Origin of the sequence: Metalysinibacillus jejuensis (genome assembly GCF_003057615.1) — a bacterium.
In the GTDB taxonomy this organism is placed as follows: Bacteria; Bacillota; Bacilli; order Bacillales_A; family Planococcaceae; genus Metalysinibacillus; species Metalysinibacillus jejuensis.
The window spans coordinates 1-53704 of the sequence record NZ_QAFW01000015.1 but is presented as its reverse complement, the minus strand read 5'-3'; the positions used below and the strand labels follow the sequence as shown (position 1 = coordinate 53704).

57 protein-coding genes, 8 tRNA genes and 1 pseudogene are annotated in these 53704 nt (G+C 39.0%); 13 read left to right on the top strand and 53 right to left on the bottom strand.

Features of this window, described 5'->3' with window-relative positions; all coding sequences use genetic code 11:
* The coding region (locus DDE80_RS07085; protein ID WP_153060878.1) for a helix-turn-helix domain-containing protein at positions 1-114 on the bottom strand (114 nt) is incomplete at its 3' end.
* A gap of 88 nt (positions 115-202) precedes the next feature.
* Between DDE80_RS07085 and DDE80_RS07080 the strand changes: the two genes are divergently transcribed.
* Both DDE80_RS07080 and DDE80_RS07075 read left to right on the top strand, forming a co-directional pair.
* A complete protein-coding gene (locus DDE80_RS07080; protein ID WP_108306967.1) occupies positions 203-343 on the top strand; it encodes a ribbon-helix-helix domain-containing protein in 141 nt (46 codons plus the stop codon).
* A 74-nt stretch (positions 344-417) separates the two neighbouring features.
* The gene (locus DDE80_RS07075; RefSeq protein WP_108306966.1) at positions 418-2133 is read left to right on the top strand and encodes a M28 family peptidase; all 1716 of its coding nucleotides are present in this window, start codon (positions 418-420) and stop codon (positions 2131-2133) included.
* A gap of 54 nt (positions 2134-2187) precedes the next feature.
* Here DDE80_RS07075 and DDE80_RS07070 read toward each other — a convergent pair.
* The 22 genes from DDE80_RS07070 to acpS form a co-directional block, all read right to left on the bottom strand.
* Positions 2188-2258: transfer RNA gene (locus tag DDE80_RS07070), tRNA-Gly, on the bottom strand.
* Between the two features lie 5 nt (positions 2259-2263).
* A tRNA-Arg gene (locus DDE80_RS07065) sits at positions 2264-2340 on the bottom strand.
* Between the two features lie 21 nt (positions 2341-2361).
* Positions 2362-2444: transfer RNA gene (locus tag DDE80_RS07060), tRNA-Leu, on the bottom strand.
* Positions 2445-2478: 34 nt separating this feature from the next.
* Positions 2479-2554: transfer RNA gene (locus DDE80_RS07055), tRNA-Lys, on the bottom strand.
* Between the two features lie 19 nt (positions 2555-2573).
* Positions 2574-2649 (bottom strand) — tRNA-Gln (locus DDE80_RS07050).
* A 12-nt stretch (positions 2650-2661) separates the two neighbouring features.
* Positions 2662-2737, bottom strand: a tRNA-Asp gene (locus tag DDE80_RS07045).
* A 39-nt stretch (positions 2738-2776) separates the two neighbouring features.
* A tRNA-Glu gene (locus DDE80_RS07040) sits at positions 2777-2851 on the bottom strand.
* 4 nt (positions 2852-2855) lie between these two features.
* A tRNA-Asn gene (locus tag DDE80_RS07035) sits at positions 2856-2930 on the bottom strand.
* 71 nt (positions 2931-3001) lie between these two features.
* Positions 3002-3439 (bottom strand): SprT family protein, encoded by a 438-nt coding sequence (locus DDE80_RS07030; protein WP_108306965.1) that lies wholly within the window; start codon positions 3437-3439, stop codon positions 3002-3004.
* Positions 3432-5588: a Tex family protein gene (locus tag DDE80_RS07025; RefSeq protein ID WP_108306964.1), complete on the bottom strand. Its 2157-nt coding sequence runs from the start codon at positions 5586-5588 to the stop codon at positions 3432-3434. The genes DDE80_RS07030 and DDE80_RS07025 overlap by 8 nt, the downstream gene beginning before the upstream one ends.
* Positions 5589-5813: 225 nt before the next feature.
* A complete protein-coding gene (locus tag DDE80_RS07020; protein WP_108306963.1) occupies positions 5814-6392 on the bottom strand; it encodes a PP2C family serine/threonine-protein phosphatase in 579 nt (192 codons plus the stop codon).
* Complete coding sequence (sigB, locus tag DDE80_RS07015; RefSeq protein WP_235612296.1) at positions 6389-7177, bottom strand: RNA polymerase sigma factor SigB; 789 nt, start codon at positions 7175-7177, stop codon at positions 6389-6391. The genes DDE80_RS07020 and sigB overlap by 4 nt, the downstream gene beginning before the upstream one ends.
* Complete coding sequence (rsbW, locus tag DDE80_RS07010; RefSeq protein WP_108306961.1) at positions 7152-7625, bottom strand: anti-sigma B factor RsbW; 474 nt, start codon at positions 7623-7625, stop codon at positions 7152-7154. Before rsbW ends, sigB begins: the two co-directional genes overlap by 26 nt.
* Positions 7625-7957: an STAS domain-containing protein gene (locus tag DDE80_RS07005; RefSeq protein WP_108306960.1), complete on the bottom strand. Its 333-nt coding sequence runs from the start codon at positions 7955-7957 to the stop codon at positions 7625-7627. Before DDE80_RS07005 ends, rsbW begins: the two co-directional genes overlap by 1 nt.
* Positions 7958-8030: 73 nt before the next feature.
* Positions 8031-9026 (bottom strand): PP2C family protein-serine/threonine phosphatase, encoded by a 996-nt coding sequence (locus tag DDE80_RS07000; RefSeq protein WP_108306959.1) that lies wholly within the window; start codon positions 9024-9026, stop codon positions 8031-8033.
* Positions 9027-9039: 13 nt separating this feature from the next.
* Positions 9040-9441, bottom strand: coding sequence for an anti-sigma regulatory factor (locus DDE80_RS06995; RefSeq protein ID WP_108306958.1), 402 nt, complete (start codon positions 9439-9441; stop codon positions 9040-9042).
* Positions 9442-9443: 2 nt separating this feature from the next.
* Positions 9444-9806 carry an STAS domain-containing protein gene (locus tag DDE80_RS06990; protein WP_108306957.1) on the bottom strand — a complete coding sequence of 121 codons (363 nt, stop codon included), beginning with the start codon at positions 9804-9806 and terminating at the stop codon, positions 9444-9446.
* The gene (locus DDE80_RS15670) at positions 9803-10621 is read right to left on the bottom strand and encodes an STAS domain-containing protein (RefSeq protein ID WP_108306956.1); all 819 of its coding nucleotides are present in this window, start codon (positions 10619-10621) and stop codon (positions 9803-9805) included. The genes DDE80_RS06990 and DDE80_RS15670 overlap by 4 nt, the downstream gene beginning before the upstream one ends.
* A 123-nt stretch (positions 10622-10744) precedes the next feature.
* The gene (locus tag DDE80_RS06980; RefSeq protein ID WP_108306955.1) at positions 10745-11095 is read right to left on the bottom strand and encodes a type II toxin-antitoxin system PemK/MazF family toxin; all 351 of its coding nucleotides are present in this window, start codon (positions 11093-11095) and stop codon (positions 10745-10747) included.
* A gap of 5 nt (positions 11096-11100) precedes the next feature.
* Positions 11101-11274 carry a hypothetical protein gene (locus DDE80_RS06975; protein ID WP_161952289.1) on the bottom strand — a complete coding sequence of 58 codons (174 nt, stop codon included), beginning with the start codon at positions 11272-11274 and terminating at the stop codon, positions 11101-11103.
* A gap of 194 nt (positions 11275-11468) precedes the next feature.
* Positions 11469-12584, bottom strand: coding sequence for an alanine racemase (alr, locus tag DDE80_RS06970; RefSeq protein WP_108306953.1), 1116 nt, complete (start codon positions 12582-12584; stop codon positions 11469-11471).
* A gap of 139 nt (positions 12585-12723) precedes the next feature.
* Entirely contained in the window at positions 12724-13077 is a 354-nt protein-coding gene (gene acpS, locus DDE80_RS06965; RefSeq protein ID WP_108306952.1) for a holo-ACP synthase, read from the bottom strand.
* Between the two features lie 55 nt (positions 13078-13132).
* On the opposite strand from acpS, the gene DDE80_RS06960 reads away from it, so the two are divergent.
* A complete protein-coding gene (locus DDE80_RS06960; protein ID WP_108306951.1) occupies positions 13133-13741 on the top strand; it encodes a rhomboid family intramembrane serine protease in 609 nt (202 codons plus the stop codon).
* A gap of 62 nt (positions 13742-13803) precedes the next feature.
* Here DDE80_RS06960 and DDE80_RS06955 read toward each other — a convergent pair whose 3' ends face one another.
* From DDE80_RS06955 to DDE80_RS15285, 8 genes are all read right to left on the bottom strand, one after another.
* Positions 13804-15291: a PH domain-containing protein gene (locus DDE80_RS06955; RefSeq protein WP_108306950.1), complete on the bottom strand. Its 1488-nt coding sequence runs from the start codon at positions 15289-15291 to the stop codon at positions 13804-13806.
* Positions 15281-15760, bottom strand: coding sequence for a PH domain-containing protein (locus DDE80_RS06950; RefSeq protein ID WP_108306949.1), 480 nt, complete (start codon positions 15758-15760; stop codon positions 15281-15283). The genes DDE80_RS06955 and DDE80_RS06950 overlap by 11 nt, the downstream gene beginning before the upstream one ends.
* A 114-nt stretch (positions 15761-15874) precedes the next feature.
* Positions 15875-17398, bottom strand: coding sequence for a degradosome RNA helicase CshA (gene cshA / locus DDE80_RS06945; protein WP_108306948.1), 1524 nt, complete (start codon positions 17396-17398; stop codon positions 15875-15877).
* 301 nt (positions 17399-17699) lie between these two features.
* A complete protein-coding gene (locus tag DDE80_RS06940; protein ID WP_235612295.1) occupies positions 17700-18419 on the bottom strand; it encodes an alpha/beta hydrolase in 720 nt (239 codons plus the stop codon).
* Positions 18420-18460: 41 nt separating this feature from the next.
* Positions 18461-19813: a UDP-N-acetylmuramoyl-tripeptide--D-alanyl-D-alanine ligase gene (locus DDE80_RS06935; protein WP_108306946.1), complete on the bottom strand. Its 1353-nt coding sequence runs from the start codon at positions 19811-19813 to the stop codon at positions 18461-18463.
* 14 nt (positions 19814-19827) lie between these two features.
* Positions 19828-20898: a D-alanine--D-alanine ligase gene (locus tag DDE80_RS06930; RefSeq protein ID WP_108306945.1), complete on the bottom strand. Its 1071-nt coding sequence runs from the start codon at positions 20896-20898 to the stop codon at positions 19828-19830.
* A 97-nt stretch (positions 20899-20995) separates the two neighbouring features.
* Positions 20996-21742, bottom strand: coding sequence for a hypothetical protein (locus DDE80_RS06925; protein WP_108306944.1), 747 nt, complete (start codon positions 21740-21742; stop codon positions 20996-20998).
* Between the two features lie 128 nt (positions 21743-21870).
* On the bottom strand, positions 21871-22014 hold the full coding sequence (locus DDE80_RS15285) for an Lmo0850 family protein (protein WP_201261504.1): 144 nt from the start codon (positions 22012-22014) through the stop codon (positions 21871-21873).
* A 248-nt stretch (positions 22015-22262) separates the two neighbouring features.
* Between DDE80_RS15285 and DDE80_RS06920 the strand changes: the two genes are divergently transcribed.
* The 4 genes from DDE80_RS06920 to DDE80_RS06905 all read left to right on the top strand — a co-directional run bounded on the left by DDE80_RS06920 (position 22263) and on the right by DDE80_RS06905 (position 26640).
* Positions 22263-22562, top strand: a complete 300-nt coding sequence (locus DDE80_RS06920; RefSeq protein WP_108306943.1) for a metal-sensitive transcriptional regulator — start codon at positions 22263-22265, stop codon at positions 22560-22562.
* Between the two features lie 65 nt (positions 22563-22627).
* Positions 22628-23800, top strand: coding sequence for an MFS transporter (locus DDE80_RS06915; protein WP_108306942.1), 1173 nt, complete (start codon positions 22628-22630; stop codon positions 23798-23800).
* Between the two features lie 122 nt (positions 23801-23922).
* Positions 23923-25371, top strand: coding sequence for a cardiolipin synthase (cls, locus tag DDE80_RS06910; protein WP_427901799.1), 1449 nt, complete (start codon positions 23923-23925; stop codon positions 25369-25371).
* Positions 25372-25506: 135 nt separating this feature from the next.
* Positions 25507-26640, top strand: a complete 1134-nt coding sequence (locus DDE80_RS06905; RefSeq protein ID WP_108306941.1) for a CapA family protein — start codon at positions 25507-25509, stop codon at positions 26638-26640.
* 39 nt (positions 26641-26679) lie between these two features.
* Here DDE80_RS06905 and DDE80_RS06900 read toward each other — a convergent pair whose 3' ends face one another.
* Complete coding sequence (locus DDE80_RS06900) at positions 26680-27459, bottom strand: M15 family metallopeptidase (RefSeq protein ID WP_108306940.1); 780 nt, start codon at positions 27457-27459, stop codon at positions 26680-26682.
* Between the two features lie 48 nt (positions 27460-27507).
* Positions 27508-28308, bottom strand: a complete 801-nt coding sequence (locus DDE80_RS06895; RefSeq protein ID WP_108306939.1) for a helix-turn-helix transcriptional regulator — start codon at positions 28306-28308, stop codon at positions 27508-27510.
* 564 nt (positions 28309-28872) lie between these two features.
* Here DDE80_RS06895 and DDE80_RS06890 point away from each other — a divergent pair.
* From DDE80_RS06890 to DDE80_RS06880, 3 genes are all read left to right on the top strand, one after another.
* The gene (locus tag DDE80_RS06890) at positions 28873-29523 is read left to right on the top strand and encodes a LytTR family DNA-binding domain-containing protein (protein WP_036147031.1); all 651 of its coding nucleotides are present in this window, start codon (positions 28873-28875) and stop codon (positions 29521-29523) included.
* Between the two features lie 279 nt (positions 29524-29802).
* Positions 29803-31308 (top strand): succinyl-CoA:acetate CoA-transferase ScpC, encoded by a 1506-nt coding sequence (gene scpC / locus DDE80_RS06885; protein WP_108306938.1) that lies wholly within the window; start codon positions 29803-29805, stop codon positions 31306-31308.
* An 87-nt stretch (positions 31309-31395) separates the two neighbouring features.
* Positions 31396-32535 carry an MFS transporter gene (locus tag DDE80_RS06880; protein WP_108306937.1) on the top strand — a complete coding sequence of 380 codons (1140 nt, stop codon included), beginning with the start codon at positions 31396-31398 and terminating at the stop codon, positions 32533-32535.
* 24 nt (positions 32536-32559) lie between these two features.
* Here the strand turns inward: DDE80_RS06880 and DDE80_RS06875 are convergent, their stop codons facing one another.
* From DDE80_RS06875 to murB, 10 genes are all read right to left on the bottom strand, one after another.
* Positions 32560-33435: a GNAT family N-acetyltransferase gene (locus tag DDE80_RS06875; RefSeq protein WP_108306936.1), complete on the bottom strand. Its 876-nt coding sequence runs from the start codon at positions 33433-33435 to the stop codon at positions 32560-32562.
* Positions 33436-33690: 255 nt separating this feature from the next.
* Entirely contained in the window at positions 33691-33969 is a 279-nt protein-coding gene (locus tag DDE80_RS06870) for a GNAT family N-acetyltransferase (protein WP_108306935.1), read from the bottom strand.
* A gap of 34 nt (positions 33970-34003) precedes the next feature.
* The gene (locus tag DDE80_RS06865) at positions 34004-34903 is read right to left on the bottom strand and encodes a DUF1002 domain-containing protein (protein WP_108306934.1); all 900 of its coding nucleotides are present in this window, start codon (positions 34901-34903) and stop codon (positions 34004-34006) included.
* A 76-nt stretch (positions 34904-34979) separates the two neighbouring features.
* Positions 34980-35834 (bottom strand): CvfB family protein, encoded by an 855-nt coding sequence (locus tag DDE80_RS06860; protein WP_108306933.1) that lies wholly within the window; start codon positions 35832-35834, stop codon positions 34980-34982.
* Position 35835: 1 nt separating this feature from the next.
* Positions 35836-36258 (bottom strand): transcriptional regulator MntR, encoded by a 423-nt coding sequence (gene mntR / locus DDE80_RS06855; protein ID WP_108306932.1) that lies wholly within the window; start codon positions 36256-36258, stop codon positions 35836-35838.
* 106 nt (positions 36259-36364) lie between these two features.
* Entirely contained in the window at positions 36365-36649 is a 285-nt protein-coding gene (locus tag DDE80_RS06850; protein WP_108306931.1) for a late competence development ComFB family protein, read from the bottom strand.
* A gap of 130 nt (positions 36650-36779) precedes the next feature.
* A complete protein-coding gene (locus DDE80_RS06845) occupies positions 36780-38894 on the bottom strand; it encodes a heavy metal translocating P-type ATPase (protein ID WP_108306930.1) in 2115 nt (704 codons plus the stop codon).
* Positions 38891-39250, bottom strand: a complete 360-nt coding sequence (locus tag DDE80_RS06840; protein ID WP_108306929.1) for an ArsR/SmtB family transcription factor — start codon at positions 39248-39250, stop codon at positions 38891-38893. The genes DDE80_RS06845 and DDE80_RS06840 overlap by 4 nt, the downstream gene beginning before the upstream one ends.
* Positions 39251-39362: 112 nt before the next feature.
* Positions 39363-40115, bottom strand: a complete 753-nt coding sequence (locus tag DDE80_RS06835) for an exodeoxyribonuclease III (RefSeq protein ID WP_108306928.1) — start codon at positions 40113-40115, stop codon at positions 39363-39365.
* 54 nt (positions 40116-40169) lie between these two features.
* Entirely contained in the window at positions 40170-41084 is a 915-nt protein-coding gene (murB, locus tag DDE80_RS06830) for a UDP-N-acetylmuramate dehydrogenase (RefSeq protein ID WP_108306970.1), read from the bottom strand.
* 264 nt (positions 41085-41348) lie between these two features.
* On the opposite strand from murB, the gene DDE80_RS06825 reads away from it, so the two are divergent.
* Genes DDE80_RS06825 through DDE80_RS06815 form a run of 3 tightly spaced genes read left to right on the top strand, consistent with a single transcriptional unit; the run spans position 41349 to position 44127 of the window.
* Entirely contained in the window at positions 41349-42371 is a 1023-nt protein-coding gene (locus DDE80_RS06825; protein WP_108306969.1) for a FecCD family ABC transporter permease, read from the top strand.
* The gene (locus DDE80_RS06820; protein WP_108306927.1) at positions 42368-43156 is read left to right on the top strand and encodes a heme ABC transporter ATP-binding protein; all 789 of its coding nucleotides are present in this window, start codon (positions 42368-42370) and stop codon (positions 43154-43156) included. The genes DDE80_RS06825 and DDE80_RS06820 overlap by 4 nt, the downstream gene beginning before the upstream one ends.
* Complete coding sequence (locus DDE80_RS06815) at positions 43153-44127, top strand: ABC transporter substrate-binding protein (RefSeq protein ID WP_108306926.1); 975 nt, start codon at positions 43153-43155, stop codon at positions 44125-44127. Before DDE80_RS06820 ends, DDE80_RS06815 begins: the two co-directional genes overlap by 4 nt.
* Before the next feature lie 47 nt (positions 44128-44174).
* Here DDE80_RS06815 and DDE80_RS06810 read toward each other — a convergent pair whose 3' ends face one another.
* The 10 genes and pseudogenes from DDE80_RS06810 to DDE80_RS15390 form a co-directional block, all read right to left on the bottom strand.
* On the bottom strand, positions 44175-45902 hold the full coding sequence (locus DDE80_RS06810) for an ABC transporter ATP-binding protein (protein WP_108306925.1): 1728 nt from the start codon (positions 45900-45902) through the stop codon (positions 44175-44177).
* Positions 45903-46005: 103 nt separating this feature from the next.
* On the bottom strand, positions 46006-47139 hold the full coding sequence (locus DDE80_RS06805) for an NlpC/P60 family protein (RefSeq protein WP_108306924.1): 1134 nt from the start codon (positions 47137-47139) through the stop codon (positions 46006-46008).
* 265 nt (positions 47140-47404) lie between these two features.
* On the bottom strand, positions 47405-49396 hold the full coding sequence (locus DDE80_RS06800; protein WP_108306923.1) for an ABC1 kinase family protein: 1992 nt from the start codon (positions 49394-49396) through the stop codon (positions 47405-47407).
* Positions 49397-49509: 113 nt separating this feature from the next.
* On the bottom strand, positions 49510-50433 hold the full coding sequence (locus DDE80_RS06795; protein ID WP_235612294.1) for a c-type cytochrome: 924 nt from the start codon (positions 50431-50433) through the stop codon (positions 49510-49512).
* A gap of 108 nt (positions 50434-50541) precedes the next feature.
* Complete coding sequence (locus DDE80_RS06790) at positions 50542-51171, bottom strand: peroxiredoxin family protein (RefSeq protein ID WP_161952288.1); 630 nt, start codon at positions 51169-51171, stop codon at positions 50542-50544.
* A 92-nt stretch (positions 51172-51263) separates the two neighbouring features.
* The gene (locus DDE80_RS06785; protein ID WP_108306921.1) at positions 51264-51968 is read right to left on the bottom strand and encodes a DsbA family oxidoreductase; all 705 of its coding nucleotides are present in this window, start codon (positions 51966-51968) and stop codon (positions 51264-51266) included.
* A gap of 64 nt (positions 51969-52032) precedes the next feature.
* The gene (locus DDE80_RS06780) at positions 52033-52335 is read right to left on the bottom strand and encodes a rhodanese-like domain-containing protein (RefSeq protein ID WP_108306920.1); all 303 of its coding nucleotides are present in this window, start codon (positions 52333-52335) and stop codon (positions 52033-52035) included.
* Between the two features lie 48 nt (positions 52336-52383).
* Positions 52384-52644, bottom strand: coding sequence for a metal-sensitive transcriptional regulator (locus DDE80_RS06775; protein ID WP_108306919.1), 261 nt, complete (start codon positions 52642-52644; stop codon positions 52384-52386).
* Between the two features lie 88 nt (positions 52645-52732).
* Entirely contained in the window at positions 52733-53287 is a 555-nt protein-coding gene (locus DDE80_RS06770; RefSeq protein WP_153060877.1) for a hypothetical protein, read from the bottom strand.
* Between the two features lie 326 nt (positions 53288-53613).
* Positions 53614-53704, bottom strand: a pseudogene (locus DDE80_RS15390) (RNA-guided endonuclease InsQ/TnpB family protein); the annotation flags it as partial.

Here is a 53704-nt window from a genome sequence, read left to right as displayed (position 1 = left end):
CGCAAGCATCTTATTGTAGACAAGACGAACACAACCAAATGTTTTGGCTAATAATACTGCCTGTTCTCTGTTTGGTAGTAAACGGAATTTGAAAGCTTTGTTTTGTTTAGTCATATCAATTCACCTCGCTTTATACGGAATAATATCGTATATATTGATTGTATCGTAGAAATACCGTACAATCAAGTGAGAGGTGATAATTTTGAAAGATAATAAAGAACGTGTAGAAATTCGTATGCCTAAATCAATTATCGAAAAATTAGATAAATACCAAGAAGAAAACGGACTGTCTACAAGAACAGCAACTATTCTCGAATTATTGCGAAAAGGCTTAGAAAAATAACGTTGGCTAAAGCCAACCGAAATTCATCTCCCACCTACTCATTGGTGCTATTCGCACCTTCACATTCCTTGAGGATGGGAGACTTCTTTCGGAAAGCCGTTAAAAAAGCAGAGCTTACGTTTACTACCGTAACAGGCGAGTCTCATACTGCTATTTTAGGTAGTTATCAAACACATTTTGTAACAGATGGACCTACAACTTTCGATATCGTATATGCAGGTAGAGGTACAGCTTATAATTTCGAATCACTCGATGTCACTAACAAGTTAGTCGTCATCGATATTGACCAAGAACAAGATTGGTGGATAAGCTATCCTGCCATGCAAGCCCATGTAAAAGGAGCTGCTGCTATTATTGCTGTGCAGCTGGGTGGATTTTCAGAAGTCCATCCAGATGCTCTTAACGCGCAAGATATTTGCGGTCCAGCAAATGCACCAGCCTTTTCTATGTCACAAAGCGATAGCCAACTTTTACGTCAACGCTTTGCAAAAGAAACTACTTTCTCTGTAACTTTTGATGCTGTTTCCATCGTTAAGCCTCAAGGTAAAAGCTATAACTATCATGGCCGAATTGAAGGTATAGAAAAAGATAGCTTTATTTTACTATCCGCACACTATGACTCTTATTTCTCAGGCTTTCAAGATGATCATGCCGCGATAGCACTAATGTTAGGCATAGCGAAAGATTTATTAGCACAAGGCGTACAGCCTCAAAAAACTATTATTTTCTTAGCGCTAGCTGCCGAAGAATGGGGTGTCATCGACTCACGATATGATTGGTCAGTCGGCGCTTATAATCAAATCTTTCATGTGCGACCAGAATGGCGGGGTAAAGTTTTTGCAAATATTAACTTTGAACTACCTGCTGTTGCACATATGAAAAAGCATCGTATTCGTTGTGTTTATGAACTTACAAGTTTTTTACAACAGTTTGCCCAATCTATGCCGCCACATAAAGCATATCCTAACGGCATAGAAATCGTGGCTCCGCTCGCTACGACTTCTGATGACTTTTCATTCGCTATTGGTGGTATTCCCGCGCTACGTAATGATTTTCAAGATTCACCCTTCATTCGTACGCACTATCATACGCAATTTGATGATGCTTCAACTTTCAATAAAGATGTCATTGATTTTCAATTACAGACGTATCGCTCTCTTATTAAACATTACGATACACTGCAAGTAGTACCGTTAGACTTTACAACACGCTTAGAAGCTATGCGTAAAACAGCACCAGCGTCGTTATACGAGGTAATTGATCAGGCTATTACTTTAGCTAAACAGCTACCTCCGTTCACTAAGCAACATAACGGTAAACTACTCGATTTATTTTACTTTATGGAAACTCACTTCACTAAACTTACTTGGCACGATGAAGTCATTTTTCCACATGAACATGCATTACAAAATATCGAAGCACTCCAACAAGCCATTCAGTCTTTAGAACAAAATCAACTTGAGCAAGCGCTGCTCCACCATTTACATTTAATCGATAATAACTGGCAAGCGTATGATTTTGATCGCACTTTATATGACCACTTCACTAATTATGTAATCGATGCACCCCCGAATAAATTATTATGGGGCACAGGACGTATTATGGGTCATCTTGATTTATTCGATGTCATTCAATCTCTTAAAACTAAAACTGCCGCAGATGACACGGCAGTTGAACAGCAAATGCTACAACAAGCATTAACAGAGCAACAAAAGCTTTTACAGAAAACTGTACAAACTATGCATACGCAACTTTTACAATGCATTAAAGCACTGCAACAACTCTATTGAAATTCTAAAAATAAAAAGACCTTTTAGCCATTTGACTAAAAGGTCTTTTTGATAAGCGGGTGATGAGAATCGAACTCACATCATCAGCTTGGAAGGCTGAGGTTTTACCACTAAACTACACCCGCATAGATGGCGCGCCCGAGAGGAGTCGAACCCCTAACCTTCTGATCCGTAGTCAGACACTCTATCCAATTGAGCTACGGGCGCTTGATTTAATTATAAGTTTGATGCGGCCGAGAGGACTTGAACCTCCACAGGGTTTCCCCCACTAGGCCCTCAACCTAGCGCGTCTGCCATTCCGCCACGACCGCAAAATGTTACATACAAACACTATCTTATAAAAACTGGTGAGCCATGCAGGATTCGAACCTGCGACCCCCTGATTAAAAGTCAGGTGCTCTACCAACTGAGCTAATGGCTCTTTATAAAAACAAAAAAAATGGCTGGGGTACTAGGATTCGAACCTAGGGAATGACGGAATCAAAATCCGCTGCCTTACCACTTGGCTATACCCCAATCATTTTAAAATGGCGGTCCCGACCGGGATCGAACCGGCGATCTCCTGCGTGACAGGCAGGCATGTTAACCGCTACACCACGGGACCTCATAATAAAAACCCTAAAACCTTAACATTTCTAAAAAATGGTGACCCCTACGGGATTCGAACCCGTGTTACCGCCGTGAAAGGGCGGTGTCTTAACCGCTTGACCAAGGGGCCTAAATGGCTCCGAAGGTAGGACTCGAACCTACGACCGATCGGTTAACAGCCGATTGCTCTACCACTGAGCTACTTCGGAATAGTCGTTTGTCGTTCTTAACTCGACTTTTACTATTATAGATGCCATTTTATAAAACGTCAACACTTTTCTTACACTTTCTTTATTTCACCTTTACATTGTCCACAATAATAGCGTAGGGTATCGATTTTTCGCTGACGATAAAAGCGAACACCACATTGGCTACATTCATAAATATGCTTTGGTGTTACCGCTTGTAAAGGCTGACAAAAGCGCGGCGCTCCTACATTGTTAGCTAATGTTTTGAAGTCTTTATCGCGATGCTTATATCCTCGTCCTTGCAAATGCAAATGATAATGACAAAGCTCATGTTTAATAACCGCAATCAGTTCTTGTTGCCCGTAGCGTTCATAAACAGCAGGATTTATTTCGATATGATGAGTGCGTAACATATAGCGCCCTCCTGTCGTACGAAGGCGCGGATTAAAATATGCATGATGTTTAAAAGATATCCCAAAAAAGCGCGTGGATATTTCACATACTAACGCTTGTAACGCTTCATTATTCATGAGGTGCAATCATCGTTAAGCTAATGCGGTTTTTAGTTAAATCAATTTGCTCCACCCAAACCGTAACGATATCTCCTAATGTCACAACATCTAAAGGATGTTTAACTCTTCCTTTACGTAACTTAGAAATGTGTACGAGCCCATCTTGCTTAACGCCAATATCTACAAATGCACCAAAATCCACAACATTGCGCACAGTACCTTCTAATGACATACCTACTTGTAAATCTTCCGCTTTTAACACATTTGTTTTTAATAGCGGTTGCGGAAATGCATCTCGCGGGTCACGCATAGGTTTACGTAAGACGGTAATAATATCTGCTAAGGTAATATTACCTACATCTAAAACTTGTGCGAGTTGTTCAATATTAATCGATTGCAATGCATCATCTAACTCTTTCGTACCAAGCATACCTTTATCCATATCAACTGCTTTTAGTACAGCTTCAGCGAGATGATAACTTTCCGGATGAATACCCGTAGCATCTAAAGGATTTTTCGCATCTAATACACGTAAAAAACCAACAGCTTGCTCATACGTTTTAGCACCAAGGCGTGGCACTTTTTTTAACGCACTACGTGAACGATAGGCGCCGTTATCATTACGCATTTTTACGATATTTTCTGCTACTGTTTTAGACAGTCCTGAAACATGTTGTAGCAAGGATACAGAGGCAGTATTCACATCTACACCTACTTGGTTAACAGCGGTCTCAACGATAAAAGCTAACGACTCAGCTAGTTTTTTCTGTGATACATCGTGTTGATACTGCCCTACACCTACCGCTTTCGGTTCAATTTTTACTAACTCTGATAGGGGGTCTTGCAAGCGACGCGCAATTGAGACAGCGCTACGCTCTTCCACTTGTAAATCAGGAAATTCCTCCCGTGCAATAGGTGAAGCTGAATATACCGAGGCACCAGCTTCATTGACAATAACATAAGATGCCTGTAGCGGCTGCTCCTGTAAAATTTCTGCGATAAATTGCTCTGTTTCACGCGAAGCTGTACCATTACCAATGGCAATAATTTCAATAGGATAACGCGTTAACAAAGTCGTGACTTGGCGCTTAGCTTCTTGGCGTTTGCTCTCCCCCGATGTATGGGGATAAATAACGCCCACTTCAATCATTTTACCGAATTCATCAACTACAGCTAACTTACAGCCTGTTCGAAATGCAGGGTCTACACCTAATACGTAGCGGTTTTTCATAGGTGGTTGTAACAGTAAGCTACGCAAGTTCTCAGAAAAAATATGAATGGCTTGTTGCTCAGCGACCTCTGTTAATTCCCCTCTTAATTCACGTTCAATTGAGGGTTGAATTAAACGTTTAAACGCATCTTCTATTGCCTCTTTTACAATGCTAATTGCTGGTGAATTACCCGTTGCCGGAATCCACTTTGTATACATTAAACGCAATACTTGATCGATAGGAAATGCAATTGTCACACGTAGCACATCTTCTTTTTCCCCACGATTAATCGCTAATATACGATGCGGTACAATAGCGTGAAGCGGTTCAGTATAGTCATAATACATTTCAAAAACTTTCTGTGCGTCTTTCTCTTCTTTTTTTACTGCTGTCGTAATCACACCGCGCTTACGACCTACATCTCGAATTTTTTCGCGAATCGTTGCATCATCCGAAAAATTTTCAGCTAAAATATCACGAGCACCTTGTAAAGCGTCCTCTAAAGTTAACGCCTCTTGCGCTGGGTATTTTGCATATAACTCGTCTAATGGTGTCATTTTAAACGCTAATAAAGCTGTGGCTAACGGCTCTAGTCCTTTCTCCTTTGCCATTGTCGCTTTTGTTCTACGCTTTTGTTTGAATGGACGATATAAATCTTCAACCCTTTGTAATACGGTTGCTTTCACGATATCTTGTTTTAATGGTTCAGTTAATTTTCCTTGTTCTTCGATGAGACGAAGCACTTCTTGTTTACGCTCTTGTAGCTGCATAGCATAATGGTAATCATCTTCAATTGCTTTAATTGCTACCTCATCTAACGATTGTGTAGCTTCTTTACGATAACGAGCAATAAAAGGCACAGTATTACCTTCTTGCAATAACTCGATGACCGTTTTAACTTGTTTAGGTGTAACTTGGACTTTTTTTGCAACTTCTTTAATCATTGTTTCTTCCATTCTACTCACTACCTTTCATCTTTTTATTTTACATGGAACTATCCCACATTTGCGAATTCTAACGGAGCATTAAGCTAAAAGGTAGAAATTCTTAGGAAGTGGGCATACTTGCAAGTGTATTGCTTTATTTGTAGCGGTTTCTCTTATTTCGACTACGCGAAGCTCTCCATTCCTTTTCTCCGATAAAAATAAGCTATTTGAGTAAGCAAAGCGCCCTCAAATAGCTTATTTTATTTCTATAGCAATCATCGTAGCATCATCTTTAAAGTCAATCGTAGGTATGACTGCGTTAACCATCGCTTGAGCCGAACTATGATTCTTTATGAGTTCAGCTGGTCTACGCACTACGATACCGTCTGAATGCATAAAGAATCGGCTATTCGGTTGATAATTTATATTTTGAGAGGTGATATGTAGTTTACGACCTGATAGAAATCCCGCTTGTGGAATCGGATAAATTAATTTATCTGCATCGTTGATCATATACATTTGCACATTACCTACAGAACTATATTCTACCTGTTGCGTGGCGTAATGAACTTTAGCGATAGCGATAGCAGCGCCTCGCTTATACTTCAATGCTTCATTGCAACGCGCCATTAGTTGACAGACAGACTCATCGCTATATTTCGTTAAAATCTCAGGCATTACAGCAGCGGATTGTTGTGCCATCTCACCACTTCCAAGACCGTCAGCAATACTACAAATATAATAATCGGGATGATATTTTTCAAAGCAACTATCGCCTGCTATTAAACCGTGTTCTTTAGCTGCGCAATAAATAGCACTCACTACTGTGGTCATGATGATACACTATCCTCTACTAATACAGCATCTTGTAACTTTTTAATCGCTTTACGTTGAAGACGTGAAACATGCATCTGAGAAATACCAAGTCGTTCGCCCGCTTCTTTTTGACTTAGTTGCTCTAAGTAAGTGAGTTGAATGATTTGTTTCTCTCTCTCTGTTAACACATCCATCGCTTCCGCTACTATCATGCGCTTATTGGTCTTTTCATACTCTTCATCAGTTTGACCAATAACGTCAAACAGTGTAATAGAGCTACCGTCAGAATCAGATTCAATCGAATGATCCATGGACAACGCTTGATAACTACGTCCCATCTCCATTGCTTCTAACACTTCTTCATCCGTTACTTCTAGACGCTCAGCAATTTCTGAAATTGTAGGTGAGCGTTGCAACTCCGTCGTTAAAGCTTCCACTGTAGATTTAATACGAGGCCCCAGTTCTTTAATGCGACGTGGCACATGAACATCCCATGTTTTATCTCGTAAAAAACGTTTAATTTCTCCTACAATTGTCGGTACCGCAAAAGCTTCAAAAGTACGCCCAAACTCCACATCAAAGCGACGAATAGCGCCTAATAAGCCTAACATACCTACTTGTTTCATATCTTCTAAGTTCGAGTAGTTACTTGAGTACTTACGTGCAATAGAATCCACCAAGTATTGATAGTTTAATACTAAGTTCGTTTGCGCTTCTTGGTCTTCATTTTGTTGATACTGCACAATCCACTCAAAAACTTGCTCTTTAGAAGCACGTTTATTGTGTTGTGACTTTTTCGGCAACCTCATCCACCTGCTCTCTAGCGATGTATTTTGTCATGAAGACTGTCACACCACTATCGTTGTTTGCCAATAATACCTCATCCATAAGTGCATCCATTAAATATAAACCTAGTCCGCCTTCGCGTAGGTTTTCAATAGATTGCTCATTATGATAAGGTCCTACTGTTGATTTTACCGTTTCATATTCAAAGCTAGAACCATAATCCGAAATCATCAGTTCGATTTTCTCTTCGTACATCGCACAGCCGATTACCATTTCACCAGCACCTTCGTAAGCGTGATGCACAACATTAGTGACAGCTTCACTAACAGCGATTTTCAAATCTTCTATATCATCATAAGAAAAGCCAATACGGCTTGCTAAACTAGAAACAGTTAAACGGATAACACTCACATATTGAGACTTAGCAGGAAATTTCATCTCTACATAATCAAATGGTTTCGTCATTAGCTTAATTTCACCTTCTTTTCGCCCTCAATATTCATAAGCTCACTTAAGCCTGTAATTTTAAACAAATGTTTAATACGTTCTGATAAGCCTGTAAGTCGAACGTTGCCACCTTCACGTTGTACACGCTTATAAAAAGCGACAAAAATACCGAGACCAGTACTATCAATATAGCTCACATTCGTTAAGTCAACTTCGATATTAAGCCCTTCCGTTACTTCTACGGCTTCTAAGCCGTCACGTAATTGCGGTGCGGTATAGGCATCAATTTCACCTTCTACATAACCACGTAAAACATTATCATCTTCTTTAAAATAAACTTTCATATCCATCGTAAATAACCCCCTCTGTAATTTACCCAGTGTTAATTACTGTAGTGTACCCTTAGCGAATAACTTTTAAACCTTATCTTTTTTTAATTACTACTACAGTAAAATCATCTCTTAAATTAAATTCATGTAACTCTTCAAGTTCACGATATAAATATTCACAAATCTGTTGTGGCGCCAAATGTTTTACATCGTTAATTAGCGAAGCCACAACACCTCGCTCATCAATATCATCACCTTGCCTAAACTCAGTTACACCATCAGTAACTACAATAACCATGTCATCTTTATGTAAAACGACTTCATTATCGATATATTCGGCCGTAGGAATAATACCTAGTAAAATACCGTTTGCCTCTAAATCATAAAATTTATCTTCCTGTGCGCGGTATAAAAAAGCAGGCTCATGACCAGCTGAACCATAATAAAACTTATTTGCTCGTGGTACATAGCAACCGTAAAACATCGAAATAAACATGCTGTCGTCTACGTTTTGTTCAACAATTCGATTTAAGACACTCAGCACGCGTGAAGGCGTATGCCCAGAGTCTCGCATCGTCTCTAGTCCATATTTCACCATGGACATACAAAGTGCTGCAGGGACCCCTTTCCCTACAACATCCGTTACTGCTACCCCTACGTAACGATCATCTTCAATAAAGTGCACATAGTCGCCATTCACAGTTTTCAATGGTGTGGACACCATACCGATTTCGACTTGTTCACTTGTAGGTATTGTTGTTTGAAGCATGGTCTTTTGGACATTAGCTGCGATATTCATTTCAATTTGTAATTCAGCTTGCTTCTGAATTAAGCTTTGATGTTCACGCAAAGCCATGCCGTAATGCACCATCATTTCGATGAGGAAATCATAAGCTGTGCGAAGCCCTTCAATTTCCTCAGGGAAGATTTCTTCTACGGCTTCTTTGTGTAAACTTACGACATCTTCTGGAGCAACATTACGGCGAATAAGCTGCCTCACAAAGTTTTGACCTATATATAAATTACGCTCATTTTGATCTTTAATATAATCTGATAAAATTTTATGATATTCGCGTTCTAATTCTTCCATTTACACTCACACCTTATCGCAGCCATTTAGTAATTGTAATCGTTGTCCCTTCACCACTTTTCGAGACAATATCCATGCTATCCATTAAGCGTTTTACCCCAGGAAGTCCCGCACCTAACCCTCCTGAAGTAGAGTAGCCATCCTCTAACACTTTACGAACATCTTCTATCCCCGCACCTTTATCGCTTGCCACAATTAATATACCTTGTTTGCCGTCTTCATCTAAACGCTCAATATCAATACGGCCTACACGGGCATATAAGTATATATTTCTAGCTAATTCGCTAATGGCAGTCGTAATCCGTGCTTGGTCCACTGTTCCGAAACCGAGAGCTTTTGCCTCATTACGCCCTAGTTGACGTGCAGCAACGATGTCCCATTCCGTAACAATTTCCACTGACGTTTGTTTTGCCATACTTAACCCCCCAGTTCTTTTCGAAGCTGTTCTAACCCTTTTTCTAAATCGAGTGCCGTGGAGTTTGCATTTAAGCTAATACCAAGTTCTACGAGTGTGATAGCGACAGGAGGTTGAATGCCGGTTAATACTAATTTTGCCCCCATTAACGCCACCATATTAATTGCGTCTCCTATTACTTTCGCAATATACGAATCCATAAAATCCACAAATGTTAAATCTAAAACGACGCCTCGTGCACCTGTTTCATACAGTTTATTTAATAAATCTTCTTGAAACATCATAGCCATGTGATCATCTAATTCCCACTGAATTGAAACGATTAAACAGTCATATAATTTTAAAATCGGTACTTTTAAACTCACGAATCTTTCACCTCAATAATTTTTCGGTTAATGCTACGAAGTGCTTTTTCTACACCACGTTGCAATGTGCTTTCTGTTTCAAAATCGTGCATTTGCACACCTAAATTCACAATGGTCTGTGCAATCTCTGGACGAATTCCCACTAACATACTACGCGTACCAACCAAACGCAAAGCTTCAACAGCTTGCATCATATAATGTGCAACCATTGTGTCAACTACTGGCACAGCTGTAATATCGATTAACACCACTTCACTTTTATGCGAAACAGCACCGTGTAATAAGTTCTCTATTATTAATTTAGCACGTTCTGTGTCAACTGTGCCCACAATTGGCATTACAGAAATTTTATCAAAAATCGGAATAAGTGGGGCTGTAAGCTCTTTTAAAGCTAGTCTTTGCACTTCTACTGTGCTCTCCCACAAATCTACATGTAACTGCACAAAACGATTACGGATAGGAATAACACGTTTCTCTAACTCAATTAGTTGTCTATCCTTTGGCAACTCATCTACGATATTCAATTCGTCCATTAAACGATAAACACTTAAACCGATACAATCAAAAATATGCAAAACGGTGACAATTGACCATGTTAAACGTTTACTTCCTCTAAAGAAGTTTTGAAGACGTTGTTCTTGTTGCTCATCCACTAACTCAATTAAATCTAGCACTTCAGTAATAATCGGCTTTAATTGGCTATCCTTTAATACTTCTTCTGGTACATATTCTTTCCCACGGCTTAATTCTTCAATGGTACGTTCTACAATTTGTTGACGATGCTCTCTTATTGCTCCAAAAAACTGTTCATTCATGCTTGGTTACCCCGTTTCTTTTCTTTTATTTTAATCATACGCTGAAAACTTGTCTTTAGATACTAAAAAAGCACCGGTCACCTTATCATGTAAGTGATGGCCGATGCTATAGCTGTATGTATGTTATAAATCAACTAAACCTAAACTAATCATTAATGCAGCATCTACTTTTCGCATTAGCGGTTTATCTAGACGTGTAATTTTATCTGTTAAGCGCGATTTATCAATTGTTCGAATTTGTTCTAACAATATTACGGAATCGCGCTCAAAACCATACTCTTTTGCATTAATTTCAACATGTGTTGGAAATTTTGCTTTTGCAATTTTTGCTGTTACCGCCGCAACAATTACTGTTGGACTAAAGCGATTTCCAATATCATTTTGAATGATGAGAACTGGTCGTGTCCCTCCTTGTTCTGATCCGACCACAGGTGACAAATCTGCAAAATACACATCACCACGTTTTATATTCAAAACTGTTAACCTCCGCTCACGGCTCGCTCAACAATACTATCTGCTTCGTATTCTATCGTAATACACTCTGTTGCTAATTTTAAATTTATCGTGGACATTTCGCGATAGCCTTTCGCCATAACGTCATAAAATGAACGGTGATTAGTTGAAGGACGGGTCCCATTTTTGGTACAACTCATAAAGTCTCCTTGATGATGCTTAATACAATCAAATAGCTTCGCACACACAAAAACGTACCTCCATTCACAACTAATTTTCAAGTTGCCAAATTGATTAAGTACATTTTACCATTTTTGGAGGTCGAATTAAAGGCTCGAATAAGTCGTATATCTGTCGAAAAACCTATTTTTAGCGCTTTTTTTCTATTTTTTAATCATTTTTCATGTATTCTAGGGACGCGCGAAGTTAAAATACAAGGTATTTCGTAGTTTATAGTATTTAGTCTTTCGGCCCATTCTTCTATATGAATTGTATTATTTTGCTGTGTACCGAGCAATGTAACTTGCTCACCAACTTCATAAGCACTGTCTAGCGCCACCATACATTGATCCATGCATATTCTTCCTATAATCGGCATGCGTTTGCCATTAATAAGTACATCTTGTCCGCTTAAATTGCGTAATAAGCCATCAGCATAACCAATTGGTAATGTGCCAATATACATCGTCTTCGGCGCACAATAACTCGCCCCATAGCCAATACTCTCACCTTGTTGCACTTGCTTAACATGCGTTAACATCGTTGTTAATGACAGCGCAGGATGCAGTGCAAACGGCATATGTTTTGCCACATAGGATGAGGCTGCTAAGCCATACATTGCAATGCCATAGCGCACCGCATCAAATTGATATTTAGATGATTTAATTAGAGCTGTAGCCGTATTTGCTACATGAATTTGGCGTGGCTTTTGTCTTAGATAAGCAATCAATTGCTCAAACCGTTGCACCTGTTGTAAAAAGTACGTTTCATCTGCTTCATCAGCGGTAGCAAAATGGGTGAATGCCCCGTCAATATCAACTTCAGGATGCGCTTGGAAGCTAGCAATCTGTTTCATTTCTTCGCTAGATTTTATACCGATGCGCCCCATGCCGCTATCTATTTTTATATGCACCTTTAGTGCGCCTTCTCGCTTATAATGAAGCGCTTGTTCTAACCAATGTAAAGATGGTGTGGTAAGTGTAATTTCTTTGCTAATCGCCTCATTAACAAAGTTGGGCAACACAATACCCAATACAATAATTGGAACGTCTTTAAATACTTCTCTCATATGTAGTGCTTCTTCTAATGTAGCGACAGCTAAAGCCGTTGCACCTTCTTGTAATGCAACTTTAGCTATTTCGATATCGCCATGGCCATAAGCGTTAGCTTTCACTACTGCAATAATCTCTACGTTAGCAGTTAAGTGTTGTTGTAGATTACGAATGTTTTGTTGAATTGCCTTTAAATTTATCTTAATTTTTGTTGGTCTATAATATTGTACTGAGCTCATTTTATTCCCTCTTTCAGCCCAACCTAAACATAATACGCTACTGAATCAACACAATAAAACAAAACCAATTTTTATTTTGTTCTATTACTTATATCGACAATGTGTTTTATTTTTTCACATTTATAGCGAAATATTATGCTTAAACTAGGATAATTACTTGTGCAGCTGCATATTTTTCAGTATGCGTTATCGATATAAAATCACTTGTTAATTCATTGCAAAAATATAGTACAGGAGCACCTAAATCGTTCGCTATTATTTCAATATCATGCAAGCGACAATGTTCACCAATTCCAGTACCTAACGCTTTGGCATAAGCTTCCTTTGCCGCAAAGCGCCCTCCTAAAAATTCTAGCTGACGATGTGGCTTTAGTGATTGATAAATTTCATACTCACGCATAGTTAGCACTTTATTAACAAAGCGCGGCGTGCGCGTAATAATGTTCTTTAATCTTGGTAACTCTACAATATCTAAACCAATACCCTTTATCATAGCTATCTCCTTTAAAACTTGTGTATAATAATAAGAATGAATCCGAGGTGAACTTATGTTTAAACGCACAGAAAATTTCAAAGAGTATACAACGCTTTACCCTGTTGTGTCGACTTTATTAGCACTAAATATTATCATTTATCTTACGCGCTTTATCCCAATGCTAGGTGATGAAGTTTTTAGGTTAGGGGTACATGCCAACTTTGCTATTGCTGACGGAGAATACTGGCGACTGTTCACGAGTATGTTTTTACACGCTGATTTTTTACATCTCCTTATGAATATGTTTTGGCTATTTTTATTTGGTCCTGAACTAGAGCTATTAATGGGTAAATTACGTTTTATTACGATATTTTTAGGCGCTGGCTTAGTCGGAAATTTGGCTTCGTTTTTCCTTTATGAACCGAACTTTTTAAGCGTCGGCGCAAGTGGGGCTATTTTCGGTATTATGGGTGCTTACGCAGCGCTTATTTATTACACGCGAAAAATGATGCCTGAGTTGCGTCAACTTATTTTACCACTTATTTTAGTAAGTGTTGTAATGACATTCATTCAACCCAATATTAATATTGCGGCTCACCTTGGAGGGCTAGCTGGCGGCTTTCTTATTGGGTTAATTTATTTACACCCTAAGCGCGTCAATCGCTGGCGTACGCGTTTATAAATTAAAGCGGCTACTTAGAAAGTTTTGATTTTCTAAGTAGCCGTTTCTTTTTAGTAAAATTTTTATAATCGATCAAGCGCCTTAGCGTGATGATACCACGTCGCTATACGTTGTGCATCTGCCTCTTCTAAAGCTTTAACTGTTGCAGTTGCTCCTGTAGCACCCGACATAACATGAATCGTAACATCTTGTACCTCTTTGCGTTTTTTAAAATAAGTTGCCCGTTGGGTCATCGACTGGATACGATGCTTTTCTACATAAAAGGTGACACGGCTAACTATACGGTAGCGCAACACCAATTGTTTGTTCGTAATGGCGTAAGCTGTTGTGCGATGTTGCCAAATGCCAAAAAGGATAACTAGTGGTATGAGCGCTATACTTAACGCTCCCCAAGGCCATAAAAAATAGCTTAATGCCCCGATTAAAGGTAACACCCATAAAAAATCAATACGATAGAAAAAATGTTGCGCACGCTTAGGCGAAGCAATAAACTGTTGTTGCCATTCATAATGAGGGAAGAGTGCTTGCAACGGAGCTTCTAACTCTCTCTTTTTAATTAACGGAAATATTACCATCGAATCCTCACCACTTGTGCTACCTGCACTTTCGACACTTACTGTACTGTAGCCAAATAATTGCCGAAATGGATTTTCGACGATTTTAATAGCTTGCACACGTTTTAAAGGTATCGTTACACGTTTCTTTTCCAATAACCCTCTCGTAATGATTAGATTCTCTTCTTGTACAACTACTTTAAAACTATAGTATTTAATATACGTTAAAATTACGGATGCAAGCCACCCAATAGCAAAAATGACAACTACAGCTAATAAAATCATCAGTACACCATATTTGGCTAATGTAGCTAATTCACCGTAAATTTTTTCATAAGGGATGATATCAGATAGCTGACTGAGTAAAGCTACAATACCCGATATGAGTACACCTATACCACCAGAAGTTGAGGCTAGTATTAACAAATCTTTTGTCGACATTTTATACATAGCTGTAACTTCGGGTGTAGGCGTTTCTAGGACTACTTCTCTTTGTTCGACATCAGTTAACTGCTGTTTAGCTTTACGCATCTCTTTTTCAATTTCATTCGCAGCTTCACGCGTTAAAGCAGTTAACACTACCTCTGCCTCGCCGTCAGAACTACCTGCCGTTTCAACTTCTACTTTCACTAGTTTAAAAAGGCGATGTAAAACACTTTCATGATAATTTAATGTTTGGATACGCTCAAAAGGAATATAGCGTTTCTTTTTAACGAAAAGCCCATATTTAACACGTAACTCTCCATTCTCAAACCAATAGTGAAATGTCCACCAACGAATGATGCTGAAAAATACAGAAAACAACAAAATAACGCCCCAAAAGCCGATCATCGCTAAAGAGCTCCAAAAGTCTGAACTCGTTACATCGAGTGTGAATTTCGAGAAATTAGCTATGACAAGCAGGAACAGCGGTAGTAAAAATGCTTTGAATGTCTTTAAAGCATCGATACCTACTGCCGCAAATGGTAACTTTTTATATTGAGTATTAGACATCATCTTCCGCCACCCTTGCTAAATCTGAAATTCGTCCTCGTAGACGATCGGCCTCCTCCATATGTAAAGCAGGTATGATATGTGTTGTGGCTGCAGTCGAAATCGAAATATTCCCTAAACCGTAATATTTTAAAATAGGACCTTGCGTAGTATCAACATGTTGGACCCTTACCATGGGAATAATAGTGCGCTTTACAATAAACAAACCATGCTGAACTTCAATTTCATGTTCACTCACTTCATAACGCCAGCGCTCCCAGCGTATTTTAGGAAAAAGAATAACGGAAAAAAGAATGCTTAATAGTACAATACCCCAAGCAATAGCATGGACCCATGAAGGCCACACAAAACGTACCGTTAAATAGCTAACGATAGCAGCTACTATAATCAGTATTGTAGTCTGGATTATACCGTATAGTCGCCATACCGTTAATCCCTTACGTGAAATCTTATGTTGCGGTTCATTTATCAATACTTTCGCCTCCTTTATACTTTACGTGTACTTTAACAAAATGTTTCGTATTTGTCGCTAATTTAAAAAAATCCCAAACTGCAACGAGTGCAATTTGGGATTTGTTTGTTTTTATTAATCTTCACGACGACGTGGACGACGATTGCCACCATCGCGGCGACCACCTTCGCGACGTTCTCCGCCACCTTGACCACCGCGGTTACGATCACGTCCGCCTTCACGACGTCCGCCACCACCGCCACTGCGGTTGCCACGGAAACGATTACCTCCGCCACTGCGGTTACCACCACGTCCGCCACCGCTGCGATTTCCGCGCATTGGTAATGGACGTTCTTCAGTGATTTGGATCGGTGAATCATCCGGCTCTTTTGTTAATGAACGTAATGCCGCTGCTACTAAGTCAGTTGCATTATGTTCTTCTAATAATTCAGATGCTAATGTACGGTAGTCATCTAAGTTATTTTTTTGTACGATTTCTACTAATGTTTCCATCGATAAGCGTTGTTGACCAGCAAGGGCCTCACTTGATGATGGTGGACGTAGAGGTGTCATACGCTTTTTAGTTGTTTCTTCAACGATACGTAGGTAACCCATCTCACGTGGTGTTACGAATGTTACCGCTAAACCTGATTTACCAGCACGACCTGTACGTCCGATACGGTGAACGTAAGACTCAGGATCTTGTGGAATATCGAAGTTATAAACATGTGTTACACCTGAAATATCTAAACCACGCGCAGCTACGTCTGTCGCTACTAAGATGTCAATTTTATTTTCTTTAAATTGACGTAGTACAGAAATACGTTTCGCTTGGCTTAAGTCACCATGGATACCTTCTGCAAGGTAACCACGAATTGATAATGCTTGTGCTACTTCATCAACGCGGCGTTTTGTACGACCGAAGATAATAGCTAATTCTGGTTGGTGAACGTTTAAAAGACGAGCTAAAATATCAAATTTTTCACGCTCTTGCGCTTTAACGAAATATTGGTCGATATTTTCGACTGTCATTTCTTTTGATTTAATTTTAACGATTTCAGGGTCTTTCATAAATTCTTCAGCGATTTTGCGGATTGGCCCTGGCATAGTTGCTGAGAATAATAACGTTTGGCGCTCTGCCGGTACGTGCTCTAAAATCGAGTTAATATCATCAATGAAGCCCATGTTTAACATTTCGTCTGCTTCATCAAGTACAAGCGTTTGTACTTCGCTAAGCTTCAACGTACGACGATTAATATGGTCAATGATACGACCTGGTGTACCTACGATAATTTGTGGCTTATTTTTAAGCGCACGGATTTGACGTCCAATTTCTTGTCCACCATATACAGACAATAATTTAACGCGTTTATCGTAACCTAATTTGTAAAGTTCTTCTGATACTTGGATTGCTAACTCACGTGTAGGGGCAATAATTAACGCCTGGATTGCAGGGTTTTTTGGGTCAATTTTCTCGATTAGAGGGATACCGAATGCCGCTGTTTTACCTGTACCAGTTTGTGCCTGGCCAATAATGTCGCGACCTTCCATACCAAAACGAATTGTACCTTCTTGAATAGGTGTTGCTTCTTCGAATCCCATACGCTTTAGTGAGCGTAATGTTGATTCACTTACATTTAATTCTGAAAAATTTGTCAAACTCTTCATTCTCCTTTTTGCTTATAAGTTGACAAATGGTTACATTTTCAGATGAATGATGGCAAACTCGAGCCGATCTATTTGGAACGTTTCCGTCACTAATATGTCTCTTTACTAGTAGTTAGTAAAGCTTTCTTGTTCATGAAAGGGAAAGCCCGGTCGTTGCCGAGCGGTTGTATTCTTTAGAATATAACCGTTAGTTCAAAAAAAAGCACTCTTCACAGCATTGTTGAAGAGCCTTCGCACAAAATGTATCCATTGCTTTCATTAGTCTATCACGCATAAGCAACGCATGCAATGTTTACGTCTCATTCTCAATTATCAGACTTTTATCATTGATAAAAGTCGACACTTTTGCAAACCATTTTTCACAGTCTTCGCTAAAGCATATATGATGCTTACCCGTCGCTGAAAAATAAAGTCGCTTATCTAAAGCAATAATTTTTTGATACAGTTTCGTCGCTGTATGATAAGGCACCATACCGTCCAACTTTCCTTGTACAATCATCGTCGGTGTTGTAATCGTTTTAACATAAGGGGCCGTTAAAGCTACTACTCTCATAAATTGTACAGCTGCACTAAGTGGAATTTGACCAAATTTAAACGCGTAGCGCTGAAATGTTTCATCCGTATTTAATTGGTAGCCCTTGGATGCAAAAATCGCCATATCTTTAAGCAGTTGTTTAGGTTCAATATATTGTAAAGCAGGGCTTAATAATACGAGCTTCTTTACAGGGTAGCGCATTGCAAGATGTAAGGCTAAAACACCTCCCATAGAAAAGCCTATAACGATAACTTCGTCCACTCGCTTCGCTAATCTACGATAACTAAGTTCCGCCTCCTTTAGCCAATGCTCTGCTTTATACCCTCGTAAAAATAAACGTTCGCCATGGCCAGGTAGCGTAGGTGTTTCTTCATCATCCACAAATGTTGTTAAATACTGCTGCAACGGCGCAACTTCGTACTTGCCGCCTGAAAATCCGTGCAAATATAAAATACCAACTGTCATCATTGCCTCCATAAATAAGACGCCACTACTATGAGCGGCGTCTCCTATATTGATTACGATTGTAAAATACGTTCTAAACGCATACCACGCGAGCCTTTTAATAAAATGAGGGTTTCTGCTGTAGCGTTTTGTTCAATTAATAATGTAAGAGCTGAGATATCTTCTGCAGCATAATAAAGATGTGTTGCGTCGAACTTATGTTGCAATTCATCATAGAGTGCACGCATACGTGGTCCAAATAATAACACCATTTCAATATGTTTAGGGTCAATATCCTCTGCAAGTGCTGCATGATAAGCCAGTTCTTGCTCGCCCAGCTCTAACATATCACCTAACACGAGCCACTTCTTAGGTCGTATTGTTGTAGTCGTCATAAATGCAATGGCTGCTTTTACAGAAGTTGGGGCTGCATTATAGGCGTCATTAATAAATAAAACATCGCCCTTTGGCACGAGTTGCATGCGCATGTCTGTTAACGATACGTGCGCTAATGCTTGTTTAATTTGAGCAGGCGTAAGCCCCATATGACGTGCTACTAAAATGGCACCTAATGCATTTTTCACTTGATGTTCACCTAATACCGAAATGGTCATACGTTCTTCGATAACACCATTCGTCGTAAATTCACTACCCGCTTCTGTCGCTATAATACCTGTTGCATACAAGTCGTTAGTCGGTTGCATACCGAACGACTGCGCATGGTTTGTTGACGTAACGAGCGCTCGTAATAACGGCTCATCACCGTCATAGAATAACACGCCATCTTCGCCTAAACCTGCTGTAATTTCGAATTTAGCACGTGCTATACCTTCTCGAGAGCCTAGATCTTGCATATGTGCTTCGCCAATATTTGTAATAATAGCCAAATGAGGACGTGCGAGTGTGGTTAAAAATTCAATCTCACCAAAGCCGCTCATTCCCATCTCTAATACGGCTACCTCTGCATCTTCCGCTAAGTTTAATAACGTAATTGGTAAACCTAATTGATTATTAAAGTTCCCTTGCGTCTTTTGCACTTTAAAATATTGTGATAACAAGCTAGCCACAATATCTTTTGAAGATGTTTTACCGTTAGAGCCTGTAATACCAATAAATGTCGCAGGGTGCTCTAAACGATATTGTCTTGCTAACTCTTGCAAGGCGTGCTCGGTATTTTCAACTTCAATAAGAGGAATATTTTTAGGACGATTTGGCTCGTCCTCTTGCCATAAAACTGCTGCTGCACCCGCTTCAATCGCTTGCGCTACATAGTCGTGACCATTCGAACGCTCGCCACGAAAAGGGATAAATAAGTCGCCTGGGCGTACTGTTCTCGTATCAATCGTCACACCTGTTACATACACTTCAGGTTGCTGTACTACACTAGCTTGTAACCATGTTGCTAACTGCGCTACTGTTCGTTTCATTGGTTATACCTCTTTTATAAATCAAATTGTAATTTTTGTTTTTGTTCATGACGCTCAAATGCTAATGCAATTAAACGGTCTATTAAGTCCGTATAAGCTACATCTGTTTTTTGCCATAGTAGTGGATACATACTTACCGGTGTAAAACCTGGTAGCGTATTAACTTCATTAATATAAATTGTTTCATCCGCTGTTACGAAGAAGTCTGCACGTACTAAGCCGCTACCATCAATCGCTTTAAATGCTTTTTTCGCCATCGTCTGTAATGACAGATACGTATGATTTGCAAGCTTTGCGGGAATAATTAATTCTGTAGAACCATCTGCATATTTAGATTCATAATCATAAAAATCCGATACTGATTTAATTTCACCTGCGACAGATACAGATGGGTGATCATTACCGAGCACGGCTAATTCGATTTCACGCGCGATAACACCTTGTTCTACCACGATTTTACGGTCGTATTTTAGTGCAAATTCAATGGCTTGGCTTAATTCTTCACGTGTTTGTGCTTTACTAATGCCTACACTCGAGCCTAGATTAGCAGGTTTTACATACATAGGGTACGTTAAATTATCTTCACATTGCTGTAAAATTACCTCTTGATTTTCCTGCCATTCTGCTTGGATGAAATGAATATAAGGCAACTGTGGCAACCCTGCCATTTCAAATAATTGTTTCATCACGACTTTATCCATTCCTGTCGACGAACCTAGTACGGTGTTACCGACATACGGTAAATTCAATACTTCAAATAATCCTTGGACCGTACCATCTTCGCCATTTGTACCGTGTAGTAAAGGGAAAATAACATCAAATTGACGTAAATTTTGCTGTTCGTCTACTAAAAATGACATGATATTATGCGGGCGATTTTCGCCAGGCAAACGCAACGCTTCAATCGTTGCTAGCGGCTCATCTACAACTGCGCCACAACGCCATTCACCTTGTTTTGTAATAAAGATAGGCGTAACTTCATACTTTGTAAAATCAATGGCACCTAGCACAGCTAATGCTGTTGATAAAGACACTTCATGCTCAGCTGATTTACCGCCATAAACTAACCCAAGTTTTTTCTTCATTAAAAAATCCTCCATTTGTTTCTACATCTTTTTATGTAGTTTAGTGTAGCACGAAGCGGCGCTTTATATAATAAAACTCACTGTGTTGCAGTGAGTTTTACGTAATATGAATTAAGTCATCAGCTTCTTCTTTTAAAATTTGTTTAAGATCATCCCAAATTTCATCAGGGAAATTATAATGCGCTAAATTTCTCACTTCAATTTCATACGCCGATTTCGCTTTTTCGGCTTTAGCGAGTGAAAAGAGTGCACCTTCTTTTGCATAAGAACGATAAGCTTTTAAAAACTCTGGTGTAATAGAAGGTACCGCATCTTTTGTACGGCGTCTGAAAAAGGAAGTCGTATTTTCACGCTCTCGAATTAATTGATTAAATACATTGGTGATTAACATATCTGCATCACTTAAATGCTTGAAATAAATCTTCGTTACTTTTTCTCCTGTTGACGCTATGTACACATAACGGTTTTGCAACTTTTGAAAAAAAGGCACGCTAATCGGTTCGCGTTTATGTGCTATATAAAGCAATTCTGCCTGTTCTCTTGCTGTTAAATCATTTAATTGACGTTCATAAGCAAAGTCTAACCAACATAGCTCAGCAGAATTGTTTGCCTTTTTCACAAACTTTTTAATATCTTCAGGTACGATATAATCATGCTGCGTATGATTATTAAACATCCCATCTTCATACGTTGCTTTTAATAAGAGTAGATTACGCAGAGGATCAACAGAGGCAACAAACTGCTGTAATTTCAAGCCGCTAAAAATTACAAATTGATCAACATCATTCATATGAATATAAATATGGTAAATAAAATCATCATTAGCACGCAACTTCTTTGCCATAGCTCATCCCCCAGTCTCGTATAGTTTAGTATATGACGAATTAATAAATTTTGAAATAGATACACTATACTAAAAAATCTCTCGCCTTAGCATAGGCAAGAGATTTCATTTATGTTGCATTTATGAGATTACGAATTAAATTGTACTCGTGGTGTGGTAATTGGCGGTGTTAATACTTTTAATAAATCTAACCGTGATTTAGTAACCGTTGCTTTTACACCTAGCTTTGACAAATTCGAAACAATTTTTTTTAAATCTACTTCTTTCGTCATTTGTTCCACCCCGTTCTTTTTATAGTTATAACGTTTTAAGCACTTAAAAGTTTCATATTAGTTGTCTGACATGTTACTTCTATATGTATAATACCATTTTTATTACCTAATAATTCTTTCAATTTTGTTACAAATCTGTGTGATGATTTCGCATTTATTTACGCTAAGTTGATAATATTCACATAGGCTTTACATCCGAGCCTTTATCAACCTACAATTAAGACAGTTATATCGTAGGAGGTGTTACTATGGAAAAAGAAACGCATTGCCGAAAAAGCCATCACTCAATAGCAACTAAAAAAGATTTAACGACGCGCCTCAACCGAGTAGAAGGGCAAATTCGTGGCATTAAAGGCATGATTGATAATGATGTATATTGCGATGACATTATTACGCAACTTGCTGCTAGCCAAGCTGCTTTAAATAGTGTGGCACGTATTTTATTAGATGGGCATTTAAAATCTTGTGTGAAAGAACGACTGCTCGAAGGAGATGATGCCGTTTTAGATGAGCTCGGCACTACCATTCAAAAGCTTATGCGTAAATAGTTTCATGACTTCTTATTAGGGAATAATAGGTATATCAATTTGAAATAGAAAGAAGGATGAGCCTAATGAAAAAAGCAATTTTATTATTGATGTCTGTACAATTTCTTGTGTATTTAGGCTTCGGGATTATCATTCCCGTTTTACCGGAAGTAATTGTACAACAAGGCTGGGGAGAAGTTCACGTCGGTGGGCTCTTGACTGTCTATGCCTTAGCTAGCTTTTTCACAGCTCCATTATGGGGTTCGCTATCAGACCGCATTGGTCGTAAACCTTTAATTTTAACCGGGCTAGTTGGTTTTAGCCTAAGCTTTTTAATCTTTGCATTATTTATTAATAATTTAACGATTCTTTACATATCACGTATTATCGGTGGACTGTTCTCTGGCGCTTTATACACCTCTGTAACCGGATTTATTGGCGATATGTCAAGTGATGAAGACCGCAATAAATATATGGGCTTTATGGGAATGTCGATAGGCCTTGGCTTTATTTTCGGGCCAGCACTAGGTGGGGTATTAGGTGGTCACTTCGGTTTAACCTCACCATTCTTTACTTCAGCGGCACTCATTGCTTTACTATTTGTGTATGCAAGCATCGTGTTACAAGAGCCTGCCAAACGTAAAGATAATGTCAACAAAAGAAGCATCGTCCCTGAAGGAGCAGCTAACCTTTTAAAGTACCGTGTGCGCTATTTATTCTTGTTCTCCTTCCTCGTTACCTTTATGCTTGCAGGGGTAGAAGCGACATTTCAACTTTTTCAAATCGATCGCATCCAAATTACACCTACACAAGTTGGTTACCTCTTTATGTTTAGTGGCTTTGTAGACGCTGCCATTCAAGGCGGGGTCATTCGACGCATTAAAGATGGTACCGAAACAAGTTGGTTAATTGGTGCACAAGTCATTACAGCAATCGGTATGATTTTATTCACTTTAACGAGCAGCTTAGTGTTTGCAGGTCTAGCATTATGTGTGTTTACTGCTGGTAATGCCTTAGCTCGTACTTGTGTCGTTTCATTATCGTCTAAAGAGTCTGGCGGTAAATACGGGGCTGCAGCAGGGCTATCCTATTCAATGGATAACTTAGGTCGTATTATCGGACCGTTATTCTTTTCTTGGATTTTTACACAACAAGCTAACTTAGGCTTCTACATCTCTGCAGCTATCGCACTTATCTCAATCAGCTTAATCTTTACTTTCCGCGCTTCTACTAAATCATTACGCCAAGCACAAGCTTAAATTATGGCACGAAAAAGGCCACGCCTTTTTTGTGCTTTTTTTAGACAGATAGCATTTTTATTCGATATGAAGTATGGTAAATACAAAGATTACAGAAAAAGAAGGTGCGTCGTTTGCTGACTATTATTGCTGATTTTGATTATCTATTCGTAGTGCTCCTGCTCATTAACATTTTACTAGCAATTACGGTCATTTTCTTAGAGCGTAAAGACCCTACTTCAACGTGGGCATGGGTTCTCGTACTAACATTCTTACCGTTATTAGGCTTCTTACTGTATTTACTTTTCGGGCGCCGCTTACGTCAAAAGCATTTGTTCCGTTGGGATGGACAAAAGTATATCGGTATTGAAAAGCTAGTAAATTACCAAATGGATGCGATCCATCAAGATAAGTTTGAATTTCGCATTAAAAATGCAGATAAATATGATGATTTAATTTATATGCATCTTCGTAACAATGAGGCAGTTTTAACACAAGATAATGCGATACAAATTTTTGATGATGGCAACGAGAAATTCGCGCAGCTTTTGCGAGATATTGAACAAGCTAAAGAGCATATTCATATTCAATATTATATTTTCCGCTTAGACGGACTCGGTATCAAAATTGTAGACGCTTTAACCGCTAAAGCGAAGCAAGGCGTCAAAGTCCGAATTTTATATGATGAAATGGGTTCTCGTGGTGTAAAAAAGCGTCATTTTAACGCATTGCTCGAAGCTGGAGGCGAAGTCGAAGTATTCTTCCCTTCTATTATGCCACTCATTAACCCCCGCCTTAACTTCCGTAACCATCGAAAGCTAGTAATTGTGGATGGGCGTATTGGCTATATTGGCGGCTTTAATGTCGGTGATGAGTACCTCGGCTTGAAAAAGAAATTTGGCTATTGGCGTGATACGCATTTGCGTATTGAAGGTAGCTCTGTCCATCCTCTACAATCGCGTTTTTTACTCGACTGGAACCAAGCTGCACATCATAAAACAAAGTACTCCGAAAGCTTTTTCCCTGCCATACCTAAAAAGGGAGATGCTGGTGTACAAATCGTTTCGAGTGGTCCTGATGAGGATTGGGAACAGATTAAAGATGGTTATTTAAAACTTATCAATAAAGCACAGCGTTATGTTTATATCCAAACACCGTATTTCATTCCTGATATTAGTTTTTTCGATGCTGTTAAAATCGCAGCACTGTCAGGTATAGATGTGCGCATTATGATTCCTAATAAGCCTGACCATATGTTTGTCTACTGGGCTACTTACTCGTACGTTGGACAACTTTTACAAGCTGGCGCTAAAATTTATATTTATGAGAAAGGTTTTATTCATGCAAAGATGATTGTCATTGACGATGAAGCTTCTACAGTAGGCACAGCTAACATTGATGTCCGAAGCTTTAAGCTCAACTTCGAAGTGAATGCTTTCATTTATGACAATGCTATTTCACATGAACTTGCTGAAATCTTCGAAAAAGATATTTTAGATTCGACAGCATTAACGCTAGACATTTATAATAACCGTTCAAATTTAATTAAGTTTAAGGAGTCATTATCACGCTTAATTTCTCCTATTTTATAATCATAAAAGTACAATTTTTCATTTACTGAGAAATTGTACTTTTTATATACTTAGTTTAACTTGCCATCATCATCTTCCTAAAAATAGTTTATATGGTTATAATGGGTCAATGACTAAATTTTAGGAGAGTTGACTGTGAAAGCATCATTTAAGGTTTTATTAATCTTCTTTTTATGTTTAATCGCTGGCTATACCACTTACTTAGCAAGCACTAGCATCAAACAACAAACTACTTCTCGTTCAACTGCGACACCACAAGTAGCGCTTGACCATGAAGTAGAACAAGTAATTGAGCCGAGCGTAACAGAAGTAACAATCGGTATGATTGGTGATATTTTATTACATTACCCGATTTATACATACCCAGATTTCACATTCGCATTTGACGCTGTTAGCGAACAAATGCAAAGTTTAGATTTTTTATTGGCTAATCAGGAGTCAATGCCAGCGGGTGAACAGCTAGGGTTAAGTACTTACCCTTCTTTCAACAGCCCTCCACATATTATTCGAGATTTACAAAAAAGTGGTGTGGATTTTGTAACGATAGCGAATAACCATACGCTTGATAAAGGAGAGCAACAAGTACTCCTGACAATCCAAAATTTACAAAGCTATAATATGCCTTATACCGGTGCTTTTGCTTCTAAAGAGGATCAACAAAAAGCACGTATTATTAACGTAGAAGACATTGCTGTAGGCATCCTTGCTTATACTTACGGCACTAACACTTACGTGACTTCACACCCTGATGGTAAAGACTATCTTGTATCTTATTTAGATGAGGCTAAGATAACAGCGGATGTTAAAGCTTTACGATCTCAAGTAGATTTTATTGTTTTGTCGCTACACTGGGGTGAAGAATACAATACGGCACATAATGAACAGCAACAGCAATTAGCTAAAAATTTATTTGCGGCAGGTGCTGATGCTATCTTTGGCCACCACCCGCACGTCTTGCAACCTTTTGAATGGATTGAGGATAAGCCAGTGTTTTATTCATTAGGCAACTTTTACTCCGCTCAACCTTGGGCAGGAACGAACGTAGGTGGTATTGCGCGCCTTACTTTACGTAAAACAGTTACTGCTAATCAATCAACAACAGAAACTGTTGATGCACATTTTTTACCGACTACCGCTGTGCGTGACGTATACAACGGCCATGTAGATGCGCCAGCCTTTCGTGTAATGCCATTACAACAGTATGGCAATCAAATGGGGTGGGACAACGCGTACGTTGAGCAACATATCGGCTTACCGACTTGGCACTAAAAAAACGAGCTTCCCTCTCATTAAGAGGTAGCTCGTTTTTCACTGTACACCTAAATATTCTTCTAATGTACTTTGCTGTTCAAAAATAGTAGTCGCTACTTCCACGCCTACATATCTAAAATGCCATGACTCATACATGTAGCCAGTTATGTCTTCTTTACCTTGGGGATAGCGCATAATAAAACCATAGTGATGTGCATGATCACGCAACCATCGCCCAGCTTCTGTCTCTCCAAACGTTTCCGTTAACCATAACGACTCTTTGCCTACTTCTCCAATGTCGTAAACGAGACCCGTTTGATGTTCTGAATAACCAGGACGCGCACTATAACGGTCTGCGGCATCTTGTCCATCTCTTGCTACATAATTCTCATACAGCGTTTTTTGATAATCATAAGAGCGATAACCACTAAAAGCATCGAGTATAAAGCCTGCTTTCTTGGCATCTGCTAGCATCTTATCTTTTGCTTCCTTAGCTTCAGGTTGCTCACCAGGCGCAAAATCAGCAGGCATTGGGTAGCGTTTACTCGCTATAAGAATACCGTTAATATACGTCGGCTCTTTTGGCAGCGTTTGATTTTTTATATAACCATTCTCATCGACTTCGTGTGCTGGTACTGCCGGTTGCTCTTCTTTAATCGGTTGCTCAATTACTACTTCGGGTATTTGTTCAATAGGTTGCTGCACCTTAGAAAAAAGACCATTTTTTTGCATGACTATCGCTATAATTAAAGCGACTAAAATAAGCATCACAGCAATGATAGCATACCAATATAGAGAAGACTTACTCGCCGTTTTTTTCACTTTTCTACTACGCATTGCTTAAACCTCCTTTTCACAAAAAAACGAGGCTAGCTGCCCCGTATTTTAATAAACCGCCTCTTCTACTTCTAAGGGCTCCGTTAAATCAAAACGGTAAAATGGGTAGTTCGGTTTGTCTCTGAAGTGTTTCGGAGTGACACCTGTATATTTTTTGAAAATACGCGTGAAATAGCTTTGATTACAAAAATGAAATTGGTTAGAAATCGATGTAATACTTTTAGTCGTATGACGTAAATAATATTGTGACTCTTCTACCCTACGAATGTTTAAATACTCCACTAACGTAATACCAACATGCTCTCTAAATATGCGGGACAAGTGACTCGTACTAATATGAAAGTGCTTAGCAATATTTTCAACCGTCAAGTTGCTTTCTAATTCATCATTAATAAACATAATTACTTTGTTCACTGTTTGATGACGGTACGTCGGCTGTTTGCGATCTGCGATAAAATCGATATAAAACTCAATTAGTTCCTCTGCAACTTGTAAAAAGCTAGCTTGACTCATTGCACTAATAACCTCTGTACAAGCATAATTAAAAGCAAATGCTTTTTTCGGTGGCACTTGGTTATCTAATAACTTTCGCGCAACAAGTGATGATAAGACCGTAAAATATGTACTCATGCCGCTAATGGCATCTTTGCCGAAACGCTCCGTTAATATGGTAATAACTTCAGTTAACGTGCGCTTAGCTTGTATTTCCTCTAAGTTATAAATCTCATGTAAAAGTTTTGCTTCTAACTCAAAAAATTGGTCCACTTTTGGAAAATGACTCACACTGTCGACTTCTTGAAAGTATGTTTTTGAAATAGCCTCAGCTATTGCACTCGATTCCTTTTTCATAATCATCCTCAACTTTCTTCATTTTATTTACTTGTTTTTATGTATAAAATCATTGTTCACTGTTTCACTATTAAAAAAACTGTATAATTAGCACTAGTAATCAACTAGTTATTTCTATAAAATAAATCCTAACATAGTTATTAAGTTGCAATCAACAGTTTTTAAACATTATAGGTCTTTTGGTATTGTTGCCGGACATTAGGGCCTTTATTATTTTTCCGTCTATTATTATTCTAACATATACTGTATTTTTCGCGACAAAATCTCAAAAAAATTATTTATTCAAATAATTTTTATTGCCAGTCATTCGCTTCAAAACTTATACTAGTACATCTATAGGTATCATGTTATAATGCAATGTTAATTGCTAAAGGTAATCGTTACTACTTTGCTTATCGCGCTTCCATCTTAACGTGTGAATGTGAAAACTTAGCGAAGTTCACCTTTTAGACACATTTTTTGTCAATTATTACGTAATCTTCTCTATTTTATTTTTTATGATTTGTAGTAAAATAGAAAATAATCATTTCTTTTATCAAAAGAATATTAACGAGGTGTTTAACATTGGATCCTAAACAAATTGAAGAGATCATGGACGTCATTAAGGAGTTTTTCCCTGAGAATACGTCAATCGCTATTTCTAACTCTGATGAGTATGTATATTATCAACCAAGTAAAAAAGTCGACTTAAAAATTAAGCCAGGCGACCCAGTAAAAGAAGGCTCAGCTGCGCATAAAGCGATGAGCTATGGGCAAAAAATTAACTCTTATATCGAGCCAGACGTATTTGGTGTCTCTTACTTCGGTATGAGTATCCCGCTCATTGACGAAGGTGAGACAAAAGGTGCTATTACAGCTATTTTCCCTCAGAAACCTTCACCATTTTTAACGAACTATATCACTGTGAAAATTGATGACTGCTGGTATCCTATTAAGCATGACCAAGTCATTTATTTAGAAACACAATTACGTAAAACATTCGTTAAAACGATGAATCGTGAAGGGTACCACCGTTTAAACTTAAGTGACTTAGAGTTATTCCTAGCACCAGACTCATTTATTCGTTGTCACCGTTCTTATATTGTTAATATCGATTATATTGAAGAAATCCAACCAGATTCACATTCTACATTCTTACTTATTATGAAGGACAACACACGTATTCCTGTTAGCCAACGCTATGCAAGTTACTTCCGTCGTTCATTAGGGTTCTAATTACCTACCCCTCTTTGCAAATCTTGCTAAAGAGGGGTATTATTATAGTTAGCTACTTTAAAACGCTTAACTTGTCGATAAAGCGTCAAAAAGCTCGTTTTTACTTTTTTTAAGCACTTTCATGCTATACTTAAAGTAAATGTGACAAATTGGTGATAACATAGACTAAAGAACTTTGTTAGTTCATGGTTAATAAACAGAAAATTCTTATAAAAGATGGTTCTGTTATTAATTTTTAAAATTCCATACACAAAAAACTTTTAGGGGAGGATTTTTACAATGGATGCAACTTTACAAAAACGTTTAGGTATTAAAAGCCTAGAATCTAAAATTGTTTCAGCTCAAGAGGCGGCAGCATTATTCTCAGATGGTGACGTAGTAGGTATGAGCGGATTTACACGCGCTGGGGACGCAAAAGTTGTTCCTATGGCACTTGTCGAGCGTGCTAAAAATGAAAAGCTTCAAATCGAAGTTTACACAGGCGCATCATTAGGACCAGAAGTAGATAAACATTTAGCTGAAGCTGGTGTTATTAGTAAGCGCGGACCTTTCCAAGCTGACCCTGGTATTCGTAACATGATTAATGCAGACAAAATTAAATACGTAGATGCTCACCTTTCTCACAATGCTGAGTTAGTGCGTCAAGGTATTATCGGACCAATTAAATATGCAATCATCGAAGCTGTAGCTATTACTGAAGATGGTTTCATCGTACCAACAACTTCTGTAGGTAACTCACCTATTTTTGCTGAGTACGCAGAAAATATTATCATTGAATTAAATCTTTCTCACCCAGAAGCAATGATTGGTATTCATGATGTATATGTTCCTGGCGAACAAGGTAAACGTGAAGCAATCCCAATGACTGACGCAACACAACGCATCGGTGAAATTGGTATTAAAGTAGATGTAGATAAAATTAAAGCAATTGTTGTATCTGAAGAGCCAGATGCTCCATCACTAATTGTTCCTCCAGATGAAGAAACACAACGTATGGCAGACCTTTTATTAGAATTCTTCCATTCAGAGATTGAAGCTGGCCGTTTAACAAAACAACTAATGCCATTGCAATCAGGCGTTGGTTCAGTAGCAAATGCTGTACTTGATGGTTTTGCTAACTCTGACTTTGAAGATTTAGTAGTATCTTCTGAAGTACTACAAGATGCTGTATTCAACCTAATTGATGCAGGTAAAGTTAAGTTCGCTTCAGCGACTTCTATTACGCTTACAGCTGAGTTACAAGAAAAAGTTTATGGTAACCTTGAAAAGTATGCAGATAAAATTTGCTTACGTCCTCAAGAAATTTCTAACCACCCAGAGCTTATCCGTCGTTTGGGCTTAATCTCAATCAACACAGCGCTTGAGTTAGACATTTATGGCAACGTAAACTCTACACACGTATCGGGTACACGTATGATGAACGGTATCGGTGGTTCTGGTGACTTCGCACGTAATGCTCGTCTTGGTATTTTTGTTACAAAATCTTACGCTAAAGGCGGAGACATCTCATCAATCGTCCCTATGGTATCTCACGTAGACCATACAGAACATGATGTTGATGTAATCGTAACAGAACAAGGTATCGCTGACTTACGTGGTCTTGCTCCTAAAGAGCGTGTGCCATTAATTATCGAAAACTGTGCTCACCCAGACTATAAAGAACAACTTTGGGATTACTATAACCGTGCATTCGAAGCAACAGGTGGTCAACAAACACCTCACCTTCTAGATGAAGCACTTTCTTGGCACGTTAATCTTGCTAAAAACAAAACAATGAAAAAATAATCAATCTAAAACGAGTAACGTTGAAAAACGTTACTCGTTTTTTTTATGGTATACTAATGAGAACATATCTCATTAGACGGAGGCATTATGAAACTTTTTATTTATGCGATTATTTTCTTTTCTTTCTTTGACTTATTTACACAACTTCCAGTCATGAGTACCTTCGCAATTTCATTAGGTGCTACTTCTTTTTTGACAGGTTTAGCAGTAGGTATTTATTCATTATCTAATACCTTTGGCAATATCATAGCAGGTATTTTAACCGATCGTCGAGGACCGTATCATATTTTAATTATTGGACTGTTAACGACTGGCATTACATTACTTGGTTACCATCTCGCATATGACGCTTACTCTTTACTTATTGTACGCTTTATTCATGGTTTAGTAGCTGGTTTAATTGTACCAGCCGCATTTACGTATCTTGCTAATACTTCTACTACAAAGCGTGGTAAAAGTAGCGCGATATCAGGCGCTTTTGTTGGTATTGCTGCGATTATAGGGCCTGCTTTTAGCGGTATTATGGCTAGCCGTATTAGCGTACCTTTCGTTTTTACAGTAACAGCTGTCGCTATGCTACTACTCGGTAGTTTGGCTTATTTTATGCTACGAATACCTATCGCTACAGAAAAAAAGGATGTCAAATTAGTAGATAATCGTTATTTTTTCTCTAACCCTAATATTGTGAAGGCATTTAGCGGTGCTTTTTTCTTAATGTTTTCGCAAGGTGTTATCGCATACTTACTACCTGTTAAAGTGCAATTACTCGGCTATGACTCTCGTCTTGCTGGGACGCTATTAAGTACGTTCGGTATTATTGCAGTGCTCGTTTTTATTACACCAATTAATCGGATTTTTGATAAAATTAAACCACTCTTTACGAGTGCACTAGGTATTGGCTTAATGGGCATTAGCCAACTTATTATTAGTTTAGCGAGTGACCAGACTATTTTGTATGTCGCTATGATGGTTTATGGTATCGGCTTTGGGTTACTTTTCCCTTCACTCAACTCTTTATTAATAGATGCCACGGAAGTAGATACTCGCGGTAAAGCCTATGGCTATTTCTATGCTTTCTTCTCAATAGGTGTCGTTGCGGGTTCAATTACGCTCGGCTTTTTAGATTTATCACTTACAGCGAGTTTTGCACTTACCGGCTGTATTTTATTACTTTTTGCGCTGTTTACTTTACTACCCTTTCAAACAAAAAACCATGCGGCTCATTAACGCCACATGGTTTTTTAGCTATTATTATTTATCTTGAGGTGCTTGCTCATTATCTGTAATTTCTTTATCTTCAACTTTTTCATTGTAATATTGTACAGTCGTTTGAGCACCTTCACTTAACATTTTATTTTCAGCAATTGATAAATCATCTGGATCTGCCGCCGCTTTCGCTTGCTCTTTTAATGTTTCAGCTTGCTCGGGCTGTGGCGCTAATGCGTCCTTTTGTGTGTCTACAAAGCTTGTTACTTTATCTTTTGCCATATTCACCGCATCTACTACTTTATCACGGTTTTCAGGTTTGCTTAAATATGCTGCTGCACCTGCTACTAATCCTGCTACAACTACACCTTTACCTTTTAATTTAGCCATTGTTGAATTACCCCTCTCTCGTTTCTTAGATACTTCTTCTTTACCCGAAACGCTAGACGTAAAACATTCATTATCTAAATTTTCTTGCGATGGTGTATATAACATATCCAGATGTGGTAAACATTCATACATATAAGGCTCGGATTGCGGTACAAAACCGAAGCGACTATAGAAGTTTGTTAAATAATCTTGAGCTTGAATAAATACTGGGGGATTATCCCACTGTTCTTTAATTGTTGCCATAATTGTTTGCATCATTTTTTTGCCTAACCCTGTACCACGTGTCGCTTTTGTAGTAATAATACGACCAAATGAAGCCTCTTTAAACACTTCTCCTGGCGGCAACATACGCGCATAAGCAACGAGTTGTCCTTTTTCATCACGATACAATAAATGGAGCGCTTGTTGATCATGATTGTCGAGGTCTTCATAGTAGGTTTCTTGCTCTACAATAAAGACATTAACGCGCAATTGAATAATGTCATACAGCTCATCTTTCGTTAACTCTTCATACGTTTTTATCATAAACATTTCCTTCACCCTCCTGATTTTATTTTACCACGATTATTTCATATTTTTTTAGGGAATAGTAACAGAAATTAAAAAGGAGGAGTTGCATGCGCCGCTTTACTTTTCATACAATGCTCGATATTAGTACAGTCATCGTTGCCTTTGCCTTACTCGCCATAATTGCAATGTCATTTTTCACATGAAAGGATTTCTGTCTATGACGATTTCACAATAAAAAGACCACCTTACACTGTGTGCAAGATGGTCTTTTGTTTATTATGCTTTGACATCGTCATACGTGCCGCGCTTAAATGCCGCTACGACATATGAACAAATCGCTTCCATTTTATAATCTTGTTCACGTGCGTAGTTAGCTGCTTGATCAAGCAACTGTTTAGCTACACCTTGCCCACGCAATTTATCAGAGACAAATGTGTGGTCCATTGCCATAATATTACCTTTTTGTACCCACGAAATTTCAGCAATTACTTCCCCGTCTTGCTGGTGTTCAAAAGCAAAATGTGCATTTCCTCTATCTACTAATGTAAATTCCATGAAATCACCCCCCATTTTTATTTTAGCATATAACTTATTTAAACCACGAAGATACCGTATCGACAAGACCTTGGAAAAACGCTTTTACTTTACCCCAAAATCCATCTTCTGATGTTAAATCCGTTAATTTATCACCCAGCTTAGAACTTAAATCATTGAGTTGTTGCGACCATTTGTCAAAATCAATATTTAGCCCTTTAATCTTATCCATTAAATCAATTAATAACTGACGGTCTTGCTCACTTAAATTAATTTCTAGCTTACTCAGTTGATTATTTACAATTTGCTCAACCTCTTCGCGCGACTGCGGTGCATTTTCTGCAATTTGTTTTTTAATTTCCGTTAATAACTGTGCTACTTTTTCGTCACTTACATTAGAGCCATCCGCAATTGCCGTAGCTACGTTTAACTCTTCATTTGCGACATCCGTACGGCTCGTATCTAGCGTTTCGCCGCTTCGTGTCTCATACGCCTTATAAATGCCGGCAAGCGCTGAGTGCCCCGTTACAGGCTTTGGTGCCGCTACTTCTACTAATGCATCTTCAATACCTGCTGTCAGCATCGCATTTGCATAAATATCATTTGTAATTTCTGTAATGTTTGATGGTGTTACGATATCAATGACGAGTCCTTCGCCTTGATTACGCAATGTAATTTTAGCCGAAGAAAACATTTGTGCATTCGGATTACTATTAGTAATATAGCGATTTAAGTCACTACCTGCTACCGTAATTTCTTCTACTGTATCATCATTTGCTACATCTAATGCCTTTTTCACCGTTTGCTTTTCAGCTTCTGTTAAGTTAGCTCCGTATACTACGATCGGTACACCTAAACGCTCATCAATCACTTTCGCTGCTGAAGCCAGTGGTGCACTCACAGTAGCCAATACTAAAACAGCCATGGCGATTAGTACCATTAATTTTTGTTTCATCATATAACCTCCTATATGTAATTAGTACGTAAAAGGAATGAATTGGTTTCACCAACTCATTCCTTATTATTACAATTTATATTTTTTCTGTCCAGCCGTCACCTTGTTTAATCTTGCCGGCTTTCATTAATGTACCAAGTGCACGCTTGAAAGCAGCTTTACTCATATTAAACATTTCTTTGATTTCTTCTGGTGACGATTTATCCCAAAATGGCATTTTACCGCCCACTTCTTCTAAATACGCAAAAATTTGTTCAGCATCGCTGCCAATACGCTCATGTTTACGGGGTAATAATGAGCCATTTAATGAATGATCGTCCTTCATATCAATGATACGCACTGTTAAATCTTGACCAAGACGCGGTTCATTATACATTTCGCTCTCATGCACAAAAATGCGGTATGGTGTATCAACACCTAATAAGAACGCTCCTACAGGCAATAGGCGGTAAGGGCGAGCCATCACATCTTTATTATGCATTTCTTCAAATGCACCTTCGTATAATTCAATTACCTTCTCCTCCGTAATTAAACGGCCATAAAATTCACCGTTGCGGTCCACACGTAACGTAACATATAAATGGTCACCCGCTTCAGGCCAAAGCTCTGGTAATACGGGTAAATCTTCTGCCGGTACTAATACTTCACGTGACGTACCAATATCAATATATGCGCCTTCTTTTGTCACACGGTAAACGCGTGCCCAGTCGTAGTCGCCTTCTAAAATTGTTGGGATTAAAGCAGTAGCTGCTAAATCGCCACGACGATCTTTAAAAATAAAAACGTTTAGTGTGTCACCAATTGCTATTTCTTCTGTCACTTCTGACGCATTAATTGGCAATTCCACTTCTCCATTTGTTAAAATCCATTTCGAGTTTTCTTCTGCAAGTACAGTTAGCTTAGCTACTGTACCCGATTGTAATGTATTCATATTATTCCTCACCATCTTGTGCACGTATATGTGCAAGTTTTTGTTGAATTGTTTTATCATCTTCCATTAATTGAACGAGATCCGCGATACGATCGATAGAATGCCAACTTAAATGATGCTCGATTCCTTCTACTTCATCATAAATTGTATGTTGATCTACACCAATCAGCTCTAAAAATCGCTCTAGCAGTTCATGGCGTTGGACTAAACGTTTACCTAACTTTTTACCTTTTGAAGTTAACGTTAATCCACGGTATTTTTCGTAATTTAAATACCCATCTTTATCAAGTTTTTGCACCATTTTTGTTACTGACGATGGCAATACAGACAATGCTTCTGCAATATCTGATACGCGGGCATAACCTTTATTATCTATCAGTAAATAAATCTGTTCGATATGGTCCTCCATACTAGGTGTTGGCATATCGTATCCCTCTCTTTCTTATTGTCGTATTATAAGTGTACTACATTCTATTGTGCAAATGTAAACAAGGGATGACCATTTTAGGACACCCCTTTGTTTTATCATTTTATAGATGATTTGGCGCTTGACCGACCGTATGAATGGCGTGAATGATCGCGCTGTTCATTCGCTCAACTTGCTCGTCGGTATTTAAATATGCAAAGGCTTGGTTGCGTTCTTCCTCATTCGTAACATAATAACTCGGCATAGCATTTAATGTGGTTGCAATAATTTTGCGCTCACATTTATCGCAATGGCAAAATGTTTGGTATTCTACGCCTCGCAAATAAAAGCCAACTAACCCCACTACAATTTCTTCTGTGACATTTATTAATTTACTTGTTCCAACCACGTTACTTTCGCCTCAATTTCACCATTTTCTTCACATTAGTTTCATAATAGCGCCTTCTCTTACAAATATCAATCAAAATTCCCAAGCTACTCGTATTCATCATTAGAAATTATTACTATTTCCGTATATTTTATTTTTGGGTACGCATTAATCTCAAGGAATTAAGAACCACTAATAAAGTCGCACCCATATCAGCAAATATTGCAATCCACAATGTTAATAATCCAGGAATTACTAATAATAGGGCAATAGCTTTTAATCCTAACGCAAACGCAATGTTCTCTTTAATAATACGCAAGGTCTTTTTACTTAAGCCAATTGTGTAAGGGAGTTTGGTTAAGTCATCCCCCATAAGCGCTACATCTGCTGTTTCGAGTGCTGCGTCGGTGCCTGCACCACCCATGGCAATCCCGACAGAAGCAGCAGCTAGGGCTGGCGCATCATTAACACCATCGCCTACCATGGCTACAGTCTCATACTTTGTGCGCAACTCTTTCATTGCTTGTAGTTTATGTTCTGGTAATAATCCTGCACGCACATCAGTTAAACCTAACTCAGTAGCGATTGCTTTCGCTGTTGGTTCAGCATCACCTGTTAACATTACTGTATGATCAACATGTTGTTTGCGTAGCTTAGCGAGCACATCCTTACTCTCAGCACGTACTTGGTCGGCAATACCGATGATGCCAAGCACCTTAGTGGCTGTAGCAGCTGCAATTACTGAATGTCCCAACTCTTGCATCCGTTTAGCTTCTTCTATAATTTGTGGTTCTAACGCTACAAGGCTCGTAATCCACGTTAAACTACCTACATAAATAACTTCGTCGTCTACAGTAGCATAAGCGCCCTTACCTGTTACGGATTGGAAATCTGTCGGTTCACTCACTAATAGGTTTTGCTCATGTGCTTTTGTTAAAATCGCTTTGGCTAATGGGTGTTGCGAAGGTTTTTCTACAGCTGCAATGCGCTGTAGTACAGAAGCTTCACTCTCACTAGCTGCTACTACAATTTTTGTTACAGTTGGTGTACCTTCTGTGAGTGTACCTGTTTTGTCAAAAGCAATAGCTTTAATACGACCAAGCTCCTCTAAGTGAATACCACCTTTAATTAATACACCATTACGTGCTGCGTTACCAATTGCCGTAACAATCGCTACTGGCGTTGAGATAACAAGCGCACAAGGGCAACCAACGACTAAAGTAGCCAATCCTTGATAAATCCATGTTTGCCAATCACCTGTAAAGAGTGACGGCACTACTGCTACAAGTAACGCAATTAACATAATCGCAGGCGTATAATATTTAGCAAAACGATCAACAAATTTTTGTGAAGGTGCTTTTTCCGCTTGTGCTTCTTCTACTAAATGAATAATTTTAGCAATCGTTGTATCCTCAACACGTTTTGTTACGCGTACTTCCATTGCCCCTTCTTCATTTAATGTGCCCGCAAATACTTCGTCGCCAATTGTGCGTGTGACAGGCACTGACTCACCTGTAATAGCTGCCTGATTAACCGTTGATAATCCTGTGATTACTACGCCATCCATTGCAATTTTTTGTCCTGGCTTAACAATCAATACATCATCAATTTGTATGTCCTCAGTGTTTACTTCCATCTCATGTACATGCTCACCGTGCGCACGCTTAATAAGTGCTGTTGGGGGTGCGATATCCATTAACCCCTCAATCGATTGACGCGCCTTATTCATAGAGTAAGCCTCAAGCGCCTCACTCACCGCAAATAAGAATACAACTACTGCGCCTTCCTTCCACTCACCAATAATGGTAGCGCCAATTACAGCAATGGTCATTAATGTCTTCATATCAAAATCAAGCTTGGCTAAGTTTTTAAAGCCTGTTATAAAAATATCAATCCCGCCTACAACAATAGCCGTAAGGAAGATACCAATCGTTATGGCTGACTTTTCGCCAAATTGAGCTGCCGCAATATAGCCTGCAATAATAAAGACAAGCGCAAAAACAGCTAAAATATTTTCTTTACGTTTATAAAATGGGATTGCCTTAGGTTTAGCTCGTACACTGGCCTCACGAACGGTAATGCCATCAAAAGCGCCTGCTTCCTCTAGTTGCTCAATCGTCGCATCACCTACAATGGTTAGCTTTGATGCACCAAAGTTGAGCTGTACATCTTCTACTGAGTCAATACAACGAATATTTTTTTCGAATTTAGCGGCACAGCTGGCGCAGGATAAATTTTGTAAACGATACTCTTGTTTTGCTGTCATTTGGCTTCCTCCTCTATAGAGTGCTCGTAAGCAATTTTTACGATTTGGTACACATGATCATCCGCTAAAGAATAAAACATTTGCTTACCCTTACGCTCTACCTTTGCTAAATGATGATCACGTAAATAACGCAAATGATGCGAGGCTGTTGCTACGGATGAGCCGATAATTTCTGCGACATCGCAGACGCAAAGCTCTTGCTCAATCGTTAGGGCATAAGCAATTTTTAAGCGTGTTTCGTCGGATAGCGCCTTTAAAAATTTTGCCACGCCTACAAGATTAGGAATTTGCTCACGAATATGTAAAACGTTTGTTTCTTCTAATGATGTTGAACCACCACATGTATGTTTTGCCATCTTTCACACCTCATTCAAATGTTTATTTGATTATAATATAGCACAACTTCTTTTCTCATTCAAATGATTGTTTGAATGTGTAGTCATTACGATTTAAAAAACACCTACGCTACTACAGCGTAAGTGTTAAATAAATTGGGCAGTGGTCACTACCTAGCACCTCATCGTGCATTTCGGATTGTGTAATATAAGGTGTTAATCGGTCACTCACAATAAAGTAATCAATACGCCAACCAATATTACGCTCACGTACTTTATTCATATAAGACCACCAACTGTAACGGTCTGTTGCTGTCGGGTATAAATGACGGAAGCTATCTGTAAAGCCTGTCGTTAAAAGACGTGTCATTTTTTCGCGCTCTTCTACTGTACAGCCTGAATTGCCCTCATTTGATTTAGCATTTTTTAAATCAAGTGCCGTATGCGCCACATTTAAATCTCCACAATAAATAACAGGCTTATGCTGATTTAGCTCTTGCAAGTACGTGTATAAACGATCTTCCCACGCTAAACGAAATGGTAAACGTGCGAGCGTACGCTGCGCATTAGGTGTATAAACATTAACAAAATAAAAATCATCAAATGTTAACGTAATAATACGCCCCTCTGCTTCGCTATCTTCTTCAATACCATAACGCACAGCGAGTGGCTCTTTTTTAGTAAAGACTGCTGTACCTGAGTAACCTTTCTTTTCTGCATCGTTCCAATATTGATAGTAGCCAGGTAAATCGAGCGTAACTTGCGCTGCCTGACACTTTGTTTCCTGTATCGCAAAAATATCCGCGTCTTGTTCATTAAAAAAATCCATAAAACCTTTTTTTAAACAAGCACGGATGCCGTTGACATTCCACGAAATAAATTTCATACACTTACCTCCATATTAAAAAAAGCTCCTCTACTAACTCGGAGCTCTGCTACTTTATTTTTCGTCACCAACAATTTTCACTTCGCGTTCAAGCGATACCCCAAACTTCTCTTTAACAACGCGTTGCACCATTTCGATTGTTTGGATATAGTCTGTCGCGGTTGCGCCGCCTTTATTGACAATAAAACCTGCGTGCTTAGTTGAAACCTCTGCACCACCAACACCCTTACCTTGTAGACCGCTATCTTGAATCAATTTACCCGCAAATTGGCCAGGTGGTCGTTTAAAGACACTGCCAGCTGACGGAAACTCTAAAGGTTGTTTTGTTTCGCGTTGGTGGGTAAGGTCTGCTATTTTTTCGTCAATCGCTTGCTGGTCACCTTTAGCTAACTCAAAGATTGAAGATAAAACATAGTAACCCTCCGTGGCAATACTACTCGTGCGGTAGCCTAATTTTAACGCTTCTTTCGACAGCGTAATAATCTCGCCCTCTTTGGTTAATACTGTTGATGAAACAATAATGTCATTAATTTCGCCGCCATATGCGCCTGCATTCATTGCCATTGCGCCGCCAATAGAGCCAGGAATACCACAAGCAAACTCAAAGCCTGTTAAACTTGCCGCTGCTGCTTGCTTAGATACATCTTTAATTAATGCACCGGCCTCTGCATATACAGTTATACCCTCTACACGTATTGCGTCAAGCGCCGAAAATGTAATCACGATGCCGCGTAATCCGCCGTCACGCACAACCATATTTGAGCCATTACCTAACATTAATAAAGGTACATTTCGCGCATGAGCATAAGCTACAATTTGTTGTGCTTGTTCGATTGTTTCAGGTAAAACAAAAATATCAGCATTGCCTCCAAGTTTTGTCATCGTATATAAATGAAGCGGCTCATCAACACGCAGTTGTGAGGGTGCTACAATTTGCTGTAAGTCTTTAATCCACTGTGATTTTGTCATATTTGACCTTTTCCCTTCCATATTAAACTATTCCTTATTCTTTAGTGTAACGACTTTTGTACAGAAAGTAAATTACACAACTTAACGCTAGAAAAACAACGTTTTATCATCATTCACTACACTTTTTACTTACTTAAGTAAGATAGTTAGATGTTTATCAAGTTCTTTCGCATTTGTAATCGTTTTTTGATACGCTTGCAAGTGGTTATCACTCTCAAGAAAGAAGATTATGCGTTGCTAAAACATAAAATACCTTTGGTCATCATGAGCTTAGTCGCATTGCTTTTCATTGCCATGACATTTGCAATTATTGTTGGGTCCGTAGCGATAACACCTTCTATTGTATGGCGCGTTATTTTTAGTCATATGCCTTTTTTTGGTAATGTTATCGAAGCCGACTGGACGAAGGCACAAGAAATTATTATTTGGGAGCTGCGTGTACCGCGTACTATTTTAGCTATGATTGTTGGTGCAGGCCTTGCCATTTCAGGAGCTGCCATTCAAGCACTTGTGCGCAACTCGATTGCTGACCCTTATATTTTAGGTGTATCATCAGGCGCATCGGTTGGTGCAACAGCCGTTATTTTATTTGGCGCTTTTTCTTTTTTAGGCATCTATGCACTATCGTTCGCCTCGTTTTTGGGTGCACTGCTCGCAGTCATCGTAGTCTTTATGTTAGCGAAAGTACACGGTCGTATTTCTGTTATTCGCTTACTACTCGCAGGTATAGCGATTTCATTAGTGCTCTCTGCCATTACTAACTTTATGTTGCTCATGTCAAAACAAGAGGGCGGCATTAAAGCTGTTATGTACTGGATGCTAGGAAGTTTAGGCGGCGCGAAATGGAGTGTGCTACCAATTCCACTCATTACCTTTATTATTGTATTTACTTTTTTATATTTACAGTACCGCAATTTAAATGTATTGCTGATGGGTGAGGAAGCTGCCATTACATTAGGGATGAATGTGGATCGTTTCCGTAAAATACTCATTTTAGCAGTTTCTCTACTCACTGGTGTTATCGTTGCGGTTAGTGGCGCTATCGGTTTTGTAGGACTTATTATCCCACATATTGTACGTCTTCTTGTTGGCTCAAATTACAAGCATGTGCTACCCATTAGTGCACTTGTTGGCGCAATCTTTTTAGTTATCGCTGATGCCGTTGCTCGGACCATCATTGCACCAGAAGAAATGCCTATCGGTATTATTACTGCATTATGCGGAAGCCCATTCTTCATTTGGATGCTACGCCGCAACTCCTATTCATTTGGGGAGGGAGATACATGACAATTGAAGCAAAAGCAGTCAGTTATCGCATTGTAGATAAGCAAATTTTGCACGATATATCTCTTAACGTGCAATCTCAAGAATTTGTCGGGCTCATTGGCCCAAATGGTAGTGGGAAATCTACCTTATTAAAAAATATGTATCGTTTATTACAACCTGAACATGGACAAATTATTTTATACGACGAGGACATTCGTCAACAAAAAGATAAAGCTATCGCTAAAAAGATGGCAGTTGTTGGGCAAGAGTCTCCAGTATTATTTGACTTCTCTGTTCGTGACATCGTAGCAATGGGAAGAGCTCCTCATAAAAAGATGTTTGCACTTGACGATAAAGATGATGTTATTATTATTGATCAAGCTTTACAACAAGCTGGTATTAGCCACTTAGCCAATCGTGATTTCAGTTCATTATCCGGTGGCGAAAAAAAGCGCGCCATTATTGCACGCGCACTCACCCAACAAGCTAAATTATTAATTTTAGATGAGCCTACTAACCACTTAGACATTAAACATCAATTGCAAGTAATGGACTTGATTAGTTCGTTAAAACTTACCGTTCTCGTTGCACTACATGATTTAAATATTGCTGCTACGTACTGTGATCGTATTTATGTAATTAAAGATGGTCGTGTCGTTACAAGCGGCACACCTGTCGAAGTACTAACGCCTCAATTACTGCGGAAAGTATTTGATGTACACGCTGAAGTAACGCTACATCCGCTTACACAAAGACCAAGCATTACGTATTTATCAGAAAAACAAATAAAGGAGCATTTACAATGAAAAAATTTTATTTACTCGTGACGCTTGCATTAACACTACTATTAGCCGCTTGCGGTAACGACACAAAAGATGAGGTAAAAACACCAGCTTCTGAAAATGATAAAAATGAAGTAGTAACAATAGAAAACAATGACTTAACATTTACGTATGATCAAGCACCAACACGCGCGATTAGCTTAAACCAGCATGTTACCGAAATTATGCTGGCACTTGGACTTGAAGACTCAATGGTAGGAACAGCTTATTTAGACGACGAAATCTACCCACCTTTAAAAGATGCTTATGATAAGGTGCCCGTATTAGCTGCTGAATATCCTTCTAAAGAACAAGTTATTGAAGCTGAAGCGGACTTTTTATATGGGGGCTGGCCAAGTGCATTAGCCGAAAAATCTATCGGTACTGCAGCTGAGTGGCAAGAGATGGGTGTTAATAGCTACCTTCAAACATCATCTGTTATGAATGAGCCTAAACTTGAAGATATTTTTACGGATATCCGTAATATCGCTAAAATCTTCCGCATTGAAGAACGCGGTGAATCATTAATTGAAGAATTACAATCTAATGTGGGTGCTATTCAAGCTCAGCTTCCTGAACAGTCAGATGCAGTGCGCGTATTTGTTTATGATAGTGGTGATAAAGAATTGCTAACAGCAGCACAAAATATTATGAATAACTTTATTACACAAGCTGGTGGCGATAATATCTTTAAATCAATCGAAAAAGGCTGGACTAGCGTGTCGAAAGAAGACGTTGTCACACACGACCCTGAAGTAATCGTTATTATGGATTACGGTGGTACGCCACTTGAAGATAAAATGACGTTTCTTAAAAATGACCCTGCCTTAAAAAATACAACAGCTGTAAAAAATGAACACTTCGTAATTATGCCATTATCTGCGGCATCTGAGGGTGTACGTGCAGCTGAAGCAATTGAAACATTAGCAAAAGGTTTTTACCCGGACAACTTTTAAAAAGAAAAAATGTGAGACGATTTTTAAAATCGCCTCACATTTTTTTGCTATGCTAAGCCTTGTCCTGCCGAAAACTCGCGATACAAAGCATGTGTTTTAAGTAATTCTTCATGCGTGCCACGCCCTGTAATGCGTCCCTTTTCGATAAAAATAATTTGGTCTGCATGTAAAATCGTAGCAAGGCGATGCGCAATAACTAAAGTTGTACGCCCTTGCATTAAATGATGCAAAGCCTCTTGTACATAAATTTCTGAGCCACTATCTAAGTTAGATGTTGCTTCATCTAATAATAAAATTTGCGGATTGTGTAGCAAAGCACGGGCAATCGCAATACGTTGACGCTGACCACCAGATAGCTTTATACCACGCTCTCCCACTTCTGTATCAAAGCCTTGCTCAAGGTCTTCGATAAACTGCATAGCGTTGGCATACTTAGCCGCCTGCACTACAGCCTCCATAGGTGGTTGCTCCTTAAAGCCGTACGTAATATTATGCAAAATTGTGCCACTAATTAATGGACTCTCCTGCGAAACATAGCCAATTTTACCTCGCCAATGTGCCAGCGCAATATCATCAATCGCATGATTATCCATAGTAATTTGCCCCGCTGTTGCATCATAAAAACGCTCCACCAATGAAAAGATGGTTGTTTTACCGCCACCACTTGGTCCTACAAAGGCAGTAACCTCACCTCGCCCTGCTGTAAACGTCACATCCTGTAAAATAGGCTTGTCTGCAGTGTAATGGAAAGATACACCTTGAAAGCTAATCTCTCCATCTGCTACTTGAGCTAAGCCATCCTCTCGCTCCGCTGGCATATGCAAAATTTCTTGGATACGCTCTGTTGCACCCATTGCCTTTTGGAAAGCTGTAAAGAACATAGCCATTTGAGCAAAAGGCATAATGATTTGGAATAAGTAAAAAATAATAGCGACCAAATCACCCGCAGTTAAGTTACCGTTAGCCACTTGTGAGCCGCCATAACCTAATATCACAACGAGTACACCCATCATAATGAGTGTCATCATTGGCGAAATAATCGCCTGGATACGTGCCTCTTTTAAGCCGAAATTAAAGAGATTTTTAATTGCTTTGTCACCACGCGCATCTTCTAAGGGCTCTGCACGGTAAGCTTTCACTAAACGAATATCAGCTAATATGCGACCCAGCAAGCCTGAAAATGACGCCATTTCCTTTTGCCTTGCTGAAGCAATTTTATGCATAATGCGCCCAAGCGGAATAATAATAATAAATGCGACGGGCACACTCACTAATAAAATAAGCGTCATCTTCCAATCAATATAAAACAATAAAGCAACTGCACCTAAAATAGATAGTACGCCTGACACGACATTAACGAGGTGCTGGGTAATTAAATCATTTAATGTCGACGTATCTTGTGTAATGCGGCTCATCGTTTCGCCTGTTTCGTTTTCATCATAATACGTCACAGGTAAACGTAAAACTTTATGCCATAGCTTTTCGCGAAGATCCGCTACAATACGTTCACCTATAAATGTTAATAAATAAAAACTTACGCCACCTGCAATTGCCTGCGCAATAAATACAATGGCGAGTAGCGCCATGATTTTCCAGTTAAATACGGTTGTCGTTAGGGAGTTAACTAAATCCTTAGTAACTAAAGGTACGACTAAACCTGCCGCTGTTTGGATAAGCGTCAGCGTGAGGGCAATCATCATAATGCCTACAGGCCAGTTTAATGACTTTAATAATTGTAAAAAAGTTTTTACCGCTGAGGGTTGTTGTTTGTTCATAGCTCGCTCCTTTATAGCTAGTGTACAAAAAAGGAGCGCTCTCTTCCAATGAGAAGAAAGCACTCCTTGATTTCACTAAAGATGATTAGCGTTAATCGACAACTTAAGGACGACCATAGCCAACGATATATTGTTGCCACCAGCTACCTAATGGCTCCACCGTAACACCGCTATTTTGCGAGTTAATCATCATATTATTTCCTAAATAAATCCCTACGTGTGCAATACCTGAGCCATAGCTAAAGAACACTAAGTCACCTGGTTGTGCGGCACTTGCTGATACACGTGAGGTAGCAAGATATTGCTGAGCTGCTGTACGTGGTAATGAAATACCTGCTTTAGCATAAGAATATTGCGTTAAGCCTGAGCAGTCAAAGCTCGTTGCTGGTGAAGCACCGCCCCAGCTATACGGCATACCGACATATTTATGTGCTTCTGCAATAGCTGTACCTACACCGCCACCAACAGGTTTTACAGGTCCAGCAGGTACTGCCGCCGCTTTAGGCGTAGATACATCAGCTTGTGGTGCCTCAACGTTGTTAAATTGTTGTTGTTGCAACGCACGTAGTTGTGCGGCACGTTCTTCCGCTTCTTTACGCTCACGTTCTAAACGTTCTTCTTCTTGCTTTGTCGCAATTTTTTCTTTTAGCTTTAACGATTTAGCCTCGTTTTCTGCTTTTTTAACTTCAATTTCGCCTTCTTGTTCTTGTAAAGCTTGGAATTGCTTTTCAAGTTCTGCCTTTTTTTCAGCTAACACTTTCTTTTGTGCCTTTAACGCATTGTTATCTGCCGTCTGCTCATCAATTAAGGTTTGGTCAGCAGTTAAAAATGTTTTTACAGCTACGACACGGTCCATCATATCCGTAATACTTGAAGCGCTGAATACAGCGTCTACATATAAATTAACACCCGAGTCTTTCGCTTGGTAAGCGCGCATACGATCGGCTAATAAAGCACTACGTTTTTCAATACGTGCTGTTGTCTCAGCGATATCTGCATCGACTTCTTTAATTTCTTTAGCTACTTGTTCAAAAACTTTAACTTTAGCGTCGCGTTCTTTTTGTAATTTTGCTAATTCTGTTGCTAGCGCTTTCACTTCTTCATCGATTTTTTGCTTTTGGGCCATCATTTCTTGTGATGACTCCTCCGCTTGTACCTCAATAGGTAGCGTACTAAAAGCAATACCACCTGCTAGCGTTAAAGCTAGCCATGTTCGTTTTGTATACTTCGAAATCACGTTTCCTCATTTCCTTTCCTTCAATCTATGTATATGTTCCTTCACTTAAATGCATTTTTACACTCAACGATATTCATTCTAGCACTTTTCACATAGCAAGCCTAGTTACTCAACTGTTATTTAATCTAAAAGTAATACTGAAACACGATTGTAATATTGAATGTTCACTAGCCAAATTTGTAATAAATCCCTTCTACATAACAAAAAAATGCCAAACCAACATATGTTGGTTTAACATTTTTCTCTTTATTCTCATCTCTTTTATTCAACCGCCTTTTGTATGCCGTAGCGCTTGTATCGATAATCGAACGAGCAAAATAGCACATAGAAATAAGCCCAAATAAGCGGTCGTATTTAAATATACAGCGTAAGAAGCATGAATAAATTGAGAGATAGCTAATAAAGCTACTGAAATAATACCGAACGTAATCCCTACAAATAACAGCACCATTTGCGAAAATAAATGCGTAATAAATTTAGCATTATGCTCATCAGAAAAGATGTCGTGATGTAAAATAATTTTTCCACTCTCTACTCGCTGAATGAGCTGATCGACGCGGCGCGGTAACTTTCTAATATTCGGCAGTAATTGTACTAATTCTTCCTCTAATTTATCACGTGTTTCTTTTGGCTCTGTAAACGGCTTGACGAGTAAATCGCGCATATAGCTTGCCGAAAAAGCTTTCGCCTCTGTAAAAATATCAAAGTCTTTATCAATGACACGTAACGTACCGTCTAGTGTCACAAAAGACCTTAGCGCTAACGCTACAGATGGGTAGAAGGCTAATTCAAAATCGCGTACAACTTTAAAGAGGGAATAAATTAACTCCTCCGTCGGTATGCGATCAACGAACGAGACTTTCAGTAATAGCTGATTAATCGCTTGCTCCATTCGCGCTCGTTGTGTAGGGTCATTTTCCTCTACTAATAACGTTAAACCATCGTAGAGTACACCTGCATCTGCTTGGCGTATCCCCATTAAAAATAACTTTAGCCCTTCTTGCTGTGCAGCGCCTAATCGCCCTACAGCGCCAAAATCAATTAACACAGGATGCCCTGTTTTTTCATCAATAAAAATATTACCTGGATGTGGGTCTGCATGGAAAATCCCTGAATACAGCATCTGCTCAAAAAATGAAAACAATACAGTTCGAGCAAATTGTGTACGGTCAATCGCTAACCTTCTAAAATGAAAATCTGCTTCTGCTATACTTGCGCCTTCAATGTATTCCATTACAATAACCGAATCGCTACAATACTGTGTATACATTTTAGGTATGCGCACAGGATAAGCGCTCTTTTTTAATACATTACGCACTTGCAAAGTGTTACGCACTTCAATATCAAAGTGAATTTCCTCGCTTAAGCCATCCGCAAAGCCGATAGCGAGCTCTTTAAAGCCCATATTTTCTGCCCATGCTGACTTGCTAGCAAACCAACTTGCAAATTCCACCAAAATGGTAACATCATTTAGCATGATTTCTTTTACTTCAGGGCGCAATAATTTAACGACGACTTGTTCACGTGTCGTTGTTAATTGAGCACGGTGTACTTGTCCAATTGAAGCAGAAGCAATTGGCTTAGCTTCAAAAACGGCAAATGCTTCGTCAATGCTGACAGGCAAAGCATCAGCTAATACGCGAAGGGACTCAGCTTCACTTAAGGGGGGTACACCTTGCTGTAACTTTTCTAATTCTTCAATAAAAATAGGAGAGAATAATTCTTTACGCGTTGATAATACTTGCCCAAATTTAATAAAAATACCGCCACATTGCTCTAATGTACGACGAAGAGCAATCGCTAACTCCCGCTCATTTTCTCGTTGTCTTGCATATTTTATCGTTTGCACCACACCATTAGTAACAGCGATGCGTAGCACTTGGCGCAAGCGCTTCTGTTGGCGCCAGTACAATCTCACTCTAGCTAGTAAAGAGCGCTGACCGCGCGTCTCTTGCACGCTAATCCCTATAGGATCAAAAAGCTCAAACACTAAATACAACAGCATTGCAATTAATAGCATGCTGCCTACCCAAACGAGTGTGCTCACTTCAAATATGGCGTCGAGCAATGTGCCTTGCAAAATAGTCGTATGTTGTAAATACGAGTACCAATATACAAAAGTTGTTAACGCTAAGCTTAACAATACAGATGTGATACGTTTAGCAAATGATAGCTTTGTACCGATTAAACGTCCTGTTACAATATAAATAAAAAAACCTACAACGAGTACTTCTATTGCAAATTTCACATAAATCATCACGTCACCTCACTTTCTATTATACAAATTGTCTGTTCACATACCTACTAATTATCTTTATACCAAAAAAACCGGCATCACGTTGTTACGCGATACCGGTTACTTGTTATTTATTACTTGCCTACTACCTTTGCCCAGTCAATCGTACCGTCTTTTACTTGTTGACGTTTTTCTTTGTCCATAATATCCGTTGGACGTTCCATACCTGGGAAATCTTTATCGTGGTTTTTCCACTCTGGACGATCTTGCGATAAAATAAATGCTGCTAAGTCTGCTGCTTCTTGGTCTGTTAATGTACCTGCTGCGCCTACTGGCATATTATTTTTCACATAGCCCGCCATCTTACCAATACGTGATAAACCCGCGCCATCATTGAATGAGTCTGGACCCCAAAGTGCTGGACCTGTATTAGCACCAATACCTTGACCATCTGCACCGTGACATGCGATACAAGATTGTTGGTAAACTTTTTCACCGTCTTCTACGCTCGGTACAGGAATATCATCCATTGTGTTTTTCATTGCCCAATCGCGATCGGCACCTACTGGAATACCTTCTGAAATGTAAGCAAAATATGCTACCATTGCTTCCATCTCATCGCTATCTACGGCAAATTTCTTACCGTTCATACTACGAACCATACAGCCATTAATACGTTCTTCAATTGTTACAATACCGCCTGAGCGGCCAATATACTGTGGATATGCGCCTGTTACACCAACTAAAGAAGAAGAATCTCGATCATAACCCGCACCTGCGTGACAGCTTGTACAAGATAATTGATTACCTACGAAGTCTGCTGCGACTACATTTGTTTCGTTTACTAAATCATAGCCATAAAGGATGGCTTCCTTCATTGGACCGTCCGGAACCTCTTCAATACTTGGCGGTGCATATTCGACAGTGGTTGATGGTGCTGTAGCTACAGTCGAAGCTGCGTTATCGTTGCTATTTAACATTTTATCACCATAAATTGCCCCGATTAACATTGCTCCAATTAACGCTAGACCTGCACCTATCCCTAAAACCATTCTCATAATATACCCCTCCTTGTATGTGTTATCTTCATGATACGAGATAACATGAAAAGAGGCTGTGAGATTTCTCACACTTCATACTTTTTTCATAAAATTGAGAAGTAAGTACTACTCGTCCATTTCACCTAATAATTTGATTAACAAATCATCTGTCACTGGACCTGTGATTTGGCGCTCAATCGCACCATCTTCATTTAAAATAAATGTCGTTGGAATTGTAATTATGCCATACTGTGTTGCAATTGCACCTGTTTCATCTAACAACACGGGGAAGTTTAAGCCATATTCATCGACAAACTTTTTAATCCCACCAATGCCGCTTTTTTCTTGTTGAGTTAAGTTTACTGCTACGATTTCTGTATTTAAGTCAGCGGCATGTTGATTTTGAAAATCTACCATATGTGGCATCTCTGCTTTACACGGTGGACACCAAGAAGCCCAAAAGTTCAATACTACTTTTTTGCCTTGATAAGATGACAATGTCTCTTTTTGTCCGCCTAAATTTGCCGCTTCGAAATCGGGCGCATATACGACATCAGGTTGTTGTGCTGTTGTCTCGTCTGCTGTCGTTGTCTGCTCCTGCTGTTTATTAACGCGTTCTTGTTGTGCTTTTTCTTGCGCTTCTTGTTGTGCCTTCTTCGTTTGATTATTGTCATATGCTGTGTAACCTACCCAAGCTACAGCAATGACTAATAATGCGATAACGAGATACTGCACAGGATTTTTTTTCTTTTCCACGTAGTACCCTCCTATGTATTGTTTAACTTTTCATCATTTTGCCACAATAAAAGCTCTTAAGCAAAGAGGTTGCTTAAGAGCTAACTAAACTATTAATTACAATTGCCATCCATATCACAGGCAGCCCCACTCGTACCCATCATATTGAGCGTGGGTTTGTCACCCGCAATTTCAGCTGCTTGATGTAACGTTTTAATAAAAACTTCATCAGGTTCTGCCCCAATAATTCCATAACGATTTTCAAAAACAAAGAAAGGTACACTTTGCACACCAATTTGCATCGCATCATAACGGTCGACATCAATTTGTGATTGATATGCTTCTGTTTCGTACACTTCTTTTGCTTGTGTCACGTCTAAACCAAGTTGTGCTACTCGTTGCATCACTTGATTTTCATCATTTAAGTCTAAGCCTTTTGTAAAGTAGCCATCTGTTAGTAAATCAAATAATTCATTACCCTTTTTAAAGTCTTGCGCCCATTTTACTAAACGATGAAGTTTTTCAGTGTTAGCTACTTTCATCTCTTCAAAATTGTACGTAAGACCTACCTCGCTTGCGCGTCCTTGAATACTATCCATTAATGACGCCATCTTTGTTTCATTCCCATCAAATTTCGCGCGAAGACTATCCAAATAACTTGGTGCGTTATGCTTTGGCGCATTAGGATCTAACTGATACGCTTTATATTCAATTTCTACTTGCCCTTCATAGCCAGCTTGTCGAATCGCTTTCTCTAATTGCACTTTACCAATATAACAAAACGGACATACAAAATCCGTAAACATTTCGATTTTCATACCTTTTCCTCCTATACTATACAGGGTATCTATTCGTGTAAAAAAAGAGGGCATATCGCCCTTTTTAAAAAATAATTTCATCATGCCAATCAAGCATACCACCAGTCATATTATAGGCGTCTATATCAAACTGACGCAAATACATTGTCACATTATAACTGCGGCTTCCGCTACGGCAAACGATAATATACTTCTTATCATGTTCTTTTAAGCTATCTACAGCATAAGGAATTTGCCCCATCGGAATATGCACGATGCCTTCAATATGGCCGGTTTCGATTTCGTGCTGTTCACGCACATCAATTACCACTAATTCTTCGCCCGCTGCTAAAGCGCTCGCAACTTGCTCTGTTGTCATTTCATACATCGATAAAATCTCCCTAACTGTTAAGTTTGAACTTAACTATACCATTTTTCATCGACTTTTAACGACTAAATCCATCGCCTCTTGAACCGCTCCGTCCATTTTGGCTTGATCACCTTCTGCATTTCGCACACATTCTAGTAAATTATCGCTAACAATAACGCCAATCGCACGGTCAACTGCTGAACGAACTGCTGATAGTTGCATAATTACGTCTTTACAATCTTGCTCTTCTTCCATCATGCGCAGTACACCTCTAAGCTGGCCTTCCATACGTTTTACGCGGTTTAATGCTTTTGTATCGTACGCCATGTTTCGTCCCCCATTTCATCTTGTACATTAATCTTAATACCCCTATCCGTATAAGTCAAAAAATCACGCTCTTTTTAGGAACGTGATTTCACTTTAGGGCAATTTGTAATTTATCATATAAGGCTTCTTCTGTTCGCTCTGTACTCGTTCCGATAATTACACTCTGTGCATTTTCTCCAAACATCACAAAATGAGGGTGCATACAGGCATGTAAATAAGCAAAGCTTTGCGTACGGCGATCTTGAATAACAGGTTTATAAGTTACGTATTTGTATTGGGTAGCTGCAAAGAAGTTATTTTCTACTGCATAGCGATAATTATGACGTAAAAAATGCATCAAGTCATTCGCGCTATTAATCGTAGCGCGAAAACTCGGTACACCTTTATGATACACAGCATTACCTTGCATCGTTAACACAGAGCCGATGTCGCTAATCCACTCAATAGTGTCATCTGTTAAAATCGCGCTACGCACATCATCATACCCCTCAAATGTAATATAAAAGGGGTAAGTAAAATAGCGCTGTATTAGCTCATTAAATATAGCAGGAGCTGAAGCAATCGTACTCGTTAATTCATATACACTATAATCACCTTCAATAAAACAGTTCACTTCATCGGGCTGGATTTTTGTTATGTCCATAAGCTCTCCTTCGTGCACATTAATTTGCATTCACCTTGAACTAGCACTTTTAGTAATTTTATCATGTAGCGTTAGGATAGTGTCCTCAAAAATTTCACAGTTCGTACTATAAGTACTGTCTAGTGTCATTATATCATTCCATCCTATTTATATCCTGCACCATATAAGATAAGACTGATTTTATGAGTGAAGTGTAAACGAGTGAACTACCCACCACTTATTGACCTTGCGGTCTAATTGAAGTGGGGGCTTCTCGACTTATCGTTGCTTTTACTAGCCAACGAAAACTAACCGAGCTAACCCTCTTGTTCCAAGAGTTTTTGTTTCTATGCTAATGCCAATAGGCGAATGCCTTCATTTTTGATATTGATGGCTGAATTATAGTCACGATATGCCACATACCCACATGAACAACGG

Coding starts and splice junctions, on each gene's coding strand:
- DDE80_RS07075 (WP_108306966.1), top strand. CDS start 418: ATGGGAGACTTCTTTCGGAAAGCCGTTAAAAAAGCAGAGCTTACGTTT.
- DDE80_RS07030 (WP_108306965.1), bottom strand. CDS start 3,439: ATGAATAATGAAGCGTTACAAGCGTTAGTATGTGAAATATCCACGCGC.
- DDE80_RS07025 (WP_108306964.1), bottom strand. CDS start 5,588: ATGGAAGAAACAATGATTAAAGAAGTTGCAAAAAAAGTCCAAGTTACA.
- DDE80_RS07020 (WP_108306963.1), bottom strand. CDS start 6,392: ATGACCACAGTAGTGAGTGCTATTTATTGCGCAGCTAAAGAACACGGT.
- rsbW (WP_108306961.1), bottom strand. CDS start 7,625: ATGACGAAACCATTTGATTATGTAGAGATGAAATTTCCTGCTAAGTCT.
- DDE80_RS07005 (WP_108306960.1), bottom strand. CDS start 7,957: ATGGATATGAAAGTTTATTTTAAAGAAGATGATAATGTTTTACGTGGT.
- DDE80_RS07000 (WP_108306959.1), bottom strand. CDS start 9,026: ATGGAAGAATTAGAACGCGAATATCATAAAATTTTATCAGATTATATT.
- DDE80_RS06995 (WP_108306958.1), bottom strand. CDS start 9,441: ATGGCAAAACAAACGTCAGTGGAAATTGTTACGGAATGGGACATCGTT.
- DDE80_RS15670 (WP_108306956.1), bottom strand. CDS start 10,621: ATGAATGAACAGTTTTTTGGAGCAATAAGAGAGCATCGTCAACAAATT.
- DDE80_RS06975 (WP_161952289.1), bottom strand. CDS start 11,274: ATGAGTTGTACCAAAAATGGGACCCGTCCTTCAACTAATCACCGTTCA.
- alr (WP_108306953.1), bottom strand. CDS start 12,584: ATGAGCTCAGTACAATATTATAGACCAACAAAAATTAAGATAAATTTA.
- acpS (WP_108306952.1), bottom strand. CDS start 13,077: ATGATAAAGGGTATTGGTTTAGATATTGTAGAGTTACCAAGATTAAAG.
- DDE80_RS06960 (WP_108306951.1), top strand. CDS start 13,133: ATGTTTAAACGCACAGAAAATTTCAAAGAGTATACAACGCTTTACCCT.
- DDE80_RS06955 (WP_108306950.1), bottom strand. CDS start 15,291: ATGATGTCTAATACTCAATATAAAAAGTTACCATTTGCGGCAGTAGGT.
- DDE80_RS06940 (WP_235612295.1), bottom strand. CDS start 18,419: ATGGAGGCAATGATGACAGTTGGTATTTTATATTTGCACGGATTTTCA.
- DDE80_RS06935 (WP_108306946.1), bottom strand. CDS start 19,813: ATGAAACGAACAGTAGCGCAGTTAGCAACATGGTTACAAGCTAGTGTA.
- DDE80_RS06930 (WP_108306945.1), bottom strand. CDS start 20,898: ATGAAGAAAAAACTTGGGTTAGTTTATGGCGGTAAATCAGCTGAGCAT.
- DDE80_RS06925 (WP_108306944.1), bottom strand. CDS start 21,742: ATGGCAAAGAAGTTGCGTGCTAATGATGATTTTATTTACCATATTTAT.
- DDE80_RS15285 (WP_201261504.1), bottom strand. CDS start 22,014: ATGACGAAAGAAGTAGATTTAAAAAAAATTGTTTCGAATTTGTCAAAG.
- DDE80_RS06920 (WP_108306943.1), top strand. CDS start 22,263: ATGGAAAAAGAAACGCATTGCCGAAAAAGCCATCACTCAATAGCAACT.
- DDE80_RS06915 (WP_108306942.1), top strand. CDS start 22,628: ATGAAAAAAGCAATTTTATTATTGATGTCTGTACAATTTCTTGTGTAT.
- DDE80_RS06900 (WP_108306940.1), bottom strand. CDS start 27,459: ATGCGTAGTAGAAAAGTGAAAAAAACGGCGAGTAAGTCTTCTCTATAT.
- DDE80_RS06895 (WP_108306939.1), bottom strand. CDS start 28,308: ATGAAAAAGGAATCGAGTGCAATAGCTGAGGCTATTTCAAAAACATAC.
- scpC (WP_108306938.1), top strand. CDS start 29,803: ATGGATGCAACTTTACAAAAACGTTTAGGTATTAAAAGCCTAGAATCT.
- DDE80_RS06880 (WP_108306937.1), top strand. CDS start 31,396: ATGAAACTTTTTATTTATGCGATTATTTTCTTTTCTTTCTTTGACTTA.
- DDE80_RS06875 (WP_108306936.1), bottom strand. CDS start 33,435: ATGTTTATGATAAAAACGTATGAAGAGTTAACGAAAGATGAGCTGTAT.
- DDE80_RS06870 (WP_108306935.1), bottom strand. CDS start 33,969: ATGGAATTTACATTAGTAGATAGAGGAAATGCACATTTTGCTTTTGAA.
- DDE80_RS06865 (WP_108306934.1), bottom strand. CDS start 34,903: ATGAAACAAAAATTAATGGTACTAATCGCCATGGCTGTTTTAGTATTG.
- DDE80_RS06860 (WP_108306933.1), bottom strand. CDS start 35,834: ATGAATACATTACAATCGGGTACAGTAGCTAAGCTAACTGTACTTGCA.
- mntR (WP_108306932.1), bottom strand. CDS start 36,258: ATGCCAACACCTAGTATGGAGGACCATATCGAACAGATTTATTTACTG.
- DDE80_RS06845 (WP_108306930.1), bottom strand. CDS start 38,894: ATGACAGCAAAACAAGAGTATCGTTTACAAAATTTATCCTGCGCCAGC.
- DDE80_RS06840 (WP_108306929.1), bottom strand. CDS start 39,250: ATGGCAAAACATACATGTGGTGGTTCAACATCATTAGAAGAAACAAAC.
- DDE80_RS06835 (WP_108306928.1), bottom strand. CDS start 40,115: ATGAAATTTATTTCGTGGAATGTCAACGGCATCCGTGCTTGTTTAAAA.
- murB (WP_108306970.1), bottom strand. CDS start 41,084: ATGACAAAATCACAGTGGATTAAAGACTTACAGCAAATTGTAGCACCC.
- DDE80_RS06825 (WP_108306969.1), top strand. CDS start 41,349: ATGAGCTTAGTCGCATTGCTTTTCATTGCCATGACATTTGCAATTATT.
- DDE80_RS06820 (WP_108306927.1), top strand. CDS start 42,368: ATGACAATTGAAGCAAAAGCAGTCAGTTATCGCATTGTAGATAAGCAA.
- DDE80_RS06815 (WP_108306926.1), top strand. CDS start 43,153: ATGAAAAAATTTTATTTACTCGTGACGCTTGCATTAACACTACTATTA.
- DDE80_RS06810 (WP_108306925.1), bottom strand. CDS start 45,902: ATGAACAAACAACAACCCTCAGCGGTAAAAACTTTTTTACAATTATTA.
- DDE80_RS06800 (WP_108306923.1), bottom strand. CDS start 49,396: ATGATTTATGTGAAATTTGCAATAGAAGTACTCGTTGTAGGTTTTTTT.
- DDE80_RS06795 (WP_235612294.1), bottom strand. CDS start 50,433: ATGAGAATGGTTTTAGGGATAGGTGCAGGTCTAGCGTTAATTGGAGCA.
- DDE80_RS06785 (WP_108306921.1), bottom strand. CDS start 51,968: ATGAAAATCGAAATGTTTACGGATTTTGTATGTCCGTTTTGTTATATT.
- DDE80_RS06780 (WP_108306920.1), bottom strand. CDS start 52,335: ATGTATGAAATGACAACAGAGCAAGTTGCGAGCGCTTTAGCAGCGGGC.
- DDE80_RS06775 (WP_108306919.1), bottom strand. CDS start 52,644: ATGGCGTACGATACAAAAGCATTAAACCGCGTAAAACGTATGGAAGGC.
- DDE80_RS06770 (WP_153060877.1), bottom strand. CDS start 53,287: ATGGACATAACAAAAATCCAGCCCGATGAAGTGAACTGTTTTATTGAA.